At 70.7% G+C, this 56,528-nt stretch carries 55 protein-coding genes and 2 pseudogenes (1 of these 57 running past the window's edge); 26 read left to right on the top strand and 31 right to left on the bottom strand.

Annotated features, from left to right (window positions below):
• The 3 genes from D5S19_RS12120 to D5S19_RS12110 all read left to right on the top strand — a co-directional run.
• Positions 1-3,515 carry the 3' portion of an ABC transporter ATP-binding protein gene (locus tag D5S19_RS12120; RefSeq protein ID WP_233573850.1) on the top strand. 307 nt of this gene lie to the left of the window's left edge, so 3,515 of the gene's 3,822 nt are visible here — the last part of the coding sequence; its start codon lies beyond the left edge, outside the window; its stop codon occupies positions 3,513-3,515.
• Between the two features lie 404 nt (positions 3,516-3,919).
• On the top strand, positions 3,920-4,438 hold the full coding sequence (locus tag D5S19_RS12115) for a lytic polysaccharide monooxygenase auxiliary activity family 9 protein (RefSeq protein ID WP_120023448.1): 519 nt from the start codon (positions 3,920-3,922) through the stop codon (positions 4,436-4,438).
• A gap of 279 nt (positions 4,439-4,717) precedes the next feature.
• Positions 4,718-5,881, top strand: coding sequence for a glycoside hydrolase family 64 protein (locus tag D5S19_RS12110; protein ID WP_120023447.1), 1,164 nt, complete (start codon positions 4,718-4,720; stop codon positions 5,879-5,881).
• A gap of 111 nt (positions 5,882-5,992) precedes the next feature.
• On the opposite strand, the gene D5S19_RS12105 is transcribed toward D5S19_RS12110, so the two are convergent.
• Positions 5,993-6,358, bottom strand: a complete 366-nt coding sequence (locus D5S19_RS12105; RefSeq protein WP_199730454.1) for a DUF488 domain-containing protein — start codon at positions 6,356-6,358, stop codon at positions 5,993-5,995.
• Positions 6,359-7,545: 1,187 nt separating this feature from the next.
• Positions 7,546-8,172, bottom strand: a pseudogene (locus tag D5S19_RS12100) (TetR family transcriptional regulator); the annotation flags it as partial.
• Between the two features lie 86 nt (positions 8,173-8,258).
• On the opposite strand from D5S19_RS12100, the gene D5S19_RS12095 reads away from it, so the two are divergent.
• Positions 8,259-8,726, top strand: a complete 468-nt coding sequence (locus D5S19_RS12095) for a hypothetical protein (RefSeq protein WP_120023446.1) — start codon at positions 8,259-8,261, stop codon at positions 8,724-8,726.
• 133 nt (positions 8,727-8,859) lie between these two features.
• On the opposite strand, the gene D5S19_RS12090 is transcribed toward D5S19_RS12095, so the two are convergent.
• The 3 genes from D5S19_RS12090 to D5S19_RS12080 all read right to left on the bottom strand — a co-directional run bounded on the left by D5S19_RS12090 (position 8,860) and on the right by D5S19_RS12080 (position 11,434).
• Positions 8,860-9,234: a hypothetical protein gene (locus D5S19_RS12090; RefSeq protein ID WP_233573849.1), complete on the bottom strand. Its 375-nt coding sequence runs from the start codon at positions 9,232-9,234 to the stop codon at positions 8,860-8,862.
• A 348-nt stretch (positions 9,235-9,582) separates the two neighbouring features.
• On the bottom strand, positions 9,583-10,506 hold the full coding sequence (locus tag D5S19_RS12085; RefSeq protein WP_233573848.1) for a hypothetical protein: 924 nt from the start codon (positions 10,504-10,506) through the stop codon (positions 9,583-9,585).
• A 76-nt stretch (positions 10,507-10,582) separates the two neighbouring features.
• Positions 10,583-11,434 (bottom strand): EamA family transporter, encoded by an 852-nt coding sequence (locus D5S19_RS12080; RefSeq protein WP_120023444.1) that lies wholly within the window; start codon positions 11,432-11,434, stop codon positions 10,583-10,585.
• Between the two features lie 68 nt (positions 11,435-11,502).
• Between D5S19_RS12080 and D5S19_RS12075 the strand changes: the two genes are divergently transcribed.
• Entirely contained in the window at positions 11,503-12,396 is an 894-nt protein-coding gene (locus D5S19_RS12075) for a LysR family transcriptional regulator (RefSeq protein ID WP_120023443.1), read from the top strand.
• 34 nt (positions 12,397-12,430) lie between these two features.
• Positions 12,431-12,577 (top strand): helix-turn-helix domain-containing protein, encoded by a 147-nt coding sequence (locus D5S19_RS12070; RefSeq protein WP_120023442.1) that lies wholly within the window; start codon positions 12,431-12,433, stop codon positions 12,575-12,577.
• A 257-nt stretch (positions 12,578-12,834) separates the two neighbouring features.
• Here D5S19_RS12070 and D5S19_RS34130 read toward each other — a convergent pair.
• The 3 genes and pseudogenes from D5S19_RS34130 to D5S19_RS12060 all read right to left on the bottom strand — a co-directional run.
• A pseudogene (locus tag D5S19_RS34130) lies at positions 12,835-12,882 on the bottom strand (hypothetical protein); the annotation flags it as partial.
• 272 nt (positions 12,883-13,154) lie between these two features.
• The gene (locus D5S19_RS33555) at positions 13,155-13,286 is read right to left on the bottom strand and encodes a hypothetical protein (RefSeq protein ID WP_267901100.1); all 132 of its coding nucleotides are present in this window, start codon (positions 13,284-13,286) and stop codon (positions 13,155-13,157) included.
• Entirely contained in the window at positions 13,283-13,519 is a 237-nt protein-coding gene (locus D5S19_RS12060) for a hypothetical protein (RefSeq protein ID WP_120023471.1), read from the bottom strand. Before D5S19_RS12060 ends, D5S19_RS33555 begins: the two co-directional genes overlap by 4 nt.
• Positions 13,520-13,584: 65 nt before the next feature.
• On the opposite strand from D5S19_RS12060, the gene D5S19_RS12055 reads away from it, so the two are divergent.
• Positions 13,585-14,205, top strand: coding sequence for a TetR/AcrR family transcriptional regulator (locus D5S19_RS12055; RefSeq protein WP_120023441.1), 621 nt, complete (start codon positions 13,585-13,587; stop codon positions 14,203-14,205).
• A 38-nt stretch (positions 14,206-14,243) separates the two neighbouring features.
• Here the strand turns inward: D5S19_RS12055 and D5S19_RS12050 are convergent, their stop codons facing one another.
• Positions 14,244-14,630 carry a hypothetical protein gene (locus D5S19_RS12050; RefSeq protein ID WP_120023440.1) on the bottom strand — a complete coding sequence of 129 codons (387 nt, stop codon included), beginning with the start codon at positions 14,628-14,630 and terminating at the stop codon, positions 14,244-14,246.
• A 100-nt stretch (positions 14,631-14,730) separates the two neighbouring features.
• Between D5S19_RS12050 and D5S19_RS12045 the strand changes: the two genes are divergently transcribed.
• On the top strand, positions 14,731-14,988 hold the full coding sequence (locus tag D5S19_RS12045) for a hypothetical protein (RefSeq protein ID WP_120023439.1): 258 nt from the start codon (positions 14,731-14,733) through the stop codon (positions 14,986-14,988).
• Here the strand turns inward: D5S19_RS12045 and D5S19_RS12040 are convergent, their stop codons facing one another.
• The gene (locus D5S19_RS12040; protein ID WP_120023438.1) at positions 14,989-16,056 is read right to left on the bottom strand and encodes a YeiH family protein; all 1,068 of its coding nucleotides are present in this window, start codon (positions 16,054-16,056) and stop codon (positions 14,989-14,991) included.
• 95 nt (positions 16,057-16,151) lie between these two features.
• On the opposite strand from D5S19_RS12040, the gene D5S19_RS12035 reads away from it, so the two are divergent.
• Positions 16,152-16,928: a GntR family transcriptional regulator gene (locus tag D5S19_RS12035; RefSeq protein WP_120023437.1), complete on the top strand. Its 777-nt coding sequence runs from the start codon at positions 16,152-16,154 to the stop codon at positions 16,926-16,928.
• Positions 16,929-16,956: 28 nt separating this feature from the next.
• On the opposite strand, the gene D5S19_RS12030 is transcribed toward D5S19_RS12035, so the two are convergent.
• From D5S19_RS12030 to D5S19_RS12020, 3 genes are read right to left on the bottom strand one after another with little or no spacing between them, the layout of a single operon-like run.
• On the bottom strand, positions 16,957-18,990 hold the full coding sequence (locus D5S19_RS12030) for an oxidoreductase (protein WP_120023436.1): 2,034 nt from the start codon (positions 18,988-18,990) through the stop codon (positions 16,957-16,959).
• Positions 18,991-19,012: 22 nt separating this feature from the next.
• Complete coding sequence (locus tag D5S19_RS12025) at positions 19,013-20,068, bottom strand: hybrid-cluster NAD(P)-dependent oxidoreductase (protein WP_120023435.1); 1,056 nt, start codon at positions 20,066-20,068, stop codon at positions 19,013-19,015.
• On the bottom strand, positions 20,065-21,333 hold the full coding sequence (locus D5S19_RS12020; RefSeq protein WP_233573846.1) for an aromatic ring-hydroxylating oxygenase subunit alpha: 1,269 nt from the start codon (positions 21,331-21,333) through the stop codon (positions 20,065-20,067). The genes D5S19_RS12025 and D5S19_RS12020 overlap by 4 nt, the downstream gene beginning before the upstream one ends.
• A gap of 118 nt (positions 21,334-21,451) precedes the next feature.
• On the opposite strand from D5S19_RS12020, the gene D5S19_RS12015 reads away from it, so the two are divergent.
• Positions 21,452-22,384: a LysR family transcriptional regulator gene (locus D5S19_RS12015; protein WP_120023470.1), complete on the top strand. Its 933-nt coding sequence runs from the start codon at positions 21,452-21,454 to the stop codon at positions 22,382-22,384.
• Between the two features lie 188 nt (positions 22,385-22,572).
• Here the strand turns inward: D5S19_RS12015 and D5S19_RS12010 are convergent, their stop codons facing one another.
• Positions 22,573-23,361, bottom strand: a complete 789-nt coding sequence (locus D5S19_RS12010; protein ID WP_120023433.1) for a thioesterase family protein — start codon at positions 23,359-23,361, stop codon at positions 22,573-22,575.
• 387 nt (positions 23,362-23,748) lie between these two features.
• Between D5S19_RS12010 and D5S19_RS12005 the strand changes: the two genes are divergently transcribed.
• On the top strand, positions 23,749-24,516 hold the full coding sequence (locus D5S19_RS12005) for a S1 family peptidase (RefSeq protein ID WP_120023432.1): 768 nt from the start codon (positions 23,749-23,751) through the stop codon (positions 24,514-24,516).
• 926 nt (positions 24,517-25,442) lie between these two features.
• Positions 25,443-26,552 (top strand): MFS transporter, encoded by a 1,110-nt coding sequence (locus D5S19_RS12000; RefSeq protein ID WP_120023431.1) that lies wholly within the window; start codon positions 25,443-25,445, stop codon positions 26,550-26,552.
• A 42-nt stretch (positions 26,553-26,594) separates the two neighbouring features.
• Here the strand turns inward: D5S19_RS12000 and eno are convergent, their stop codons facing one another.
• Positions 26,595-27,875: a phosphopyruvate hydratase gene (eno, locus tag D5S19_RS11995; protein WP_120023430.1), complete on the bottom strand. Its 1,281-nt coding sequence runs from the start codon at positions 27,873-27,875 to the stop codon at positions 26,595-26,597.
• A 259-nt stretch (positions 27,876-28,134) separates the two neighbouring features.
• Here eno and D5S19_RS11990 point away from each other — a divergent pair, with 259 nt between their 5' ends.
• Positions 28,135-29,679: a purple acid phosphatase family protein gene (locus D5S19_RS11990; RefSeq protein ID WP_120023429.1), complete on the top strand. Its 1,545-nt coding sequence runs from the start codon at positions 28,135-28,137 to the stop codon at positions 29,677-29,679.
• Between the two features lie 40 nt (positions 29,680-29,719).
• Here D5S19_RS11990 and D5S19_RS11985 read toward each other — a convergent pair whose 3' ends face one another.
• On the bottom strand, positions 29,720-30,814 hold the full coding sequence (locus D5S19_RS11985) for a CaiB/BaiF CoA transferase family protein (protein ID WP_120023428.1): 1,095 nt from the start codon (positions 30,812-30,814) through the stop codon (positions 29,720-29,722).
• A 205-nt stretch (positions 30,815-31,019) separates the two neighbouring features.
• Between D5S19_RS11985 and D5S19_RS11980 the strand changes: the two genes are divergently transcribed.
• Positions 31,020-31,298, top strand: coding sequence for an antitoxin (locus tag D5S19_RS11980; protein ID WP_120023427.1), 279 nt, complete (start codon positions 31,020-31,022; stop codon positions 31,296-31,298).
• 78 nt (positions 31,299-31,376) lie between these two features.
• On the opposite strand, the gene D5S19_RS11975 is transcribed toward D5S19_RS11980, so the two are convergent.
• Genes D5S19_RS11975 through D5S19_RS11955 form a run of 5 tightly spaced genes read right to left on the bottom strand, consistent with a single transcriptional unit; the run spans position 31,377 to position 35,517 of the window.
• Entirely contained in the window at positions 31,377-32,003 is a 627-nt protein-coding gene (locus tag D5S19_RS11975) for a class I SAM-dependent DNA methyltransferase (RefSeq protein ID WP_120023426.1), read from the bottom strand.
• A 33-nt stretch (positions 32,004-32,036) separates the two neighbouring features.
• A complete protein-coding gene (locus D5S19_RS11970; protein WP_233573845.1) occupies positions 32,037-32,708 on the bottom strand; it encodes a GntR family transcriptional regulator in 672 nt (223 codons plus the stop codon).
• A complete protein-coding gene (locus tag D5S19_RS11965; RefSeq protein ID WP_233573844.1) occupies positions 32,705-33,607 on the bottom strand; it encodes an ornithine cyclodeaminase family protein in 903 nt (300 codons plus the stop codon). The genes D5S19_RS11970 and D5S19_RS11965 overlap by 4 nt, the downstream gene beginning before the upstream one ends.
• A complete protein-coding gene (locus D5S19_RS11960) occupies positions 33,604-34,605 on the bottom strand; it encodes a proline racemase family protein (protein ID WP_120023425.1) in 1,002 nt (333 codons plus the stop codon). The genes D5S19_RS11965 and D5S19_RS11960 overlap by 4 nt, the downstream gene beginning before the upstream one ends.
• Positions 34,606-34,608: 3 nt before the next feature.
• A complete protein-coding gene (locus D5S19_RS11955; RefSeq protein ID WP_120023424.1) occupies positions 34,609-35,517 on the bottom strand; it encodes a dihydrodipicolinate synthase family protein in 909 nt (302 codons plus the stop codon).
• 143 nt (positions 35,518-35,660) lie between these two features.
• Between D5S19_RS11955 and D5S19_RS11950 the strand changes: the two genes are divergently transcribed.
• Both D5S19_RS11950 and D5S19_RS11945 read left to right on the top strand, forming a co-directional pair.
• Positions 35,661-36,302, top strand: a complete 642-nt coding sequence (locus D5S19_RS11950; protein WP_325050258.1) for a GntR family transcriptional regulator — start codon at positions 35,661-35,663, stop codon at positions 36,300-36,302.
• Positions 36,303-36,525: 223 nt separating this feature from the next.
• Positions 36,526-37,764, top strand: coding sequence for an MFS transporter (locus tag D5S19_RS11945; RefSeq protein WP_120023422.1), 1,239 nt, complete (start codon positions 36,526-36,528; stop codon positions 37,762-37,764).
• A 115-nt stretch (positions 37,765-37,879) separates the two neighbouring features.
• Here D5S19_RS11945 and D5S19_RS11940 read toward each other — a convergent pair whose 3' ends face one another.
• Complete coding sequence (locus tag D5S19_RS11940) at positions 37,880-38,950, bottom strand: TetR/AcrR family transcriptional regulator (protein WP_120023421.1); 1,071 nt, start codon at positions 38,948-38,950, stop codon at positions 37,880-37,882.
• Positions 38,951-39,381: 431 nt separating this feature from the next.
• Here D5S19_RS11940 and D5S19_RS11935 point away from each other — a divergent pair, with 431 nt between their 5' ends.
• From D5S19_RS11935 to D5S19_RS11915, 5 genes are all read left to right on the top strand, one after another.
• Positions 39,382-40,503, top strand: a complete 1,122-nt coding sequence (locus tag D5S19_RS11935) for a cytochrome P450 (RefSeq protein ID WP_233573855.1) — start codon at positions 39,382-39,384, stop codon at positions 40,501-40,503.
• Positions 40,504-40,587: 84 nt separating this feature from the next.
• Positions 40,588-41,181 (top strand): HdeD family acid-resistance protein, encoded by a 594-nt coding sequence (locus D5S19_RS11930; protein WP_120023419.1) that lies wholly within the window; start codon positions 40,588-40,590, stop codon positions 41,179-41,181.
• 47 nt (positions 41,182-41,228) lie between these two features.
• Positions 41,229-41,759 carry a DUF6069 family protein gene (locus D5S19_RS11925; protein WP_120023418.1) on the top strand — a complete coding sequence of 177 codons (531 nt, stop codon included), beginning with the start codon at positions 41,229-41,231 and terminating at the stop codon, positions 41,757-41,759.
• Between the two features lie 754 nt (positions 41,760-42,513).
• Positions 42,514-43,833 carry a glycosyltransferase family 87 protein gene (locus D5S19_RS11920; protein WP_158605523.1) on the top strand — a complete coding sequence of 440 codons (1,320 nt, stop codon included), beginning with the start codon at positions 42,514-42,516 and terminating at the stop codon, positions 43,831-43,833.
• A 123-nt stretch (positions 43,834-43,956) separates the two neighbouring features.
• The gene (locus D5S19_RS11915) at positions 43,957-44,172 is read left to right on the top strand and encodes a site-specific integrase (RefSeq protein WP_199730453.1); all 216 of its coding nucleotides are present in this window, start codon (positions 43,957-43,959) and stop codon (positions 44,170-44,172) included.
• A 776-nt stretch (positions 44,173-44,948) separates the two neighbouring features.
• Here D5S19_RS11915 and D5S19_RS11910 read toward each other — a convergent pair.
• Positions 44,949-46,103 (bottom strand): acyl-CoA dehydrogenase family protein, encoded by a 1,155-nt coding sequence (locus D5S19_RS11910; RefSeq protein WP_199730452.1) that lies wholly within the window; start codon positions 46,101-46,103, stop codon positions 44,949-44,951.
• Positions 46,104-46,121: 18 nt separating this feature from the next.
• Positions 46,122-46,934, bottom strand: a complete 813-nt coding sequence (locus tag D5S19_RS11905) for a 3-hydroxybutyryl-CoA dehydrogenase (RefSeq protein WP_233573854.1) — start codon at positions 46,932-46,934, stop codon at positions 46,122-46,124.
• Between the two features lie 153 nt (positions 46,935-47,087).
• Between D5S19_RS11905 and D5S19_RS11900 the strand changes: the two genes are divergently transcribed.
• Complete coding sequence (locus D5S19_RS11900) at positions 47,088-47,759, top strand: TetR/AcrR family transcriptional regulator (protein WP_120023414.1); 672 nt, start codon at positions 47,088-47,090, stop codon at positions 47,757-47,759.
• Here the strand turns inward: D5S19_RS11900 and D5S19_RS11895 are convergent, their stop codons facing one another.
• Positions 47,760-48,575 (bottom strand): DUF1295 domain-containing protein, encoded by an 816-nt coding sequence (locus D5S19_RS11895; RefSeq protein WP_120023413.1) that lies wholly within the window; start codon positions 48,573-48,575, stop codon positions 47,760-47,762.
• 10 nt (positions 48,576-48,585) lie between these two features.
• Positions 48,586-49,377, bottom strand: a complete 792-nt coding sequence (gene map, locus D5S19_RS11890) for a type I methionyl aminopeptidase (protein WP_120023412.1) — start codon at positions 49,375-49,377, stop codon at positions 48,586-48,588.
• 104 nt (positions 49,378-49,481) lie between these two features.
• Here map and D5S19_RS11885 point away from each other — a divergent pair, with 104 nt between their 5' ends.
• Complete coding sequence (locus tag D5S19_RS11885) at positions 49,482-49,634, top strand: hypothetical protein (protein WP_233573843.1); 153 nt, start codon at positions 49,482-49,484, stop codon at positions 49,632-49,634.
• A gap of 78 nt (positions 49,635-49,712) precedes the next feature.
• Here the strand turns inward: D5S19_RS11885 and D5S19_RS11880 are convergent, their stop codons facing one another.
• A complete protein-coding gene (locus D5S19_RS11880) occupies positions 49,713-50,261 on the bottom strand; it encodes a D-alanyl-D-alanine carboxypeptidase family protein (protein ID WP_120023411.1) in 549 nt (182 codons plus the stop codon).
• A 222-nt stretch (positions 50,262-50,483) separates the two neighbouring features.
• On the opposite strand from D5S19_RS11880, the gene D5S19_RS11875 reads away from it, so the two are divergent.
• Genes D5S19_RS11875 through D5S19_RS11865 form a run of 3 tightly spaced genes read left to right on the top strand, consistent with a single transcriptional unit; the run spans position 50,484 to position 53,097 of the window.
• Complete coding sequence (locus tag D5S19_RS11875; RefSeq protein ID WP_120023410.1) at positions 50,484-51,179, top strand: response regulator transcription factor; 696 nt, start codon at positions 50,484-50,486, stop codon at positions 51,177-51,179.
• A complete protein-coding gene (locus tag D5S19_RS11870; protein WP_120023409.1) occupies positions 51,176-52,597 on the top strand; it encodes a sensor histidine kinase in 1,422 nt (473 codons plus the stop codon). Before D5S19_RS11875 ends, D5S19_RS11870 begins: the two co-directional genes overlap by 4 nt.
• Positions 52,594-53,097, top strand: a complete 504-nt coding sequence (locus D5S19_RS11865) for a hypothetical protein (protein ID WP_233573842.1) — start codon at positions 52,594-52,596, stop codon at positions 53,095-53,097. The genes D5S19_RS11870 and D5S19_RS11865 overlap by 4 nt, the downstream gene beginning before the upstream one ends.
• 9 nt (positions 53,098-53,106) lie before the next feature.
• Here the strand turns inward: D5S19_RS11865 and D5S19_RS11860 are convergent, their stop codons facing one another.
• From D5S19_RS11860 to D5S19_RS31650, 4 genes are all read right to left on the bottom strand, one after another.
• Positions 53,107-54,276, bottom strand: coding sequence for an MFS transporter (locus D5S19_RS11860; protein ID WP_233573841.1), 1,170 nt, complete (start codon positions 54,274-54,276; stop codon positions 53,107-53,109).
• Positions 54,277-54,354: 78 nt separating this feature from the next.
• Entirely contained in the window at positions 54,355-54,900 is a 546-nt protein-coding gene (locus tag D5S19_RS11855) for a GNAT family N-acetyltransferase (protein WP_120023408.1), read from the bottom strand.
• 202 nt (positions 54,901-55,102) lie between these two features.
• Entirely contained in the window at positions 55,103-55,810 is a 708-nt protein-coding gene (locus D5S19_RS11850) for a hypothetical protein (RefSeq protein WP_147397376.1), read from the bottom strand.
• A 129-nt stretch (positions 55,811-55,939) separates the two neighbouring features.
• Positions 55,940-56,194, bottom strand: coding sequence for a hypothetical protein (locus D5S19_RS31650; RefSeq protein ID WP_147397375.1), 255 nt, complete (start codon positions 56,192-56,194; stop codon positions 55,940-55,942).
• Positions 56,195-56,528 lie beyond the last annotated feature (334 nt).

Raw genomic sequence — 56,528 nt, 5'->3', positions numbered from 1 at the left:
ACCTGCAGCGGCTGGACTTCGCGGCGCTCGACCGGATGCCCACCGGCCAGGTGGTGGCCCGGGCGACGGCCGATTCCGGGATCGTGCAAGGGCTGCTCACCCTCCTGCCGACGGTGAGCGGCAACATCCTGCTGGTCCTGCTCTCGCTCACGGTGATGCTGGTCCTCTCTCCGTTGCTCGCGCTGGTGAGCCTGATCGTGGTCCCGGCCCTGCTCGCGCTGTCCTACCGGATGCGCCGCCGGATCTTCCCCGCCACCTGGGCCGCGCAGCAGCGCGAGGGCGATCTGGTGCAGATCGTCGACGAGGACCTCAACGGCGTCCGCGTGGTGAAGGCATTCGGCCAGGAACAGCGGGAGCTGACGCGCGTCGCGAAGACCGCCGGGGAGGTCTACGGCACGAACCTGCGCGCCGTCCGGCTCCAGTCGCGGTATCAGCCGCTGCTGCAAGCGATCCCGTCGCTGGGGCAGGTCGCCGTGCTGGTGCTCGGCGGCTGGCTGGCTCTGCACCACGGGCTCAGCCTCGGCACTTTCCTGGCGTTCTCCACCTACGTCGCGCAGCTGATGGCGCCCGCCCGGCAGCTGGCCGGAGTGCTCGCGATCGGGCAGCAGGCCCGCGCCGGGGTAGAGCGGATCTTCCAGCTGCTGGACCTCGAACCGGCGATCACCGACGCTCCGGACGCCCAGGACCTGCCGCCGGCCCGGGGCGAGCTGACCTTCCGGGACGTCCACTTCGGACATTCGGCGGACGCGCCCGTGCTCCGCGGCTTCGATCTGCACCTCGCGGCGGGCGAGCGGGTGGCGCTGGTCGGGGCGAGCGGCAGCGGCAAGACCACCGCGACCATGCTCGTGTCCCGCTTCCATGATCCCGACTCGGGCGCGGTGCTGGTGGACGGGCACGATCTGCGATCGGTGCGGCTGTCCTCGCTGCGGTCGCAGGTCGGCGTGGTGTTCGAGGAGAGTTTCCTGTTCTCCGACACGATCCGCGCGAACATCGCCTACGCCCGCCCGGACGCCGGCGAGGACGAGATTCTCGCCGCAGCCAGGATCGCGGCGGCCGACGGCTTCGTTTCCGAGCTGCCGCAAGGGTATGACACGGTGGTGGGCGAGCGCGGGCTGTCGCTGTCCGGCGGCCAGCGGCAGCGCATCGCGCTGGCCCGCGCCGTGCTCGCCGACCCTCGCATCCTCGTGCTCGACGACGCGACCAGCGCGGTCGACGCCACCACCGAAGAGGCGATCAACGAATCCCTCCGCACCGTCCTTTCCGGACGGACGACGCTGCTGGTCGCGCACCGGCGCTCGACCCTGCACCTGGCCGACCGGGTGGTCATGCTGGACGGCGGCGTGGTCGCCGACCAGGGCAGCCACGAGGAACTGTTCGCCCGCAGCGCCCGCTACCGCGCCCTGCTGACCGGTCTCGACGACGCGGAGGCCGAGCAGGTCGGCGACCGGATCGAAGCCCTGTCGGAATGGGCGGGCGGCACCACCGAATCCGCCTGGCGCGAGGCCGAACGGCAACACGAGCACCGGCTGCACACCACCCGGCCGAGCACTGCGGGGATCGGGGCAGGCCTGGCGGGCTCGGCCGGTCGCAGCTGGCGTGCCGCGCTGCCGCCGACCCCCGAGCTGCTCGCCCGGGTGGATCGGCTCCCGCCGGTCCGCGACTCCGCCACACTGGACCTGTCCGCGGAATCCCGGCAGCAGCGCGGATTCTCCCTCGTCACCCTGCTGCGGGAGTTCCGCCGCCCGCTCGCGCTCGGGCTGCTGCTGGTGGTGCTCGACGCAGCCGCCTCGGTGATCGGCCCGGTGCTGGTCAAGAGCGGGATCGACGACGGGGTCCTGCGGGCCTCGCAGGCCGTGCTGTTCGGCGCGGCCGGGTTGTTCCTTGTGATCATCCTGGCCGCACTGCTGGACGGGATCGCCGAGACGTTCGTGACCGGCCGGACCACCCAGCGGGTGATGCTCTCGCTGCGCGTGCGGATCTGGGCGCAGCTGCAACGGCTTTCGCTCGACTACTACGAACGCGAGCTGACCGGCCGGATCATGACCCGGATGACCACCGACGTGGACCAGTTCGAAGCCCTGATCCAGAACGGACTGCTGTCCGCGCTCGTCGCCGTGGTCACTTTCGCCGGAGTGGGGGTCACCCTGGTGGTGGTGAATCCGGTGCTGGGCTTGTGCACGCTCACCGTGGTCGTACCGCTGGCGATCGCCACCGTGGCGTTCCGGCGCCGCGCGACACGGCTGTACGACGTGGCCCGCGACCGGGTCGCCGTGGTGAACGCCGATTTCCAGGAAAGCCTTGCCGGAGTACGGGAATCTCAGGCGTTCACGCACGAGGCCGCGACCATCCGCCGGTTCCGCGGGCTGGGCCGCGACTACCTGGACGCCCGCTTCTCCGCGCAACGGCTCGCCGCCACGTACTTCCCGTTCGTGCAGTTCCTCTCCGCCGGCGCGGACGCGATTGTGCTCGGGGTGGGGGCCGGGATGGTCCACTCCGGCTCGCTGAGCGCCGGTGCGCTGATCGCCTTCGTCCTGTACATTGACTTGTTCTTCTCCCCCGTCCAGCAGCTGTCGCAGGTGTTCGACTCGTGGCTGCAGACCCGGGTCTCGGTCGAGCGCATCGCCGAACTGATGCGGCTGGAGACCCTCACCCCGGTCGCACCCGGCGCCGTCACTCCCCGCCGCGTACGCGGGGCGATCTCCTTACACGGCGTACGTTTCAGCTACCCCACCGCCCCCACCACGACGACCCGGCGGCGCGGCCCGGCCGACCCGCGGATGATCCCCGGCGCCGAGGCCACCGCGAAACCCCCGGAAGCGTTGCGGGGTATCGACTTGACCATCGTACCCGGCGAAACCGTCGCGCTGGTCGGGGAAACCGGCGCGGGCAAGTCGACCGTGCTGAAGCTGCTGGCCCGGTTCTACGATCCGGACACCGGCCATGTCCTCGTGGACGGCCACGATCTGCGCGACCTGGACCTCGCCGGTTACCGGCGGCTGCTCGGCTACGTGCCGCAGGAGGCATTCCTGTTCACCGGCACCGTCCGCGACAACATCGCCTACGGCCGCGCCGAGGCGACCGACGCCGAGGTGGAGGCCGCCGCGCGCGCCGTCGGCGCACACGAGTTCGTGGCATCGCTGCCCGGCGGCTACCTGCACGAGATCGCCGAACGCGGCCGTTCGCTGTCCGCCGGGCAACGCCAACTGCTGGCACTCGCCCGCGCGCAGCTCGTCGACCCGGCGATCCTGCTGCTGGACGAGGCCACGTCGAACCTCGACCTCGCCGCCGAAGCCCGCGTGTCGAACGCCATGCGCACGGTGTCCTCCGGCCGTACGACGATCGTCATCGCACACCGCCTGCACACCGCCCGCACCGCGGACCGGATCGTGGTCCTGGAGCACGGCCGCGTCGCCGAATCCGGCAGCCACGCGGACCTGCTGGACCGGCCGGGCCGGTATGCCGCGATGTGGGCGGCGTTCACCTCCCTGAGCGGGGAGGGGCCGACTGCCGCTTGAGCGGCCTGCGGGGGCTCGGGTGTCGCGGGTGCTTCGCGGTGGGTGTGTTCTTGTGATCGAACGGTGGCCTGCGAGACTTCAGCTGGCACCGGCCATGATCACCATTCCGTGGACGAGGCCCTCGACCGCTGCGCTTCTCCCAGTGTGGTGACCAAGATCTGCGGCGGTCGGGCAGAACGGCCCGGCCGGTCCCTCCTCACCGGCCCGAAGCCCAGCCCGCCCTATGTTGATCACTGACCATCGTCGGTCACTCTTTGCCATCTATTGACCTCCCTGCCCCTCTCCTTTTATGGTCTAGACCATAACTCCATCCTTCGCTCGCCCCCATCGGGTCACAGGCAGTGTGATCCGCGGGTTTCGCCATGCCCGGAACGGGAAGGCGAGCACTCCCCGAAGGAGCTGCCATGAAAGCGAACCGGAAACTCATCGCCGCACTGAGCGGCGCGGCGATCGCGCCGGTGCTGGTGCTGGCCGGACCGGCGGGCGTTGCCAGCGCACACGGGTACGTGAACTCACCGCCCAGCAGGCAGGCGGAATGCGCGCAGGGGATCGTCGAATGCGGGGCGATCAAATACGAACCGCAGAGTGTCGAAGGCCCCAAGGGGCTGCACGAATGCAACGGCGGAAAGGCCGAGTTCGCCGAACTGAACGACGACAGCAAGAGCTGGCGGGCCACCCCCACCGGCACCACGGCCAGTTTCACCTGGACCTTCACCGCCCGGCACTCGACCACCGACTACGAATACTTCATCGGCGGCCAGAAGATCGCCGGCTTCGACGGTGGCGGCCAGAAGCCACCGGAAACCATTACGCACCAAGTGGATCTGAGCGGGCACACCGGTCACCAGACGGTACTGGCGGTCTGGAACGTCGCGGACACGGCGAACGCCTTCTACTCCTGCATCGATCTGCAGGTCGGCTGATCCCCCGAACCGAGGTGCGCCCGGCGGCGTGGCGGCGCCCCGGGCGCACCTCCCCGGCGCAGCGACGAAAGTCGTAAGCCAAGCAGTCCAACGGAATCCGGTCCGAACTGCGCCCGCCGAACACGGAAAGAGCACCGGACCACTGGGCCAGACCCTTGCCCGTGCGCCCGGTTTCCGGTGGCGCCCCGGGCACCCTCCCGGTGAGCTGTTGACCATTTGCCAACAAGATGATTAGCGTGCCCGTCAGCGAGCAACGGTGCGATCAGGAGGCGACTTTCCTTGATATCCCGGCGAACTTTCCTCGGCGCTTCCGCGGCGGCGGCGACCATCCCTTGGTGGGGAACGAATCCGGCCGCCGCGGCCACCCCGGATACGGTCAAGATCGCGTTCGACGATCAATCCGGCGCCGGGCAGACCTACGCCTACATCACCGGAACCACGCCGGACCACCGGCTGATCGTGCTCAAGGCCGACGGCACCGCGTATTACCCGCCGTCGCCGGGCGCGCAGGCACCGCTCGGGGTGGACTGCGCGATCCCGCTGAAATCGCTGTCCCAGGTGAGTGTGCCCAAGATGATCGGCGCCCGGATCTACCTGGCACTCGACGAGAAGCTCGACTTCTTCGTCAATCCGGGTCCGGAAATGGTGCACCCGAACTTCCTCAGCGCCGACGACCCGAACTATCGGCGAAATTGGGCATTCGCCGAGTTCACCTTCAACGACGAGCAGCTCTTCGCGAACATCAGCTACGTGGACTTCGTGGCCATTCCGATCGGCCTGCACCTCACCACCACGGGATCCGGCGAGCAGACCGTCAAGGGACTCCCGGCCCGTTCACTGGACGGGATCTGCGACGAACTGAGGAAACAGGGCGGCTCCTGGGCCAATCTGGTGGAGGACGACAACGGAAAGGCGCTGCGAGCGCTGTCCGCCCATCACCGCGCCCACCAGTTCGCCGGCTACCTCGACGGCTACATCGACCAGGTGTGGGAGAAATACGGTGGCACCAAGCTCACCGTCGACACCCAGCGTCCCGATCTCGGCACGTTCACCGGCCAGGTCTCCGGCGGGAAACTGACCTTCAACAACGGCGAAAGCTTCGGCAAGCCCGCCACCGCGGACGTGTGGAGCTGCGACAGCGGCCCGTTCTCACTCGCGGGTAACCCCAGCGAGGCCCGCAAGGCGATCGTGCCGAGGCTGGCCGCCGCACTGAACCGCACCACCTTGCTGGACAATCCGGACCAGCCGACCGGCGAGGACCCGGCGAAGTTCTATCAGGGCGACAAGACCAATCACTACGCCCGGATCGTGCACAGCAAGCTGCCGGACAACCGCGGTTACGCCTTCCCGTACGACGACGTCACGCCCGGCCAGGACTTCAGCGGCGCAGTTCAGGCCGGCGACCCGGACACGCTGACCATCACCGTGAACGCCTTGCGCTGAAAGCAAAACTCACCTTCGCGCATTCCGGCCACGTGGTGGGCGAGTCGCCTCGTCCACCACGCCGGTCGCGCCATGATCGCCGGCCCGTCAACCTCGCAGCGTGGTGCCTGGTCAGTCCTCGCCGCGGAGGACTTCGGCCAAGACCGCGGCCTGGCTGTACGCGGGGTCCTTGGTCGCGGTCAGCAAGGTCAGCCGCCCATGGGCGGCACGGGCGCGGAGCGCGGCAACGGCCTCCGCCGCAACGGGTTCCGACAGTTCAGCCCGGTAACGACGGGCGAATTCGGCGAACCGCTCCGGATCGTGGCCGTACCAGCGACGCAGTTCCGTGGACGGCGCGACGCCCCGGCACCAGTCGTCCAGCGCGGCCGCGCTCTTGGCCAGCCCACGCGGCCACAACCGGTCCACGAGGACCCGCACACCGTCCTCCGAGGTCGCCGCGTCATACACCCTGGCCACCTGCACGTCGGGAGAGCCCACACCGCCATTGTGCCGCCCGCCCCCCGGGCCACGAATGGCACTGAGTGCACTTACTGCCGGCGACGCCCGCGCTCCGCCTCCCGCAGCGCGGCACCGATCCGCGTGACCACCTCGTGCAACGGGGTCGTGGTGCGCAGCACCGCCACCACGGTGCCCGGCTCGTCACCCGCCATGGCCAGCGCGGTTTCGATACCGGTCACCTCAGGAGCGTCGCTCTCCGCCGCCGCACTCCCGGGGGCAGTGCGCTCGGAAACGGTGCCCTCTGAAGCAGCGCTCCCGGAAACGGTGCGCTCGTCGAAGGCAAGGACGTCACCGCTGGCAGGAGCGTTGATCCCGGCAACCGGGCTGCCGGACGCCGTTGCCCCACGACCAGCGACCGCCTTACCGGACACGGCCACCTCACCGGGGTCGATCACGGCGCCTGCCGCACCGCCGATGCCGCCGGATTCGCCGGAAGCCGCTCCGCGCCTGGTGGCACCGGACGCCTTGCCGGAAGGAGCCACCCCGGCGGAATCCGCCGCGCCACCAGCACCGATCGCCTCACCAGCGGCCACTACCGCACCGGTGCCCACCGCGCCACCAACCCCGGCCACCTCATCAGCGGCCACTGCCTCACCGGAGCCCACCAAGCCGCCGACCCCGGTCGCCTCACCAGCGGCCTTTGCCTCACCGGAGCCCGGTTCCGCGCCACCAGCACCGGCCGCCTCACCAGGAGCCCCTGCCTCACCGGAACCCACCACGCCACCAGCACGAATCGCCTCGCCGGGGACCCCCGCCTCACCGTAACCCACCACGCCGCCAACGCCGGCCGCACCGCCCGAGGCGATCGTGCGGCGGGAGGCCGCCCCGGCCTCGGAGCCCTCGGCCACACCGGAAGCCGCTGCGTCGCCGGAACGGATCGCGCCACCGGACCCAGCCACCCCATCAGGCCCAGCCACCCCATCAGGCTCAGCCGCACTACCTGGCCCAACCGCCACGCCGGACGCGGCAACCCCGCCGGAACCGGCCGCGCCACCCGGCCCAGGCACTTCGCCCGAACCGATCGAGCCGGACGGACCCCCCGAACCAGACGCCGCACCAGACGCAGGCATGGTGCCGCGCCCAGCCTCACCAGGCGTAGGCGCTCCACCAGCACCGATCGTCTCGCCGCCCCTGGCAGCACCGGCGGACCACCCGGCATCGGGAGCGGCGGCCGGGTCCGGCGGGCGGAAAGCGGCTGCCACCAAGGCGAATGCCTGGTGCGCGCTGGCCGCGATGTCGTCCTGGCCGCCGCTGCGCAGCCAGCGTCGCAGGACGTGGTTGTTGGCGGCGGCGATCGCGGCCGCCGCGACGGCCGCGCGCAGGCTGGCGGTCTCGTCGCCGGCGGCGGCGAAGCGGTCGGCGAGGTAGCGGGCCAGCACCCGCTGGTACCGGTCGACGGTCGCGACTTCCTTGTCGCGCAAGGAAGGAACCGTGCGGGTGAGCGTGAAACGCTTGAGCGACACGTCGAGTTCGGCGGCGTACGAGTCGAGCACCAGCGAGACCGCCGCGCACGCCACGTCCACCGGGTCCCGGTCCGGGTCGGCGCCCGCGAAGACCTGTTCCATCTCGGCCACGATCTCGTCGTGGTTGGCGAAGAGAACGTCGTCCTTGCTGTCGAAATACCGGAAGAACGTGCGCCGCCCGACCCCGGCGGCGGCGGCGATGTCGTCGATCGTGGTCGCTTCGTACCCGTTGGCGGCGAACAGGTCCACCGCGGCCGATGCCAGCGCCCGCCGCAGCTGCCGTCGCCCGGCGGGCGTCGCCCCGACGCGGGTGCGCGGCGTGTCCGTCATGACCAGGACGGTAGCAGCAGACTTGCTAGTGGCACTGAGTGCCACTAGCATGGGTGGCACCCCTCGGACAGCGGAAGGCGTCGACGATGACTCTCGATCAGCAGCTGCGGCCCGGCGCCGGAACCGGCCCGGCCACCGGAGCCGAACCTGCGGCCGCGTACTACGGCGGGCTGTTCGGCTGGACGATCCGCCGCCAGGAATCGAAGCTGTTCCTCGCGCTGGAAGGCGGGCTCTGCGCCGTCACCCTGCCGAAGCTGACCGCCGGCCCGGTGCTCGCGCATCTGCTGGCGCTGGGTTGCGAGGGCCCGTCCGTGGTCGTGCCGACCCCGCACGGCCCGCGCCTGTCCATCCTCGCCGAAACCGACGGGCAACTGCTCCTGCGCGGCTCCCTCCCCGCCGACGTCACCGTCCTCGACTGTGGCGCGCTCCTCCCGCTGCCCGCCGGTCAGCGCACGCCGGGCGCGGGTCCGGAATGGCTGACCGCCCCGGATCCGCGGCACCGCTGGCTGCCCAGCGTCAGCGCGGTCCTGGCCGGAGTCCGCCGCCGCCACTGACCTCCGGCGGTTCGCCCTGGGGCGGCCATCACAGCCGATCAGGGAAAATGCTCGTCGGGCGGGCGCACTCCCGGCTTTGCGCGCAGTCACGAGGCGCGGGTTTCCCCGTCATACCAACCGAAAGCAGGGCGGCTCAGCCGGGGACGCAGACCTCTTCCAGAGCCGCGGCCGCCTCGGCCGCCAGCGTGTCCAGGCCGGTGAGCAGGGCGTCGATCTCCTGCCTGCGGCGGTGGTCGCGCCGCGGGGACGGCACCAGGGAAGTGCCGAGAAGCATGAGCAGGATGTCGATCTCGTAGGCCAGGTCGGCCAGCCGCAGCGCGGGTACGTGATCGCCGGGGGCGCCGGTCTCCGCGTGGCGGCAGGTCGCGTGGCCCAGGGTTCGGCACAGGGTGCGCAGCCGGGTGCGGATCGCATCGGCGTACGGGTCGGACCTGGGGCCACCGGTGCGGATGTTCCACGCCACCGAGAGCAGGCAGCGGCCAGCGTCGTCCAGGGCGGTGTTCGTCACCGAGGTGAGTCTGGGAGGACCGCGTGCGGCGGGGAGTCCGACACGCCGGGGCTCACCGCATCGGATGATCGACGGCAACCCCTCGCGCCGCGCCCCATGCTGTGAAGGGACCCTTCACGGACTCTGCGGCCAGGGCCCCGGCAAAGTTGGTCGGGGGCCCGGCAGTGGGCGATGCGGAGGTGTGTGCGACCACCTCGTGGCCTGCGCCGGACCGGTTTCGGGTCCGTGAAGGGACCCTTCACAGACTCAGAGTCCGTGAAGGGTCCCTTCACGGACCTCCACACCGACTTTGCCGACACCCTGGACTCTGCGGCTGTGAAGGGTCCCTTCACAGCCTTCAGGCCAAGCTCACGGCGCCGGATCGGCCAGCAGGAGACGGACCGTCGCGTCCACCGGGAGGCGGTCGTCGGTGGCGTGGGCGAGCAGGGCGTGGATCCGGCCGGCTTCCGGGCTCAGTTCCGCGGTGGTGTCGGACACCTCGGCGCTCGCGGCGGCGAGAGTGCCCAGTCCGGCGTGGTGGTGGGCGTCGCGGACGGCGTTGCGCAGTACGGCCAGTTCGGCGGGTGTCGGGCCGCGCCTCTCCTCGCGCAGCCGCACCACGATCCGCCGGACGGCCGGGGAGTGCGCGGCGATTGCCTGCCGTCCGGCGAAGGAGGCCACCATCCGGGGCGTCGATCGCGTCGTGGCGGGAGCCGCAGGCGGCGGTGTGACGATCGGGGTGGCGGGCAGGCTGTCCAGCGCCGCGGCTCGACGGCGCTCGCTCTCGCGGACCCGGGCCACGGGATCCGGACGGCGGCCGGCGGCGATCTCCCGAGCCTGCGCGCGGGCCCGCTCCCCCACCCCGGTCAGCCGGGACGGGCGCCGGTAGCCGCCCTCGTCGAGGGCCTGTTTGCGACGCTGGGCGAACCACGCCTCGAAAGTCTGCCCCGGCCGCGGCGGCTCGCGCACCTCGTTCATCGACGCGGCGGGTCCGTCGTCGAACCAGCCGTTGAGCCGGGAACGCAGGAAATCGCCGGGACGCTCCCCCGCGGTCCGTGGCCGCTGCCGCTCGCCGCCGGGCAGCACGCTCACCGCGATCAGCAGCGCGTCCGGGCAATAACCGTTGGCGTACCAGAATTCCAGCTGCCGTTCGACGTCGTCGCGTTCGTCGCGGGTCAGCCGTTCGGTCACCCAGCCCAGACGGCGGAAGAGCACGCCGGTGGCCTGCGCGCGTTCGTGCGCGTCGCCGGGGACGACCGTCGCCGGCCACTCCCGGTCCGGGATCCGCACCACCGCCACACCTCCTTCCGGTGCCCCGACGGTACGGGGGCCGCGACAGCGCCGATCCGCCGACACGCCGCAACCGGGCTCAGCCCCGCCGGAGCACGGCCACCGCGTTCACCGCCACGATCACCCCCATCGCGACCCAGGCCAGCGCGTCCGGACGCTGGCCCAGCACGACCAGGCCGACCAGCGCGGCCAGCACCGGCTGCACGCTCATGAACGCGCCGAAGAACCGGGGCGGCACCCGCCGCAGCGCCAGCAGATCCACCAGGAACGGCACCGCCGACGACAGCACCCCGGCGAGCACCGCCGCGCCGAGCGCCCCGGCGGAGAGCGGATGGTGCAGGAACACGAAGATCCCCACCGGCAGATAGACGAGCCCGGACGCACCGGCCGCCGCGGCCGAGCCCTGCACGCCGGGCAGCCGGCGGCCGACCGTGCGATTGAGCAGGATGTAACCGGCCCAGCACCCGGCGGCCAGCAGCGCCAGCCCGATCCCGACGTAGTCGGTGCTCGGCTCCGGCCGGGTCAGCACGCCGACCGCGGCCGCGGCGAGCAGCGCGCACGCGAGGTCCGTCCGGCGCCGCGAGCCGGCCAGCGCCAGGGCCAGCGGGCCGAGAAACTCCAGCGTCATCGCCAGTCCGAGGCCGAGCCGGTCGATCGCGGAGTACAGCGCGAGGTTCATCGTGGCGAACACCGCCGCCAGCGCGAGCACCGGCCGCCATTGCGCCGCGGTGAACGTCCGCAGCCGCGGCCGTCCGGCGGCGAGCAGCACCACGGCCGCCACCCACTGCCGGACCGCCACCACCCCGGCCGGGCCGAGCACCGGGAACGCCAGCGCCGCCGTGGCCGCGCCGACCTGGTTGGACAGCGCGCCGCCGAGCAGCATCGCCGCACCGCTGACCCGGGAGGACCCGGCCGTCTCGGTAGTCGCCATGCGCCGAGCGTGCCGCCCGATCATCCATGCGCAAAATGCATTGACCGACTCATCGATACGCTGGACGCATGGATCTGGAACTGCGGCAGCTGCGGTGCCTCGTCGCGATCGTGGACGCGGGCACGTTCACCGACGCCGCGATCGAACTCGGTGTCTCGCAGGCCGCGGTGTCCCGCACGCTGGCGTCGCTGGAACGGGCCCTCGGCGTGCGGCTGCTCAACCGCACCAGCCGCAGCCTCACCCCGACCACCGCGGGCGTCCAGGTTCTCGCGCGGGCCCGGCATCTGCTCGACGAGGCCGACGATCTGGTCCGCGAAGCCACCACCGGGCACACCCGGCTGCGCATCGGGCACCCGTGGTCGGCGATGGGCCGCCACACCGCCGAATTCCAGCGCCGCTGGGCGGCCGGGCACCCGGACATCGAGCTGCTCCTCATCCGCACGAACAGCGCGACCGGCGGGCTGGCCGAAGGACTTTGCGACCTCGCCGTGCTCCGCACCCCGATGCCGCCGGGCCGGTATTCCGGCGCCGCGGTGGGCCGCGAGGACCGTTACTGCGCGATGGCGGCGGACGATCCGTGGGCGCGCCGCCGCAGTGTCACCCTCGCCGAGATCGCGACCCGGGTGCTGGTGATCGACACCCGCACCGGGACCACGACGACGGATCTGTGGCCGGCGGACGCGCGTCCGGAGGTCGAGCGCATCCACGACATCGACGACTGGCTGGCCGCCATCGCGACCGGGCGGTGCGTCGGCGTGACCCCGCACGGGACTGTGCCCCAATACCGGCGCGACGGAATCGTTTACCGCCGGGTGCGCGACGCGCCGCAGGTCCCGGTCCGGCTCGTCTGGCGCCGCGAGGACCCGCATCCGGCCACCCACGCCGCAGTGGCCCTGCTCGGCGAACTCTACCGCGGCAGCGACCGTCCACATGCGACTCATCGGGGTCGGGGACAGCGCTAGGCTGACGGGATGAAGGGGCTGCCGCACGGGTTCCCTGCGGCAGACCGCGGTCGCCCTGCACCGGCACCACAGCTCGGTGGCCGCCCGGCTCGCGCACGTCGGGGACGTCCTCGGCTGGACGCAGGACGACCCGGCCGGGCGTTTCCGCACCCGGCTCGCGCTGCTGTCGGGGACTTCCTGAACCCGGGCTGCGGCGCTCGACGTTGACGTCCGCGGGACAGACCGGCCGCCTGTCCACAGTGGATGGTTACTCGAACGAGGGTTCACGCCACTTCGACGGACTCGGCCCGCGGGCAGCTCCACACCCAGCACCCGGGCCGGCACCGCCCGCGACTCGGCGTTTTCACGGCGGCTCACCGTCGCATGCGTGAGCAACCCGGAGCCGTGGCACGTCCCTGGGAACAAGTGCGGCTCGACCGACACTTCCGCCGCCAGAAGCCCTTGCGCGTAAGCGATTCCCTCATCACGCAGCGGGTCGAACTCCATCACCGAGACGTACGGGCGGCAAGCCGGACAGGTCGGTCGCGCGGGCGGGCGCGGCGCACATCGGGACCCCGGCGCCGCCGCGGACGCAGATCGGTCAGATCGGTCTGCGGAATCAGCGGAATCGCGGCGGCGATCTCGGGATCATACGGGTAGCTCTTCGTTCTCCTCCGGACGGACAGGCTCGTTGTTGATCATCATCTCTCCGCCCATCCGTCCCCGCGAAGCCGACGAACGGCGCCGCGGCACGGAAACTCACCGTCCACAAGGGACGATCACCGGCCGGACTTCCGCCGGATCAGCACCGCGCCGAACACCATCAGCGCCACCGCGGCGACCACGATCAGCCCCTTGAGCAGCAGGTCGGTGACCAGGTGGCGCAGGATCTCCGCGCCCTCCCCGGTCACCGCGCGTCCCGCCCGCGGTCGTCTTCCAGCCACCGCACCGCTTCCCGGGCGACACGGCCGCCGCCACGCTCACCCATCGCACGGGCGACGGTCTTCGCCCCGGCCCGCACCCATTCGCCCTTTCCCCGCCGGCGCAGCGCGACGACCGCCGCGAACACGGCCAACCCGAGCACCACGACCACCCCGGCGATGATCCCGAACCGGATCAGCAGCACGTTCAGCACCGTCTCCATGACCATCCCTTTCTATCACACCTGTGATACAAACCTGAATATCACGGGTGTGCTATAAAAGTCCAGTGCCCAAGGTGGTGGACGGAGAACAACGGCGAGCGCACATCGCGGACGCGGTGCTGCGGCTGGCCGCGCGGGACGGACTGAACGCGGTGTCGCTGCGCGCCGTGGCCACGGAGGCCGAGCTGAACATCGGCTCGGTGCGGCACTATTTCGACAGCCAGCACGCCCTGCTGCGGTTCGCGATGCAGGCCACCATCGACCGGGTGTCGGCCCGGCTGCTCGCCCACCGGGAAGCCATGCCCCCCATGGCCGGTCTGTCCCGCGCGGAGATCGTCGACCGGCTGACGGACTTCTTCGCCGAACTGCTCCCGCTCGACGAACGGCGCCGCTCCGAAGCGACGGTGCTGGTGGAATTCCTGATCGCGGCGCGCGCGGATCCCGGTCTGGCCGACTTGGCCGCGGAAACCATCCGCGGCACCGTGACCTTGGCCCGGCGCATCCTTGACGCACTGGCCGGCACCGGCACGTTCGCCCCCGGCGACCCGGAGGTGGAGGCGCCGCGGCTGGCCGCATTGCTGGACGGGCTCGTCTTTCGCGCGATCCTGCAGCCGGAGGTGACCACGGGGGCGGAGTGCCTGGCCGTGCTGCGTGCACATCTGACCGGGCTGAGCCGGGAGGGCTGAGCCGGGCCGGCGAAAATCGGCACGGACCGGCCGGAACCTCAGCCGGGCAGCCGCACTTCCGCCCAGGTCGTCGCCCGTGCCCCGTCGGTGACCGTGGACCATTCGGAGGCCAGGTCGTCCAGCAGCAGCCGGCCCCGGCCGCGGCCGGGTGAGCGCGGCTCGCCCGCGGGGACGGCCGGTTCGATGCGGGTCACCTCGATGCGCAGGCGCGGCGGGCCGGCGAGCAGGCCGAGCCACAGGCCGCGGCAGACGGCGCCGTCGCGGGCGGCGTCGGTGATCAGTTCGTCGAGCAGGAGCACTGCCTCGGCCACGCGGGGGGCGTCGACGTGCGAGAGCATCGCCCGGAGCGTCGTGCGGGCTGGGCCCGCGATGTCCGGGCCGTCGAACACGGCCGTGGTGGCCGGGTGCCGAGCGTGATCGGCCATCGCCGGTCCTCCTGGAATAGGGGTGGCAAAGCCGGAACTACCCAGATCATTCCGGAGTCAACCGCAGGCACCCTTATCCTGGTCGGGAGGGAGGCAGGGCATGGAGGACGACCGGCAGGCCTGGTCCGAGGAGGATCGGGCTGCCTACCGCGCATTCGTGCGCGAACATCACCCGGACGTGGGCGGTGATCCGGCCGAGTTCGCCGCGGGTCTGCGTGCCCTGCGCGAGCGTGCGGCCACCCCGGCGGAGGAGCCCGACGCCCCGATCGTCTTCGTGACCCGGCAGAGCGCGCTGCCCCGGATGGTGTCGGCGTTCTCGGCTCGCCGCCGGCGCAAGCGCAACCCGCGCGTCCGCTGATCAGAGCGCGCCGGTGAGCGCCTGCAGGCCCAGGCTCGAAGCGGCGACCGCGACCCACAACAGCGCACCCATCAGCAACGGCCGGTGCCCGGCGGCACGCAGATCGGCGGGTTTGAGGGAGAGCCCGATCCCGGCCAGTGCCGTGGTGATCAGGAACGTCCCCGCGGTCGACAGCGGCTCGTGCCACGAAGCGGGGATCAGCCCGGCGCTGTCCAGCCCCGCGGCGACGAGGAAACCGATCAGGAACGGCGGCACCAGCCGGTGCCAGGGCAAGGTACGCAACGACATCCGGCCGGACCGCGCGTCACGGCGCGCGGCGAGGAAAGCGAGTAGGAGGACGATCGGGATCAGCGTCAGTGTCCGCGTGAGCTTCACGACGATGCCGTAGGACCCGGCGTCGCCGCCGTACGCGTACGAAGCCGCGACGACGGACGAAGTGTCATTCACCGCCGTACCGGCCCACAGCCCGAACGCATGCGACGACATCCCCATCAAGTGTCCCAGCGGCGGGAAGAGCAGTACTGCGGCCACGTTGAAGGTGAAGATCGTGCCGAGCGCGTACGCGACGTCGGCTTCCTTCGGCTTGAGTACGGCGCTCGTCGCAGCGATCGCGGACGCGCCGCAGATTCCGGTGCCAACCCCGATCAGCGTCTGCGTGTCCCCGCGTACGCCGAGCAGACGGCCGAGCAGCCACGCACCGCCGAGCGCGACCGCGAGCGTGCCGAGCATGACCGGCAACGACTCCCCACCAACCTGAACGACCTGCTGCAACGACAATCCCGTACCCAGCACCACGATCGACAACGGCAGCACAGTCCGCGACGCGAAGGCGTACCCAGGGCTGAGCCGCACTGCGCGCAAGCCCGGCACAGCAACTCCAGCGACCGCGCCCAGCAGGATCGCCAGCACCGGCCCACCGACGACCGGGACGAGTTTCCCGCCCGCTGTCGCCACCGCGGCGATCAGGACGGCGACCGCGAGCCCCGGAGCCTTTCCGCCGAGCCTCGCCAGCCAATCCGGCACCGCGGCGATCCTCGCCCGGCCGAACGCGGCCCCGTCCGCCGTCATGCCACCTCCAATGTACGGACATTTACCGTAGAATATGTACGTACATTTGACAACCGGGGCCGGACGGTAGTGTTCCCGCAGGCGGAGGAGGTGCCATGAGCGAAGGCGGGCTGGACCGCGACAGCGGGCGGCCGCTGTGGCGGCAGCTGCGGGAACGGCTGCTCGTCCGGATCCGCGCGGGCGAGTTCGACCACACCTTCCCCGGGGAACTGGCGCTGGCCGAGGAGTACGGCGTCAGCCGCCAGACCGTCCGGCAGGCCCTGCGCGAACTGCGCGCGGACGGGACCATCGTCGCCGAACGCGGACGGCAGCCGCGGGTCGCCGAAGCGGCCGAGATCGTGCAGCCACTCGGCGCGCTCTACAGCCTCTTCGCCGCGGTCGAAGCCGCCGGGCTGGCGCAGAACAGCATCGTGCGCACGCTGGACATCCGCGCGGACGCCGTGGTGGCGGAACGCCTTTCGCTGGAAGGCTCCACTCCCCTGCTGTACCTGGAACGGCTCCGCCTGGCCGGGGACGATCCGCTCGCAGTGGACCGGGTATGGCTGCCCGCGGCGATCGCCCGCCCTCTGCTGGACGCCGACTTCCAGCGCACCAGCCTGTACGGCGAGCTGCACCGCCGCGCGGGGATCCGGCTGGACCACGGCGAGGAGCAGATCCGCGCGATCGTGCCCAGCCCCGCCGAACGCGCCCTGCTCGGCTGCGACCCGGCGTCGGCCGCGTTTTCCATCTGCCGCCTCGGCACCAGCGGCGGCACCCCGGTGGAATGGCGCCACACCCTGGTCCGCGGGGACCGGTTCGCGCTCACCGCGGAGTTCTCCGGACGGACCGGGTACCGGCTGTTCGGCACCCGTCAGCTGGCCGCACCCGCCTGACCGTCCTTTAAGGACTCGGGGCGGGTCTTCAGATGGCCCGGCAGAGGCGCGCCGCATCCAGCATCGCCGCGTGGACGTTCCGGCTCGCCACGGCGTCGCCGATCCGGAAGAGCCGCCACGCGCCCTCCGGGTTCCGCACCGCCGACTGGGCCTGGAGGGCGAGCAGGCCGTCAAGGTCCACCGCGCCCAGGTTCACCGACCGGCTGGTCAGCTCGTCGTAGACCTCCCGGACCGGGTCGGTGCCCATCTCCGCAACCAGACAGTCGACGGTGCGGTACTCGCGGAATTCCGCACCGTCCACGCCGAGTTCCACCGCCAGGCCGCCCTCGGCACGGCGAACCCCGTGCAGCCGCCGCAGCACGGTGATCTTCACCGCCGCCTCGGCCAGCGCGGTGAAGTAGGTGGACGCGGTGATCGCCCCGACGTCCGGCGAGACCGACCGCTCCGGGGTGACGATCTCGACCCGCGCGCCGCCGCGGATCAGCGCCTCCGCAGCATCCAGCGCCTGGTTGCCGCCGTGATCGTCGTAGACCATGACCAGCCCTTGCGGACGATGTGTCCCACCCAGCACGTCCCAGGTGTCGAGCACCAGGTCCGCCCCGGGCACGCTGGGCGCCGCCGGGGTGCCACCGGTGGCGACGATGACGACCTCCCAATCCTCATCCCGCAGCGTGGCCGCCTCGACGTAGGTGTTGAGCGAGATCGGGACCCCGAGGCGGGCGAGTTCGTCCAGCCGCCAGTCGATGATGCCGCGAAGATCGCGGCGGCGAGGCGATCGGGAAGCCAGCAGCAGCTGCCCACCGACCTGGTCTCCCGCCTCGTAGAGCCGGACTTCGTGGCCACGCTCGGCCAGCACCCGGGCGGCCTCCAGCCCCGCGGGACCCGCGCCGATGACGGCGACGCGCTGAACGACCGGGGCACGGTCGATGCGATGGGGCAGTTCGAGTTCACGCCCGGTCGACGGGTTGTGGATGCAGTACGCGGCACCGGACTGGTAGATGCCGTCGATGCACATGCCCGCGCCGACGCAGGGGCGGATCCGAGCGGTTTGCCCCTGCCGGACCTTGGCGGGCAGCTCGGGATCGGCAATCAGCGCGCGGGTCATGCCGACGAGATCGAGCAGTCCTTCGGCGATCGCGTACCGCGCGGTCTCCACGTCCGCGATGCGCGCCGCGTGCATCACCGGCACGGCGAGCTTCCGCTTGATCTGCCCGGCGAATTCCAGGTGCGGCGCGGCCGGGGTGTGCATCGGCGGGATCACCCGGCCGAGTTCGGCGTCGGTGCCGATCGAGCCCCGGATCAGGCTGAAGAAGTCGATCCCGGCCTCGGTCAGGTCCGCGGCGATGCGCAGCGCCTCGTCCGGCTCGACACCCCCGGGACGCTGTTCGTCGAAGCTCATCCGCACCCCGACCACGAAATCCGGCCCCACCGCCGCCCGGATGGCCCGGATCACCTCCAGGGGATAACGCATCCGGTTCTCGTATGAGCCGCCGTACTCGTCTTCCCTGGCGTTCCAGAACGGGGTCCAGAACGCGTCCAGGAAATGCCCGTAGGCCATCAGCTCGATGCCGTCCAGGCCGGCCGACCGGCACCGCTGGGCGACGTCCGCGAAATCCTGGCGCACCCGATCGAGATCCCACTGTTCCGCCGCTTTGGCGAACGCCCGGTGCGCGGGTTCGCGGACGGCGCCGACCGAGACCGCCGGAAGCCACTCCCCCGCGTAGTTGCTCGTCCGGTGGCCCAGATGGGTCAGCTGGGTCATCACCGCGGCGCCCTGTTCGTGCACCTCCTCGGCCAGGCGGCGCAGCAGTGGCTCCGCTTCGTCCTTCCAGAGCTGGAGGTTGCCGAACGCGGGTGTGCTGTCGCGGCTGACCAGCGCGCTGCCGCCGATCATGGTCAGCCCGGCCCCGCCCCGCGCCTTTTCCACGTGGTAGGCCCGGTATCGGTCCCCGGGCAGCCCGTCCTCGCTGTAGGCGGGTTCGTGCGAAGTGCTGACGATGCGGTTGCGCAGGGTCAGCCCCTTCAGGGTGAACGGGCTCATCAGCGGGTCCGGGACGGTCATCGCGCCTCCAAGGGGGCTCGGGTCAGGCATCGATCGTCAGGTCCTCGACGGGGGTGGCGCAGCAGGCGAGGATCCGGCCCGCGGCGATCTCTCGCGGCCGGATCCCGCCTGCGTGCCGGAGATCGACCCGGCCGTCGAGGAGGGTGAGCTTGCAGGTGCCGCACACTCCTTCCCCGCACGAGGACGGGAGGGCCAGCCCCGCGCCGGCCGCCGCAGCCAGCACGGTCGTGCCCGGATCGCACTCGATCACCCGGCCGCTACGCCGGAATTCGACCCGGTGTGCCGTACCGGTCTGCGCCGGAATGGCCGCAGCGGCCGCGCCGAACACGAAAGACTCCTCGTGACAACGGCCCGGTTCGGCACCGGCCTGGACGAGCAGCTCCCGCACCGCGGCCATGTACGGCGGCGGCCCGCAGGTGAAGATCTCCCGGCCCGCCAGATCCGGCGCCGCTGCCACCAGCACCGGCAAGGTGAGCCGGCCACGGTGACCGCGCCACTGCTCACCCGGGGAATCGCGCCCGCACAGGATCACGACCGAAACACCGGATTCCTCGGCCAGAGCGGCGAGTTCGGCGAGGAAAATGATGTCGCCGGGCGTGCGTGCGGAATGCAGGAACACGACGTCGGCCGGATCGCCGGTCTCGCGCAGGGTGCGCAGCATGGACATCGCCGGAGTGATCCCGCTGCCCGCGGTCAGGAACAGGTACTTGTCCGCGGGGTGTCGCGCGAAACTGAACCGGCCGAACGGGCCGGACGCACCCAGTACGTCACCCGGTTGCAGGTGGTCGTGCAGCCAGTTCGAGACCACGCCGCCGGGGACACGCTTGACCGTGATCGCAGGCTGTTCCGGACGGGTCGGCGGGGACGAGATCGTGTAGCAGCGTTCCACTCGCTCGCCTTCGAGGAGGAAACGGAACGTCAGGAACTGGCCGGGGTGGAAGGACAGCGCCGCCGCGGCGGGCAGCTCGAAGACGAACGTCTTGACGTCGTGGGTGACGTCGACGATTTCGGTGCAGGTGAGCTGTTCGTCCGGGGCTTCGGCCGGGGTGACCTCCGGCGCGACGGTGGGCGAGGTCATCGGTTCTGGTGCTCCTTCAGGCGCTCGATGTACCAGGTGACGAATTCCTCCACATGGCTCTCGGTCGGCGCATACGGCCCGGGTTCGTAGGCCGGATCACCAACGCCGGCCTGCGCGCGGGCGACCAGCGCGCCGTCCTGGGCGTTCGTCCGGCGCCAGACGTCGGTGAGCGTTTCGAGGTCGTAGTCGGTTCCCTCGACGGCGTCGGCATGCACCAGCCAGGTCGTGCGGACGAGGGTCCGGTCCGCCGCGAGCGGCAGCGCGGAGAACGTGATGGCGTGGTCGCCGAGGAAGTGGAACCACGAATTGGGCTGATAGTGCAGGGACAACCGGCCCAGCCGGGGCGTGTCCAGCTCGCCGAGCAGCTTGCGCGAGGCGGCGCGGCCGTCGCGGGTGTAGGACTCACCGGCGCCGTCCAGTGCCTCGCGCTGCACCCGGAACGCCGTGGGACGGCCGGAAAGTTCCTCGATCGGCTCGTACGGCATGCTGCGCCGATCGCACTCGCGCGCCAACTCGGCCGAGGCGTCCAGGTAACGGCGGTGCGCGGGCAGCAGCCGGTCCGGGATCTCGTCCGGCCGGTACCCGTAGGTCGGGAAGAACGTGCACGTCAGCTCGGGATGTCCGGCCTCGCAGTGGTAGCACTCGCGGTTGTTCTCCATCACCAGCTTCCAGTTGGCGTGCTCGACCAGATCCTCCTGGGCGGCGACCTTGGTGTGGCGCAGCCGGTGTGCGGCGAGATAGGGCCGAACCTGCGCGGCGACCTCCTCGAAATCGGCCGGCGGTTCGGGAGCCAGGCAGAGGAACAGCAGCCCCTCGACGGAGCGCAGTTCGACTCGTTTCAAACCCCAGCAGTTCTTTGCGAAATCCGGCGCCTGCTGCCCCGCATGCAGCAACGCGCCGTCCGTCGCGTACGTCCATTGGTGGTACCCGCACACCAGATTCCCGGTCGATCCCGCGGCGTCGGAAAGGATCCGGGCGCCACGGTGGCGGCAGACGTTGTGGAACGCGCGCACCTGCTCGTCGTCGTCGCGCAGCAGGATGACGGAGTACCGCCCGAGGTCGACGGTCACGTAGTCACCCGGTTCGGGGACCTCCGCCTCGGTCGCCACGAAGATCCAGTGCGCGGCGAAGATCGCGGCCAGATCGAGGGCGAAGAATTCCTCGCCGGTGTAGAACGGCGCCTCCAGCGCCCGCCCCGGCTTCCGGCGGGCCACGAGTCCGGCGGTCGTGCGGCGGTCGCTCGCCGGTTCGGCCGATACGGTCACGATTACCTCCTCGGATGCGGACGCTCCGGAACCGCCGGGAACGTGTTCTTGAAGTGTGGCCCGGGATCCGCGGCAGGAAAATCTCGTGTTGGTGCAGAGGACCATGCACAATGAGCGCATGATTGACAGACGGCTGAACGTGCTCCGCGTGGTTGCCGCCTGCGGCACGGTGACCGCCGCCGCGGAAGCGCTGAAGTTCTCGCCGTCGGCGGTGTCGGCCCAGCTGCGCTCCCTGGCCGGCGAACTCGGCGTCCCGCTGCTGGCCCAGGACGGCCGCGGCGTCCGGCTCACCGAATCCGCCCAGACCCTGCTGGCGCGCGCCGCCGAGCTGTACACGCTCTGGGAGGAGATCCGCGGCGAACTCGGCGACACCGATCCGGACCAGATCAGGTCGCTGCGGCTGTGCGGTTTCTCCACCGCCGCTTCCGCGCTTTTGCCTTACGTGGTCGCGAAAGTCCGCGATGTCCATCCACAGTGCACAGTCCGGATCATCGAGGCCGATCCGGAGGAGTGCTTCGAGCTGCTGCTGGCCCAGCAAGCCGATCTGGCCGTGGTCGTGGCGACCGCGACGCTGCCGCCCCGCACCGACACCCGGTTCGACCAGCAATCGCTGCTGGAGGATCCGCTCGATCTCCTGGTCCCCGCCGAGCACGCGCTCGTGGGCCGCGGCTCCGTGCTGCTCAGCGAGGCCGCGCGCGAGCCGTGGATCATGGACCGGCCGGGGCGGACCCATCACGGACTCGTGCTGACCGCCTGCGCCAACGCGGGTTTCACCCCCTCGGTCGCCCACGAATCCTCGGAATGGGACACCGCCGCCGCGCTCGTGGGCGCCGGCCTCGGCGTCGCCCTCATCCCCCGCCTGGCCCGCATCCCGGCCGGCGACCGGATCGCCCGCGTCCCCCTCGGCGGTGACCCGACCCCGGCCCGGCACGTCCTCACCGCGGTCCGGCGCGGCAGCCGCAGGCAGCCCGCGATCGCCACCGCGCTCGCCGCGCTCGCCGACATCGCCTGCCTGCGGGCGGTGAAACCGTTGCCGGAGAGGGGAACCTGAGACGGTGCGAGGCAGGGCGTGGGAGGTTCCTACGCCCGGGAGAACACCGTGCCCGCGTGGCGACGCAGGACCGCCGGGATCACACTCGCGCCCACCTGATCGTCGGCACGACCGTCATCCCATACCGCGGCGACCTTTTCGGAGACACAGGCTGCCCGCGTTGAATCCGCCGCCCGCCGGGGAACCGGTCAGCCGAGCCGGATCCCGGCCAGCTGCGTGGCCTGGGCGACCAGCTTGCCGGTGCGGTCCCACACGTGGCAGGACTCGTCGACCCGGCCGCCGCTGATCAGGTGCGCGCGGTGCAGGACGCGCACCGGGCCGGGGGCCGGGCGGGCCCGCACGTAGGCGGTCAGTTCGAGCGTCGGCACCCAGCCCGTGTTCGTGATGTCCAGGGTGGCCGGCGGCAGGGCGTCGATGGCGAACAGCAGACTGATCGGATCGAACGGTTCGTCCGCGGGCAGGCCGAGCCAGCCCCGGATTTCGCCGCGCCCGGTGTGCACCCGGCCCACCGGCTGATCGGTCCGGAGATCGATCTCGTCCATGATCGCCACCGGGATCCCGCCCGGCCCCTCCGACGGCACCCGTTCCCCGCCGGACACCTCGAGCCGCGGATCCGGCAGGCCGTCCTGCCAGTACGGCGTGTCCGCGCTGAGCGAGCCGAAGGTGAACAGGGCCTCGGCCTGCGCCACGCCGTCCTGTTCGAGGCGGCCGCGCAGCTGGCTGACAGTGCGCCCGCCGCGCAGTGGCTCGATCACCACTTCGGCCGGTCCGGGCGAGGGCGACCGCAGGTAGTGCGCACTCGCCGCGAGCACGTCCGGCTGCCCGGCGACGACCCCGGCCGCCCGCGCGATCATCGCGAGCAGGTAGCCGCCGTTCGGCCGCCCGCCGACCGTCCACGCCGCACTGAGATCGACTTCGAACGTGCCGGCCGTACGCTGTTTGACACCGGTCACCGCGGAGAACGTCGTGGTGGTCAAGGCCCCTCCTCGTCGGGCAAGTCTTCTCCGGCAACCTAGCTGGTCCGAGTCGCTGCGTTCCCGGCACTGAGAGCCACGCCACCCTGGCTCCCCTACGGCCGGATCGTTCGGTTCAGGCGGGATCACGGGCCCGGCGACGCCCGGGGATCGCTCTTTGGCGAAGGGACAGTGGGGGCGGAGGAGCCTCCCGCTCGCCTGTCCATTGTGGACTTGGCGCCCGCCGTGAAGACCCGGGCACAGCGGATTCCCGCGAGACCGGATCGGGCCGGGTCCCGGCGCCCATTCCCGCCGCCGACTCCTGCGGTTCCACCCGGTTCGGTGATCTTCACCCGGCCGCCGGGCGGCTAAAGTGACTGCGATCCCGGCCCGCCGACGAGGGGAACCCCGATGTCATCACGGTTCGCGCCGCTCGCCGCGGGAGTCCTCGCGGCGGCCGCGCTCACCGCGTTCTGCCCGTCCGCCGCCGCCCGGCAGGAGATCGCGGGCGGGGCCAGGGCTTCCCTCGCCGCGCATCCGTATGCGGTGTACCTGATCAACAACCGGGGCACCCAGTACTGCGGCGGCGTGATCGTCAGCCCGACCGCGGTCGCCACCGCCGCGCACTGCCTCGCGGACGTGCCCGCGAGCGAGACCAGGGTGGTCGCCGGGCGGGAGGACAAGCGGGAGCCGGGCGGCGTCGTCCTGGGCGTCACGCAGGGCTGGCGGCATCCGGATTTCCGGACGGTGCAAGAAGGTTCCGACGTCGCGGTGCTCACCGTCCGCGGGCGGCTGCCCTATGCCCCCGTCGATCTGGCCCGCGATCCCGCCGAGCACCCCGCGGGCACCGAGGCGACCGTCCTCGGCTGGGGCCGCCTCGCCTCGGGCGGCGAGCGTTCCAGCTCCCTGCGCTCCGTCGTGGTCCCGGTCGTCGAGAATGCCACCTGCCACGAGGGCTACTCCGACTTCAACCCCGCGAGCATGCTCTGCGCCGGCTACCCGGAAGGCGGGGCCGACGCCTGCCAAGGCGACTCCGGCGGCCCCCTGGTCGTCGGCGACACCCTCATCGGCCTGGTCTCCTACGGCGACGGCTGCGGTAAGGCCGGCAAGCCCGGGGTCTATACGAGGATCACGACCTTCGCCGACGACATCGCCGCCCACGCCGGCCTTTCCGGGTGATCGCGTCTTTCCGGGTGATCGCGCGCGGAGGACACCGGGAGCCGGGTAGGCTGGCGGCATGACTTCCCCGGAGGCGGAACAACGCTAGCCGCCCGGCCTTCCCGCCGGGCGGCGGACTGACGGGACCCGACGCTGCTCGGTGCGGCGCGCGCCCGAGGTGCGGCACGTGACCGGGAGCGGCGGTTTGCCGCGGTCGTGCGGCAACGATGCTCACAGTGGTTGTCCGGGCAGCAACTGTCCGGGCAGCAATGTCCAGGCAACTGTTGCTCGCAGCTGCGCTCATCTAACCGCTCCCGCGTCGTCCGGCAGCAGCGCCCATGCAAGCCGCTGCCACGTTGTCCGGCACCAGCGCTCAGGTGGCCGCTGCCCCATTGTCCGGCCGCGGTTGCTCAGGTCGCCGCTGGTCAGGCCGTGTCGCCTCGATAGCGGTGGCGGCGATCCGTGCCCTGGTCATCCGGGCGGCAGTTGCCGGGACCTCGATGCCGAACGGCGGAGCGTCGTGCCGTGGCGCATTGCCTGTGCCTGAGCGATGTGTCGGACGCTGAGATGCGTTGCTCTATGCCGAAGGACATTGCTTCGTGCCGGTCCGAGGGATTCGGCCGGAAATGTCCCGCCTGCCGCAACGGTCGGCTGGCACCTGTGCCCTGCTCCAGGCTGCGCCATGACTTCGCGCGTAGCCCACGTCCGTCACCGTCGCGCCAGCCGGGCGTGCAGGTCGAAGCACGGAACCAACGTGGAGCCGACCAAGCGAGCCCATAACTCCTTGCGGCCCAAGGCTTTCCCCCGAGCAGCCCCGAACCCGAGGCACCGCACCGAAGCACTCGGCCTTCCGCGAGCACCGCGCCGTACCCGAAATCCGCCCCCGCGCCCCGCCATCCGTTCCTTCCGGCAGCCGATCCTCCGCCGGACCATCCGTAAGGAATCCCTTGCCACCCCTCGTCTTTCTCCTCTCCGCGGCGGTATTCGCGCAGGGTACGTCCGAATTCGTCGTCTCCGGACTACTCGGGCAAGTCGCCGCCGGGACCGGCGTCTCTGTCGGCACGGCGGGCCTGCTGACCTCGGCGTTCGCGGCCGGGATGGTCGTCGGGGCGCCGTTGCTGGCCACCATGGCCGGTTCGGTGCCCCGGCGGCCGGCGCTCGTCGCGCTGCTCGGAGTGTTCACGGCGGCGCACGTCGTGGCCGCGCTCACCACGAACTTCCCGCTATTGCTGGCTTCCCGGGTTCTCTCGGCGTTCGCCAACGCGGGGTTCCTCGCCGTCGCGCTGGCCGCGTTGCCGGTGTTCGTCCCGGCGGCCGGGCTGCCGCGGGCGACGGCGGCCCTGCTGTCCGGCGTCACTCTCGCGTGCATCGTGGGCGTTCCGGCGGGCACTGTGCTCGGCCAGGAATTCGGCTGGCACGCGGCGTTCTGGGCGATCGCGGCGGTGACCGCGCTCGTCGCGGCCGTCCTGCCGGCCACCAGGACCCGGTTGGACTCCCCAGCCACCGGGACGGTGCGCCACGAATGGCGGGTACTCGGGCGAACGGACCTCCGCACCGCCGTCCTGCTCGGAATTCTGGTCAACGGCGCGACTTTCGCCGGGTTCACCTACCTCGGCACCATGACCTCCGACGGCTGGGTGCCGGTCGTGCTGGCCGGGTTCGGGATCGGCTCGTTCGCGGGGGTCACCACCGCCGGGAGGCTCGGCGAGAAACACCGCGAGCGACTCGTCGTAATGGGTGGCGCCGTACTGACCGTGGTATGGCTGGCCGCGTACGTCGCAGCGCACAGCCTTGCCGGGTTGCTGGTCTTCTCGATCCTCACCGGGGCAGCGGCTTTCGCCGTCGGCTCGACGCTGATCGGCACCATCGTCGCGACCGCGGCCCCGCGCGCACCACGGATCGCGGGCGCGATCGCCACGACCGCCTTCAATGCAGGCGCCGTGCTCGGACCCGCGCTGGCCGGGCCGGTCGTCGCCGCCACCGACGCGAAGGCGGCGCTGTGGGTCAGCGCCGCTTGCACGGCGGCCGCGGCACTCGTCGCGAGGCTGCGCCGGTGACCCGGGGGTGGCGGCCCGGCCGTCCCGGGCCGCCACGGTGGATCACTGGCGCCGCAAGGTGTCCCGGCCCGCGTAACGGGCCTCGGTACCCAGCTCCTCCTCGATGCGCAGCAGCTGGTTGTACTTCGCCGTGCGGTCGGAGCGGGACAGCGAGCCGGTCTTGATCTGCCCGCATCCGGTGGCCACCGCGAGATCGGCGATCGTGGTGTCCTCGGTCTCGCCCGAGCGGTGCGAGAGCACCGCGGAGTAGCCCGCCTTGTGCGCGGTGTCCACCGCGGCGAGCGTCTCGGTGAGCGTGCCGATCTGGTTGACCTTGATCAGGATCGAGTTCGCGATCCCGCGTTCGATCCCGTCGCGCAGGATGTCCACGTTGGTGCAGAACAGATCGTCGCCGACGAGCTGCACGCGGTCGCCGATGCCGTCGGTCAGCTGCTTCCAGCCGGCGTAGTCGTCCTGGGCCAGACCGTCCTCAATGGACACGATCGGGAATCGCGTGGTCAGCTCGGTCAGGTAGGCGACGTGCTCTTCAACGCTGCGCTTGCGGCCTTCGCCGGTGTAGTCGTACACGCCGTCGTGGTAGAACTCCGAGGCCGCCGGGTCCAGCAGCAGCGCGATGTCCTCCCCCGGGGTGTACCCGGTCTCCTCGATCGCGCGGACCACGAACTCCAGCGCCTCGTCGGCCGAGCCGAGGTGCGGGGCGAATCCGCCCTCGTCGCCGACGTTCGTGTTGTGCCCGGCCTTGCGCAGCGAGGCGCGCAGGGTGTGGAAGACCTCCGAGCCCATCCGCACGGCCTCGGCGAACGTCGAGGCGCCGACCGGGCCGATCATGAACTCCTGGAAGTCGATCGGGTTGTCCGCGTGCGCGCCGCCGTTGACGATGTTCATCATCGGCATCGGCAGCAGGTGCGCATAGACGCCGCCGAGGTAGCGGTACAGCGGCAGGGAATTCGCCGCTGCGGCCGCCTTGGCGACCGCGAGGGAGACGCCGAGGGTCGCGTTCGCGCCCAGCCGCGCCTTGTTCGGGGTGCCGTCGAGCTGGATCATCGCCCGGTCCACGTCGCCCTGCGCCTCGGCGTCGAGCCCGGTGACCGCCTCGGCGAGTTCGCCGTTGACGGCTTCGACCGCCTTGCGCACGCCCTTGCCGTGGTATCGCTGCCGGTCGCCGTCCCGCAGCTCCACCGCTTCGCGGGTTCCGGTCGAAGCGCCCGAGGGCACGGCCGCCCGGCCGGTCGACCCGTCCGCCAGGACCACGTCCACCTCGACCGTCGGGTTACCACGGCTGTCGAGCACCTCGCGGCCCTTGACCAGGACAATGCTTGTCATTGCGCTCCTCGGGAGGTTCGGCCGGAGCGCTCTGTGAACGGACCGTGGGCACTGCGGCAGCAGGCGGCACCACGGTGAGCCGCACATTCGCAGCGAGGCTAGCAGAGCTTCGCTGAATCGATCCCGCAATCGCGCGACTGAATCGATCCTGCGCAACGATGCCCGGAAATAGCCGCCTTCACGCCCAGGACAGCCACCGTTCATCACGCCGTCGGGCGGCGCGCTTAGGTTCGGGTCCGCCGATACCGAGGAGGGGCCGATGTCCGAGACCAGCGACCACACCGTCAGCCGCCGCGGCGCACTGGGACTGCTGGGAGCGGGCGCGGCGATGCCACTGCTCGGCACAGCGACCGCCGAAGCGGCACCCGCGCGCTCGTCCGGCGGCGGCGCGACCCCGGTGCAGGGACTGCACCTCACCTTCGGCCGCGATCCGGTGCGTCAGATGGTGGTCTCCTGGATCACCGCCGGCCCGGTGTCCCGGCCCCGAGTCCTCTACGGCACGCTCGACGGCGGCTTCGGCGCGATCGCGCGCGCGGACACGAGTACCTATGTCGACGGCACTTCCGGCCGCACGGTCTGGGTGCACCACGCCGAACTCGACCACCTCCGCCCGGGCGCCGAGTACATTTACACCGCGCAGCACGACGGCGCGACCCCGGACGCCGGGACGTTCCGCACCGCGCCACGCGGGCGTTCCGCGTTCACCTTCACCAGCTTCGGCGACCAAGCCGCGCCGCAGGTGACCTGGGACGCCAAGGGCTCGGCCGCGCTCGACTTCTTCTCCACCCCGGCCACCAAGGACATCGTGACCGGCATCGAGACCGTGGCCCCGCTGTTCCACCTGCTCAACGGCGACCTCTGCTACGCCAACCTCGACGTCGACCGCGTCCGCACCTGGAACAACTTCTTCACCAACAACACCCGCTCCGCGCGCTACCGGCCGTGGATGCCCGCCGCGGGCAACCACGAGATCGAGAAGCAGAACGGCGCCCTCGGCCTGGACGCCTACCAGGCGTACTTCCGGCTGCCGTCGACCGAAACGGACCGGGAGCTGGCCGGCCTGTGGTACGGGTTCACCGTCGGCGCGGTGCACGTGATCGTGCTGCAGAACGACGACAACTGCCTGCAGGACGGCGGCGACGTCTACGTCAACGGCTACTCCGGCGGGCGGCAGGTGGCGTGGCTGGAGAAGGAACTGGCCGCGGCCCGCGCTTCGCGCGACATCGACTGGATCGTGGTGGCCATGCACCAGGTGATGATCAGTACCTCCGACGCGAACGGCGCCGACCTCGGCCTGCGCGAGAAATACGGGCCGCTGTTCGACCGCTACGGCGTGGACCTGGTGCTGTGCGGGCACGAACACGACTACGAGCGTTCGCTGGCCGTGCACGGTGTGGTCGCCGGCAGCGAGACGCTCACGCCGAACCCGGTGTCGGACCGCACCGACGACATCGATGCCACCCACGGCACCGTCCACATGGTCCTCGGCGGAGGCGGGGTTTCCGGGACCACCAACGGACGTTTCTTCACCGACGGCACCGGGAAGGTGCTCACGGGGGTGTCCGCCAAGGCGGATCCGGCCACCGGCAAGCGCAAACCCACCTACGTGCGCGAGAAGGCGGTGTGGAGCGCGGTGCGCGACATCGAGCACCCCTATGGCTTCGCCTCGTTCACCGTGGATCCCGGCCGCCGCCCCGGCGACACCACGACGATGCACGTCACCTACTACAACGTGAACAAGCCTTCCGGCGACCTGTCGGTCTTCGAGCGGTTCTCCCTGCACCGCCGCCGCGCGGACGGCTGAGGACCGCCGTCCGGTACTGCCCCTGCGTCAGTACGGCTGATCAGAGCGCCCAGTCGGCCAGCACCGCGTCGAGATCGCCACCCGGGATCGGCGGCGGAGACGGAATGTCCGCCGGGGTGCGGGAAAACCGCGGCGCCGGAGCGGGCTGGACGACGCCGTCCAGCTCGATCAGCCCGGAACGGGCCGCGATGTGCGGGTGCGCGGCGACCTCGTCCTGCGCGAGCACCGGCGTGACACAGGCGTCGACATCGGCGAAGTGGGCGGCCCATTCGTCGCGGGTACGGGAGAGGAAGGCGCGCGTGAACGCTGCGCGCAACGCGGGCCAGCCTTCGCGGTCCAGCTGCGCGGGGAGCCCTGCGTCGGTGAGGTCGAGCCCAGCCAGCAGTGCCGTGTAGAACTGCGGCTCCAGCGCACCGACCGCGACGTAACGACCGTCCGCGCAAACATAGGTGTCGTAGAACGGAGCACCGCCGTCGAGAAGGTTGGTTCCGCGTTCGTCGGACCACAAGCCGAGCCCGCGAAACGCCCAGAACATCTGCGCCAGCACGCCCGCGCCGTCCACCATTGCCGCGTCGACGACCTGGCCCAGGCCGGTGCGCTCCCGTTCCCACAACGCCGAGAGCACCCCGGTGAGCAGGAACATCGAACCGCCGCCGAAGTCACCGACGAGGTTCAGCGGCGGCACCGGTCGCTCCCCCGCGCGGCCGATCGCGTGCAATACGCCGGTGAGACCGAGGTAGTTGATGTCGTGCCCGGCCCGCTGCGCCAGCGGCCCGTGCTGACCCCAGCCGGTCATCCGGCCGTAGACCAGGCGCGGGTTGCGCTCCCGGCACTGTTCAGGCCCGACCCCGAGCCGCTCGGCGACGCCCGGCCGCAGCCCTTCGACGAGCACGTCCGCCTTGTCCACCAGCCGGAGCACGAGTTCGCGGCCCTCGGGTGCCTTCAGGTCCACCGCCACCGAACGGCGCCCGCGCAGCATCGGGTCGGGCCGGTCTCCGGTGAGGTTCAGCGAACCGGACGGGCGTTCCACCCGCACCACGTCCGCCCCGAGGTCGGCGAGCACCATGCACGCGTGCGGGGCCGGTCCGAGCCCCGCCAGCTCCACGACCTTCAGTCCGTCCAGCGGTCCCGCCACGTGTCCTCCCCGTGCTCGGCTCCGAGTGCCCGCCCACGCTAACCGACGCCCGCGAGCCGGGTTTAACCCACAGGTGGGGCCGGTCACGCCCGGACCACGCCACCCGTCACCCGAACCGGGGACCCCGGCGTCTGGCCGCCGTGCCCCGCGGGTACCCGGCTGGTATCCAGACCGCGATGGTCACCGACGAGGCAAGGGAGCGATCATGAGCTTTTTCGACCAGGCCAAGGAAAAACTCCAGGAATTCGCGGGCGGCAACAAGGACAAGGCCGGCGAGGGCATCGACAAGGCCGCCGATTTCGCCGACGAGAAGACCGGCGGCGGCCACGGCGACCAGATCCGCCAGGGTGCGGACAAACTGAAGGAACACCTCGGCGGCGAGCAGCAACCGGAAGGCGGCGGGCAGCCGCAAGCCGGTGGCCCGGATGAGCAGCAGCAGTTCGGCGGCGGCCAGGAGCAGCAGCCCGGCGACGCGCCGCAGTGATACCGGGGTGGCGGCCACCCCCTCCGGTACGGCCGCCACCCGCGCTCCGGTCAACCGTCCACAAAGGACCAGAGGTGCTCAGCCGGGTTTGCGCGCGCTGATCAGCAGGTGCTCCTCCGGCTCGGCACCCGGCTTGTCCGGCGCGAAGGTCTCCCGGTGCGTCTCGAGCACCTCGAACCCGGCCGCGCGAACCCGGTCCGCCAGCGCCTCGGCGGAGTAGCTCGTCACGACCATGCGGTGGCCGAGGAACTCGATCGGCAGATCTTCGACGTCGGCCGGAACGGTCGCCAGGGCCAGGAGGCCGCCGGGTGCCAGCCAGCCTGCGACGCGAGCCAGCACCGCCTCGGTGTCCGCACGGGTCATCTGCAGGAACGAGAAGAACGCGCAGACCGCGTCCCAGCTCTCCGGGCCGGTCTCCCAGTACCGCACATCCGCTTGCACGAACTCGGCGCCCGGGACCTGGGCACGGGCGATCCGGACCATCTCCCCGGATACGTCGAGGCCGGTCACCCGGTGACCCGCCGCGGCGAGGTCCGCGGCGACCGGGCGGCCGGTGCCACTGCCCAGGTCGAGCACGCGCGCACCGGCCGGCAGCACCGCCAGCAGGCCCCGCACCGCGCGTCCGGCCACCGGGCGCGGCCCGAACGCCGCCTCGTAGTCCGCGCCGATCGCGTCGAACACTTCCGCCGGATCGGTTCCGCTCATCCTGGTCTCCCCTCGTCGCCGGAGGAGATCACGTTATCCCGCCCAGATCCCGCGCACATGCCGGATGTGGCGATCCATCAGGGCCTGGGCGCCGTCCGCGTCGCGAGCTTCCAGCAGGTCCAGCAGCTGGGCGTGCTCGGCGGAGGAAGGCACCAGCTCCTCGCGCTCGGCCAGCCGGCGCAGTCCGTAGATCCGGGAACGGGCACGCAGCGAGCGGACCACCTCGACCAGCTGCGGATTGCCCGCCTCGGCAAGCAGCATCAGGTGGAACTGCATGTCCGTGGCGACGTGCGCGATCAGGTCGTGCTCGACGGCCGCGCGTTCGATCCCCGCGGCCAGAGGACGCAGCCGGGCCAGCACCTGCGGGTCCACCCCGGTCTCGGCGAGCCTGCGGACCGTGGGCACCTCGATCAGCGCACGCAGCTCACTGAGGTCGTCCAGGTCCTTTTCGGACGGTTCGGTGACCCGGAAACCCTTGTTGCGCACCGTGTCCACCAGGCCTTCCTTGACCAGGTCGAGCATGGCCTCGCGGACCGGGGTGGCCGAGACGCCGAACTGCGCGGCCAGGTGCGGCGCGGAGTGCACGGCCCCGGGACGCAGCTCACCGGAGATCACCGCCGCGCGCAGCGTTTCGGTGATCCGCTCGCGAAGGTTGCGCGGCACCCCGAACGACGGCAGGACCAGCGGCGGCTGTTCCTCGGTCACGATCCCTCCCCGAGCGCGGCCCGGTAGGTGGCCGCGGCGACCACGAGATCCTCCCACGCCATCCCCACGCTCTTGAACAACCGGGGCCCGCCCGTCGCGTGCGCCCGCCCACGGACCAGGTCGGCGAGCGGGACCAGATCCGGCTCGGCGAGCGCCCCGGATCGCACGGCCTGCACCACGTCACCGGCCTCCCGCAGCGCGGCGGCGGTCGTCTCGACGACCACCGTGGCACGCCGGGCCGTGGTGTCGTCGACCTCGCGGGCATCCGGTTCGTGCGAACCGACGGCGACCACCGTGGCGTGTTCCGGCAGCAGCGCGCCGTCGAACAACGGGGTCCGCGCGGTGGTGCAGCAGGCGACGAGATCAGCCTTGGCGACGTCGGCGGACGTGCCGGCCCGGGCGGACAGTTCGCCGTACTTGTCCGCGAAGTCCTGCGTCCGCACCGGATCCCGGCCGACCACGACCAGTTCCCGCACCGGCCGCACGGCGCGCAACGCGGCGACATGACTGTGCGCCTGCGGGCCGGTGCCGAACACCACGAGCCGGGAGGCGTCGGGTTCGGCCAGCGCTCCGGCCGCGACGGCGGACACGGCCGCGGTGCGCACCGAGGTGATCGCGACCCCGTCCAGCAGGGCCAGCGGACTCAGCGTCGCACCGTCGAGCAGCAGGTAGTGCCCCTGGACGCGAGGCAGCCCCCGGGCCGGGTTGCCCGGCGCGACCGAGGCCACCTTGACCCCGGTGAACCCGGCCCACGAGGCGGGCATGAGCAGCAGCTGCCCGGCCGGTACCCCGACCACCGACCGGGCCGGATCGGCGTCCGGGTCGAGTCCGCCGAGCAGCGCCGCACGCAGGGCGTCGATGGCCAGGTGCATCGCCGGTTCGGCATCGAGGAGCTTCACAGCCGGAATCCTGCCGGGAACGGGTCGTCGGGATCAAGGAAGTACTGCGCGGTCCCCGTCAGCCAGGCGCGTCCGGTGATGGCGGGCACCACCGCGGGGCGGCCCGCCACGGTGGTCTCCTCCAGCAACCGGCCGGTGAACGCGGTGCCGAGGAACGACTCGTTGCGGAAATCCGTCTGCAACGGGAGTTCCCCGCGCGCGTGCAGCTGCGCCATCCGCGCGCTGGTGCCGGTGCCGCAGGGCGACCGGTCGAACCAGCCGGGGTGGATGGCCATCGCGTGCCGGGAATGCCGCGCGGTGGACCCCGGGGCGGCGAGGTACACGTGGTGGCAGCCGGCGATCTCCGGATTCTCCGGGTGCACCGGCCGGTCTCGCTCGGTCACTGCGTCCATAATGGACAGTGCCGCGGTCAGCATCCGCTGCTTTTCCCCGCGGTCGAACGGGATCCCGAGCTGCTCAAGCTCCACAATGGCGTAGAAGTTCCCACCGAAGGCCAGGTCGTAACGCACCGGGCCGAGCCCGGGCACGGCCACCTCACGATCCAGCCCGACCGCGAAGGAGGCCACGTTGCGCAGCGTCACCGACCGGGCCACCCCGTCCTCGACCGCGACCCGCGCGAGCACCAGCCCGGCCGGGGTGTCCAGGCGGATCTCGGTGACCGGCTCGTGGACCTCCACCATCCCGGTCTCCACCAGCACCGTGGCGACGCCGATGGTTCCGTGCCCGCACATCGGCAGGCAGCCGGAGACCTCGATGAACAGCACGCCCCAGTCGGCGTCCGGACGGGTGGGCGGCTGCAGGATCGCACCGCTCATCGCGGAATGCCCGCGCGGCTCCTCCATCAGCAGGGTGCGCAGGTGGTCGAGATGCTGCATGAAGTACTGCCGCCGCTCGGCCATGCTCGCCCCCGGCAGCATGCCCACCCCGCCGGTGATCACCCGGGTGGGCATCCCCTCGGTGTGCGAATCGACCGCATGGAACACCCGTTTCGCCCGCATGGTCTAGGAAAGTCCTTCCTCAAGTGCCCGGACGGTCGCCTCCCGCACCAGCTTGTCCTGTTCCGCGGTCAACGGCACCCGTGGCGGCCGGCAAGGCCCACCGTACCGGCCGGCCAGATCCATGCTCAGCTTGATCGCCTGGACGAATTCGGTCTTCGAATCCCAGCGCAGCAGCGGATGCAGCGACCGATAGAGCGGCAAGGCCGTGGCGAGATCACCCGCCGTCGCAGCGGCCCACAGGTCGATGGACGCCTTCGGGAGCGCGTTCGGGTACCCGGAGACCCAGCCGACCGCGCCGCCGATGGCCAGTTCGAGCGCCACGTCGTCGGCCCCGCACAGCACGTCGAGGCCCGGCGCCAGCTCGGCGATCTGGTAAGTGCGCCGGACATCGCCGGAAAACTCTTTCACACCCTTGATCAAACCCTCGTGGTACAGCTCCGCCAGCAGCTCGGGCACGAGATCGACCTTGGTGTCGAACGGGTTGTTGTAGGCCACGATCGGCAACCCGGCCTTGGCGACCTCCCGGTAGTGCGCCACCACCGACCGGTCGTCCGCGCGAAAGGCGTTGGGCGGCAACAACATCACCGCGGCGCAGCCCGCCTCGGCCGCGTCCTCGGCCCAGCGCCGCGCCTCCACGGCCCCGTACGCCGCAACACCCGGCATCACCGAGAAACCCTCCGGCGCCGCGGCGACCGCGACCTGGACCACCCGGGAGCGTTCTTCCGGGGTCAACGTCTGGTACTCGCCGAGTGAACCGTTCGGGGTCACGCCGTGGCAGCCGTTCGCCGCCAGCCACGAGACGTGCTCACTGTAAGTGTCGAAGTCCGGTGCCAACGTGCCGTTCGCGGCTTCCCGGAACGGAAGCGCAGTCGCCACCAGCACGCCGTGCCATGGCTTTTCGCGGTCTGTCATGAGCCCTCCCTGGGACGGTGTCCGGCTCACCCATCGTGCCATGTGTTATGTGACATTGTACAGAGCTGGGACCGGACTGCCTGCCGTGCGCGGCAGGTCGCACCGCTTAGATACAAGCTAAGATGCATGCTACCGTCGCCGTCGTGACCGAACCCCGCGTGCCCGCCGCCGATCGCGCCTACCTCCTGACCAAGGAACTCGTCCTGACCGGCGAACTGCCCGGTGGGCACCTGTTCAGCGAGGGCGAGATCGCCGAACGCCTCGGCGTCAGCCGGACCCCGGTGCGCGAAGCCTTCCTGCGGCTGCAGGTCGAAGGCCTGCTCAACCTGATCCCCAAGCGGGGCGCCGTAGTGGTCCCGGTACCGCCAGGCGAGGCCGAGGACGTGCTCGACGCACGGGAGGCCGTGGAAACGTCCGCAGTCCGCAGGCTGGCCCGCCGCCCGGAGCTGATCCCCGGCGCGCTCACCGAGTTGCACCGCGTCCTCGACGCCCAGCGGCGACACGCCGAAGCCGATGACCTACACGCCTTCGCCGAGGCCGACGAACTCTTCCACCGCACGATCGTCGCCGCCGGCGGGAACGCCTTGCTGCTGGACTTCTACGCCACCCTCGCAGATCGCCAGCGGCGCATGAACGTACACGCCCTCAGCCCGATCCGCGGCCAGCTCCCGGAGATCGTCGGGGAACACGAGCACCTGCTGCGCATCATCACCGCGGCCGACACCGAGGCCGGTGCGTTCGCCCCCGCGCTGCGTGCGCACTTGGACCGGGTACACCGCCGATGACCGCCGGGCCTGGTTTTCGGTGGCCACCACGGGGACCCGGGCGCATGTCCTTGGCGACCGGGTGCGCGGATTTCCCCGCACACCCACCTCCGGTGACCACAACCAGCACGGAGACGGACTCGTGTCGGCCGTTGCTCACACACCGCAGCCATCAAGGAACGATCAGCACACCCCACCGGAGACCCCGCCCCCGAAATCCCCACTTGAACCAGGTGCACCACCGATGAGCACAGCCACCCCGCCGACCACCCGGACAACCTGGTTCCCCGCCGCCGCCGCGGTGTTCGTGTGCGGCTGGGGCGGTAACCAGTTCACCCCGCTGCTGGTGATGTACCAGGCCGCGGGCTACTCGGCCTTCACCGTCGACGCGCTGCTCGGCGCGTATGTGCTCGGCCTGGTGCCCGGGCTGCTGGTGTCCGGCGGCCTGTCCACCCGGTTCGGACGACGGCCGGTGATGCTCGCGGGCACGGTGTGCTCGCTGGTGGCGAGCGGGCTGATCGCGCTCGGGCCGTTCGGGGCGGGGTGGATCGCGGCCGGCCGGTTCCTCACCGGGGTGGCGGTCGCGGTCGCGATGGCGGTCGGCTCCACCTGGATCAAGGAGCTGGCCGACCTCGACCCGCGGGCCACCCCGGACGTCGGCACCCGCCGCGCGGCGCTGTGCCTCACCCTCGGGCTCGGCGCCGGCCCTGGAGTCGCCGGGGTACTCGCCCAGTGGGGACCATGGCCGATGATCCTGCCCTATTTCGTCCATATTGGACTGATTCTGACCGCCTTGCCGTTCGCCGCGCGCGGCAAGGAGACCCTCCGCCTTGACGCGCTTCGGACGCCGGCGCGGCGCGGACTGCCCGGCACCACAAGGCATCCCCGTTTCCGGCGGGTGATCGTGCCGTCCGCGCCATGGATTTTCGGCTCGTGCGGTATCGCTTACGCCGTCATGCCGCAGCTCGTGCACGACCGTCTCGGCTCATGGTCCCTCGGCTACTCGACGCTGCTCACGGTCTGCGCCATCGGCGCCGGCGTCGGAATCCAGCCGATCGCGAAACGCGTGGACCGGACGAACAGCGCCCGCGCGATCCTCACCGGGATGACCGTGATGTGCGCCGGACTCGCGATGAGCGCCGTCACGGCCGCAGAACGTTCACCTTGGCTCGCACTACTGACCGCACTCGTCCTCGGCACCGCGTACGGCATCGTGGTCGTTTCCGGCCTGCTGGAACTGCAGCGACTCGCCCAGCCGACCGAAATCGCCGAGCTGACCGGCATCTTCTACGCGCTGGCCTATCTCGGTTTCCTTCTTCCGTCACTACTGGCCGCACTCGAGGGAGCAGCCGGATACCCCATGCTGCTGGGCTGCCTCGCCGTACTGGCACTCGGCGGCACGGCCGTGATCGCCCGGCATTCCCGACGGCACCTGCCCACCGGATGGAACATCCATTGTGGACCCAAGGTTCAAACCGAGTAGTTCCGTCAGGGGCGGGAACGACTGGCCGTGGCAGCAGTACAAGTCACCCGGCACGGCGACCTTCATCGGCCATCCGGGCCGGTTTCGCCGGGCGGTGCTCGACACGATCCCCAGATCAGGCGACCGCTCCTCCCCTCGCCGCCGCATGGCAGGCGCCGAAACCCTCGGCACGGACCGCGATCCGGCCCGATTCGACCCGGATGGCGGTTTCCGTCGCGTCGCTCACCGCGGAGACGCCGGCGGCGGCAGCGATCTCACCGGTCTCGTCGACCACCACCCGCAGCCGCGGCCACGCGTGTTCCGGGCACGACTGACGGAGCAAGCCGCGCAGATCGGCGAGCACGAGGGCGACCAGTGGCACCAGCTCACCGGGCTGCCCGGTGACCACGACCAGCGTCACGTCGTCGGTGGTGAACGCGGCGCGCACGGCTTCCTCGATCGCGGACAGGCGGTGCAGGCCGAGCACCGCCACCACCCCGTCGCCGTCGAGGCGGACCGGCTGCGCACGCAGCGCGTCGAACGCTTTCGGCGGCGCCCACGCCTCCCCCGCGGCCCGCGCCTGCGGCACGATCGGCGGAGTCGGCCAGCTGTCCTCGAATCGCAGCGACGGCAACGCCTCGCACGCACGCACCACATTGAACGGCTCACCGAAGCCGGGCGCGGCAGCAGCGAGCTGACTCGCGCCGTGCAGCAGCGTGAATGCCGCCTCGGCCACCCGGACCAGTCGCCCGTCCATCCGTTCCGGCGGGGACAGACGTTCCATGGCCAAGCCGAACACGATCGCATCGAACCGCAGGAGCTGCGCGTAGGGCCGGTGGGTCAGCTCGTCGGCGAGAATCTCCGGGAGCAGCTCCACCCCCAGCCGCGCGGCGGGGTCGGTCGCCAGCGGCAGCCGCGCCACCCAAGTGCGGGCCAGCGCGCCCAGCACGTCCCCCGCGGTGAGCGAACGGTACGGCCCCGGCGGCTCGGCCGCGGACCGTTCCGCCTCCTCCGCGAGCACGGCGAAGTACAGCGCGCGCTTACCCGGGAAGTTGGAGTAGACGGCCCCGCGCGTCAGCTCCGCCCGCTGGGCGATCACGTCGATCTTCGCCTCCCGAAACCCCCGTTCGGTGAACTCCTCCCGCGCCGCGCCGAGCACCTTCGCCCGGTTGCGCTCCTGCGTTTCCGCCCTGGTCAGCCGGGCCATGTGGGTCCTCCGATCTCCTCGGCGGCAGACTAGCGTTCGCATGTATATGATGAGATCATCTGAACTCACCATCTGAATGACCGGTTGTCTGCTCACCCCCATCCGGATGACCCGGACCGAACTCCCCGGAGATGCCCGTGCCCGCTGACTTCAGAGCTGACGAACCCGCACCATCCGAACCCTCCGGCGGCTCACGCCCCAGTTCCACGCTCCAGGACGGCGAGCAGTCCGGCTCCACGCCATCCGGCCCCGCGCCCCAAGCCTCGGAATCCCCCAGCTCGGACCTGCCGCCCAAGACTTCACCCGACCCGGCGACCTCTCTGCCCGCCGATCCCGACCCCGGCAGCACCAGCCCCGAGACCCCCCGCCCGACGTCCACCGCCGGCTCGCACAACCCCACGCCCTCGCGCCCCGCCCCGGACGTTCCCGAGATCAACCTGGCCGACCCCGCCGTGATCACCGATCCGTTCACCACCTACGGACGCGCGCGGGAACAGGGACCGGTGGCCCGGCTCAGCGGACCGGGGTTCGGCCCGGTGTGGGTGCTGACGCGGCACGCCGAGGCGCGCGCGATGCTCACCGATCCGCGGTTCGCGCTCGGGGCGGGCACCTTCCAGCCGCTCGACGTGCCCGAGCACTGCCGTCCGTATATGCGGACCATGCAGGAAATGGAGGGCGAACCGCATGCCCGCCTCCGCCGGCTGACCGCACCGGCGTTCGCGGCGCGGCGGGCGCTGGCGTTCCGGCCTCGGATCGACCGCGTGGTGGCCCGGCTGCTCGACGCCCTGCCCGCGCACGAGCCGGTGGACCTGATCACCGCGTTCGCGCAGCCGTTGCCGATGGAGGTGATCTGCGAACTGGCCGGCGTCCCGGAGGCCGACCGGCCGAGCTGGCACGAGTACGGCTCGAACGTGGTCCGCGGCTCCGGCGAAGGATTCGCCACCGCCGTCCCCGGGATCATCGACGGCGCACGAGACCTCGTCGCACACCCGGACAGCGAGCTGCTGCGCCACCTCACCGAGGACGCGGGGCTGACCGGCCAGGAGACCGTGGCCCTCGTCTGGCAGCTCGTGCTCGCCGGGCAGACTCCGGCGAATTTCCTGGCCAACGCCGTAGATGCGCTGATCACCTACCCCGATCAGCTGGACGTGCTCCGAGCCGAACCACACCAGTGGCCGAACGCGGTGGACGAGCTGATGCGCTGGTGCGGCTCGCAGCTGCTGACCATTCCCCGGCGCGCAACCCAGGACGTCGAGCTGTACGGCGTCACCGTCCGCGAAGGCGAGCAGGTGACCGTGTCGATCGCGGCGGCGAACCGGGACCCGCGGGTGTTCCCTGAGCCGGACCGGCTGGACGTACGCCGGGCAGCGGGCGGGCACCTCGGGTTCGCCTACGGTCCGCACTTCTGCCTCGGCGCCTCGTTCGCCCGCGTTCAGATCGAGGTCGCGCTCACCGCGTTGTTCGACCGGTTCCGCACGCTGCGCACGCTCGAAGCGCGGCGGGCCCCGGACCCGGGCACCTGGCGGCTGGCCACGCTGCAGGTGTCCGGCTAGCGCCCCGATCGGGTGAGGTCCGCGGGCCGAAACCCACGCCCGGCGTTACCGTGCCCCCGGTCGGCACATACCCGGGAGGAACGTATGTCCGCATTCCAGACTCCACCCGTGCTCGGCCTGGCCGTGCTGGATCCCCGGCGGGCGTGGCCACTGGTCGCCACGCGCGGTGCGCTGGCCGTGGTCTTCGGCGTGTTCGCGCTCGTCTGGCCCGGCGTCACCGTGCTGGCGCTGGCGGTACTGTTCGGCATCTACGCACTGGTCGACGGATTCGGCGCGATCGTCCAGGCGTTCCGGCCAGGCGACGGCACGCACCGCCTCGCGCACGCGTTACTGGGGCTGCTGGGGCTCGCGGCCGGGGTGCTCGTGCTCGTCTGGCCCGCGCTCACCGTGCTGGCGCTCGCGACGTTCGCCGGCGTGTGGGCGGTGGTCACTGGCGTCGCCGAGATCGTGGCCGCGATCCGGCTGCGCAAGCAGATCACCGGGGAGGCCTTCCTCATCGTGGCCGGGCTGGTGGCCGTGGTCGCCGGGGTGCTGGTACTGGTGCGCCCGATCGCCGGGGTGGTCGGAATCGCGATCTTGCTCGGCTGCTACGCGCTGCTGCATGGGATCGTGCTCGTCGTGCTGGCATTTCGGTTGCGCCGGCTGGCGAAATCCGAGCCAGCGGAAGAGCCCGGGTAGCGAGACAATCGGAGGCGACGAGCAGCCCGGCGGCGGAGGGATCGGTGATGACACAGTACCCGCGTGGTGAATACGGGCAGGATGTCCGCCCCGGTGTGGACGCGGCCAGGCTTTGGGCGGGCGGAGTCGCGACCGCGGTGGTCGCGGCCCTGGTCGCGTTCGTCGGCCTGCTGATCGCCCGGGGCCTGTTCGATGTGCCCGTACTGGCCCCGAAGGGCGACGGTATCTGGGGCAACGCGAGCACCACCACGTACACGATCGCAGCCGCCCTTGCCGCGCTCCTGGCCACCGGGCTGATGCACCTGCTCAGCGTCGCCACCCCGGCTCCCGGCCAGTTCTTCGGCTGGATCATGGTGCTGGTGACACTGATCGCGGTCGTCCTCCCGCTCACCCTCACCGTGGAGCGGAGCGCGAAAATCGCGACCGCGGCGATCAACCTCGTGATCGGCCTAGTGATCGCGCTCGTGGTGAGCAGCATGGCGGCGAACGCACGCACCCTGCACCGGCACAAGACCGGCCGCCGGGAGCCACCGCCGCCGACCCGGCAGCAGCCGCCTTCCTCGTACTACGACAGCTGAACCGGGCACCTCACGCGAGTGCACCGAGCCCCCGGGGCCGAATCCGCTCGGCCTCGGCATCATGACCTCCTGCCTTCGGTCACGCGCCGAGCACTCCGGGCAGACCGCCCGGCAAGAACCGCAAGTTCCGGTCCGCAAGCCAACCGCGAAACGGCTGCGAGCACCTCACGAACGAACCCGCGCTGGCGAGCCCCGCTCACCCGTCCACTGCCAGACTGTCCACTAGCGACACAACCAGCCCACCGCGCACAGTGAATCGTCGCCGCACCCTCATGGCCGAAGGAACACCGCGTTCCTGGCCCGGCACCGTGTTTGCCGGGCCCCGTCGGCTGAACGCTCGGGCCGAATCCGACTCGATCTCGACAGCCTGACCTCACCCCCCGTGCCGGGACGGCGCGCCGAACGCCCCGCCCGGCTTCACCCGGCAGCGACGCCGGACCGCGAGCGCCGACTTCGGCACTCGACCCCAGCACAAACCGCAGATTCCGATGGCAGCGCCCACCCCGAACACCCACCCGACTGTCCACTAACGACGCAGCCGGCCGCTGAGGAGTAACGCGGACCGGGCACAGTGAATCGTCACAGCCCACTTCGACATGACCTGAATCACACTCCCGCCGAAAACCATCCGGCCGAACGCGGCGTCTAGCCGGATATGAACGAGGTTCGAGCGCATCGCCGGTCCGGCGTGGCATCGTGGATCACAAGCCAGGCAACGAGTCTGGCCTGCCGCCGGACGTCGCGGGTCGCCGCCGTGTCCGGGGCGATCGGGCTCGTGCTGCTCGGGCTGCTCGATCTCGCCTACCGCAGCAGGTTCGGCGACCTGCAAAGTTTCTACCAGGCAACATTGGCCTGGCTGCATGGACTGGACCCGTACGGGCAACTGCCGGTGACCTACGCCGGCCCGACCCCCGGCTTCATCTACCCGCCGTTCGCCCTGCTGCCGTTGTCCGTCCTCGCCGCGCTGCCGTTCCCGGCCGCCGCCGTGCTCAGTGTGCTGGTTTCCTTGTCCTGCTTGGGTTTCACCGTCTTCCTGGTACTGCGGCGAGTCTGGCCGGACGGCGGCACCCGGGGCTGCCTGAACGTCACCATCGCGGTGCTGCCGATCCTGCTGCTGCTCGAACCGGTGCGCAACACCGTCGGGCAGGGACAGATCAACCTCCTGCTGATGGCGCTGGTGGCCGCGGACTTCCTGGTCGAGAATCCGCGATGGCCGCGGGGAATGCTGATCGGGATCGCCGCGGCAATCAAGATCACCCCGGCCGCCTTCGTGCTCTTTTTCCTGGTACGCAAGGACTTCCGTTCCTCCTTGACCGCCGCGGGCACCGCGGCCGCCGTCACCGGCGGAATGGCCCTGCTGATGCCGGAGGAGTCGAAACGGTTCTTCTTCGGCGGCGTGCTCAACGGGCCCGCCGGAATCGTCAACCGGGACAACCAGACCATCTCCGCCGCGCTCAACCGGCTCGGCCTGCACGGCGTCTGGCACCACTCGGCCTGGATCGTGCTGGCGGCACTGGTCCTGGTGGCGGCAGTGCTGATCATGCGGCGCTCCAGCACCGAAATCGGCATGCTCGCGGGCGCCGCGGCCGCGTTGCTGCTTTCCCCGCTCTCCTGGACCGCGCACTGGGTGTGGGTGGCCCCCGCGCTGGTGGCGCTCGCGGCCGGCGTGCTGCCTTCCCACGGGTTCCGTCCACTGAGGACTGCAGACCGGCGTATCCGGCTGCTGCTCACCTGCTCCGCGCTGCTACTGCTCGGCCCGCAGATTCTCACCCCGGCCGAGGGGCCTTGGGTGGGATGGCAGCTGATCGTGGCGAACACCTACCCGTTGGTCACTGTCGCAGTGCTGCTGACCGCTGCGTACCGGACACACCGCGCCGCCGTCCTCACACCGATTCGGCCAACCCCAGCCCGTCCCGAACCGATAGCCGAGTCACGCCGAAGCGAAGGTCGACGCCCCTCGGGCACCGGCCATACAACCACTCCAATATGTAACGCACCGTATGGAACTCGCCCACCCCTTTGGGCGGTCGCGGTCGAGGGTGCGACCGCGTTAACTGGATCTCGGCAGTGTTGACGCTGAGAGGAAGTGCCGCACGGGTGAGGCCGGCCGCCTCTATACCGGTGACCTGTTCACGAAGGTTGTCTGGCAGGGCGCGTTCCGGGTGGCTGAGATCACACACCGGGCCGGGCTGGCGGTATGCTCGCGCTGCGGCACTTCTACGCCTCGACCCTGCTGTCCCGATCGGTCTCGATCAAGGAGCTGGCCGAGTACCTGGGGCACGCCGACGCGGTCTTCACCCTCCGGACGTACACCCACCTCGTCCCGTCGAGCCATGAGCGCGCTCGGCAGGCCGTTGACGCCGTTTTCGGGCGGCCTGGTGCTGATGAAGGCCTGGACGCGGCATCACCTTAGACCAAGGCGTTCCTGCGAAGAGACGGTTCGATCAACACTCTTTCACCCGAAACACCACGCGTCGACGAAGCGACTACCTGACATGCGTAAACGGGAGCGAGCAGCCGTCGGGTTGGTGATCGCCTTCCCCGCTGCTGTGGCGGCTTGGGGAGTGATCGCCAGGTTGGGAGAGAACTGGTGGGCTGCGGCCGGCCAGTGGGTTGGCGGCGTAGGTTCCATCGTCGCTGCCGCAGCAGCCTTCTGGATCGCTACTCACGGCTGGTCGTTGTCCGAGCGAGAACGACAGGAAAGCCTCCGAGACCAGGCGAGGTTGGTCAAGGTGACGTACTTACCGATAGCTGGTTTGCACGGCCAAGTACAAATCGAGAACAGAAACTCGACACACATCAACGACGTACACCTGGAGAGCTTGACGGTTGGCGCACACTATTCGCCCGGCAAGTGGCTTGCGGGCAGCCCTCACAACCCTGCAGTGCGCGAGGAACTACCACTTCAGGCCGCTCGGGACCTCGGAGGACGGGCAGTACGCAGCATTGAGGTCTACTACCTCGACGTTGACGGATCGGTGTCCGTCGCGGAGGAACCACCGGCCCCCACGATCTCGTACACAGATGGCGCGGGACGGCCGTGGTTGCGCACCGGTTCCGAAGAACCGGTGCCCTACGTGGGCACTACCTAGATCAACCGGAGTCCGGACGGCCTGGTGCCAGTGACGGCCTGGAAGCGGCCTGATCATGGACCACCAGGCTCGCCCGAACTACCGAATCAAGATCAACTTAGCCCTTGAGCAGGGCACGCGCCATCACGATCCGCTGAATCTGGTTCGTCCCTTCATAAATCTGGGTGATCTTCGCGTCCCGCATCATGCGTTCCAGAGGGAAGTCGCGGGTGTAGCCGTAGCCGCCGAGGAGCTGGACCGCGTCGGTGGTCACGCTCATCGCCACGTCCGAGGCGTGGCACTTCGCGGCGGCGCCGAAGAAGGACAGGTCCGCGTCGCCCCGTTCGGACTTCGCGGCGGCGGTGTAGACCATCTGGCGGGCGGTCTCCACGGCCATCGCCATGTCCGCGAGCATGAACTGGATGCCTTGGAAATCGGCGATGTGCTTGCCGAACTGCTTGCGCTCCTTGACATACGCCAGCGCGTGATCCAGCGCGCCCTGCGCGATGCCCACCGCTTGGGCGCCGATCGTCACCCGGGTGTGGTCGAGGGTGCGCAGGGCGATCTTCAGGCCCTGGCCGAGTTCGCCGACCAGGCGGTCGCCGGGGATGCGCACGTTCTCGAACAGCAGCTCACGCGTCGGCGAGCCCTTGATGCCCAGCTTCCTTTCCTTGGCGCCGAACGAGAAGCCCTCGTCGGACTTCTCCACCACGAACGCGCTCACGTTCCCGCCGCGGGGGCCGTCCGGGTCGGTCACCGCGAGCACCGTGTAGTACTCCGACACCCCGGCGTTGGTGATCCACGACTTCTGTCCATTGAGGACCCAGTCGTCACCGGACCGCTTGGCCCGGCAGCGCATCGACGCGGTGTCCGAGCCGGCGTCGCGTTCGGACAGTCCATACGAGAATCCGGCGGCCCCCGAGGCCAGTGGCGGCAGGTACTTCGCCTTCACCTCCTCGTTCGCGGCCAGGATCAGCGGCAGGCTGCCCAGTTTGTTCACCGCCGGGATGAGCGAGGACGCCGCGCACACCCGCGCGACCTCCTCGATCACGATGCAGGTGGCCAGCGCGTCCGCACCGGCGCCGCCGTACTGCTCCGGCACGTGCGGGGCGTGGAAATCGGCGGCGACCAGTGCGTCGTAGGACGCCTTCGGGAACTCCGAGCGCTCGTCGGCCTCGGCGGCGTGCGGCGCGATCTGCTCCTCGGCGAGGGCGCGGACCGCCTCACGGATCGCCTCGTGGTCCTCGTTGATCTTGAACAGGTCGAAAGTCATCAGGTACTCCTCGAAGGATCAGGCGTAGGTGTAGAAGCCGCGACCGGTCTTGCGGCCCAGCAGGCCGGCGTCGACCATCCGCGCCAGCAGCGGCGGCGGGGCGTACAGCGGCTCCTTGAACTCCTCGTACAGCGATTCCGCGACCGCCTTGGTGGTGTCCAGCCCGATCAGGTCGGCCAGCGCCAGCGGGCCCTGCGGATGCGCGGCACCCCGCACCAGGCCCTCGTCGATGGCCTCCTTGGTGGCGAATCCGGACTCCAGCATGCGCACCGCGGACAGGATGAACGGGATCAGCAGCGCGTTGACCACGAACCCGGAGCGGTCCTGGCACAGGATCGCGTGCTTGCCCAGCTGGTCCTCGGCGAACGCGCGCGCCCGCGCGGTGGTCTCCTCCGAGGTCAGCAGCGAGGGCACCAGCTCGACCAGCGGCAGCACCGGCACCGGATTGAAGAAGTGCACGCCGAGCACCTGCGCCGGACGTTTCGTCGCGGTGCCCAGCTTCATGATCGGGATCGACGAGGTGTTGGAGGCCAGCACGGCGTCCGGCGCGGTGACGATCTCGTCCAGCTTGGCGAACAGCTCCCGCTTGACCGCCTCGTTCTCCACGATGGCCTCGACCACCAGCGTGCGGTCGGCCAGCTCGCCGAGGTCCTCGGCGACCCGGATCCGGCCCAGCACCTCGGCCGCCGAGTCGATCCGGCCCTTCTTCTCCGCCCGCGCCAGGGAGGTCTCCAGCCGGGCCCGGCCCGCGTCGGCCGCGGCGCGGCTCGACTCGACCGCGACCACGTCCAGCCCGGCCCGGGCGCACACCTCGGCGATCCCTGCCCCCATCTGCCCGCATCCGACCACGCCGACGAGCTCCACGCGCCGTCTCCTCTCCGCTGTACCGGTACTTGGTTCCACTGTTACGGTACTCAGTATCAGCCGGGAACGGAAGGCGGTCGCTCCCGGTGCCGGGGCACGGGTGCGGGAGGAGGGATCGGGATGCCGGCGAAACCGGCCCGCCGGCGGCTCACCGAAGCCGCCTTCGAGCTGTTCGAGGAGCGCGGCTACGACCAGACCACGGTGGACGACATCACCGAGCGGGCAGGCGTCGGGCGGACCACCTTCTTCCGCGCCTTCCGGTTCAAGGACGAGGTGATCTTCCCCGACCACGAGGTGCTGCTGAGCGCGATCGGGAACCGGCTGGAGGGCGCGGACCCGCCGACCGCGCTGGTCGCGGTGATCGAGGCCGCCCGGCTGGTGCTGCGGCACTACGTCGCGGAGGGCGATCTCGCGCTCGCGCGTTACCGGCTGACCCGCCGCGTGCCCGCGTTGCGCGCGCGGGAGATCGCCGGCACCCAGCAGTATCAGCAGCTGTTCCGCGACTTCATGCACTGCAGCCTGGGCGGCGGCGAGGACACCGCGCTCCGCGCCGAACTGCTGGCCGCGGCCGTGGTCACCGCGCACAACCACGTTCTGCGCCGCTGGCTGCGCGGGCAGGTGGAGAACCCGGAGGCGGAGTTCGACGCCGCGATGGCCGACACCGTCGCCTTGTTCGGCGCGCGTGCGGACGAGCCGGAGACCACGGTGATCGCGTTCCGCACCGGCAAGGACCTCTCCGCCGTGCTCCCCGGCCTGCGCCGCCTGCTCGGCAACGACGGGACGCCCGGCTGATCAGTCCACAGTGGAGGGAACCCGGCGCGGGAACCACGGCACCACCGGCGAAGTACGGCGCTGGTACCGCGCGTACTCCGGATATCGTCCGCGGGTGATGCTCTCGGTGAAGATCGTGGACCCGACGAACAGCGCGGTCAGCAGGAGCGCCCCGGCCACGGTCCAGGTGAGCGCGCCGGCCGCGGCGACGCCGAACCCGGCGACCAGCCACCACTGTGCCTGTTCGAAGAAGAAGTTCGGGTGCCGGGAGAACCGGAACAGCCCGGTCTGCCGGAACCGCGGATCGGGAACGCGCCCGGCCGCCTGTTCGGCGGCCTTCCAGCGGTGGAAATCCCACTGCTGCTGATCGGCGACGGTCTCCCCCGCCAGGCAGGCGAGGAAGGCGAGCGCGAGCAGCACGTCGGCCACCCCGAACGGCGTCCGGTGCTCCAGTGCGGTCCACGCGGGCACCGCGATCAGCAGCAGAATCCCGTTCTGGAACAGGGTGATGAAGAACAGGTTGAACACCTGGAACCACCACGGCGCCATCCGCCCGCGCAGGATCGCCCAGCGGTAGTCCTCGCCGCCCCGCGCGTATCCGCCTTTACGGCCGAAGTTGAACGTCAGCCGCGCGCCCCACAACGCCACGAGCACGAACAGGACGTTCAGCCGTGGGTCCGCGAAACCCGCGTGGCCGGCGAAGATCCCGGCGTAGGCCACCGGCACGAGCGACCAGATCCGGTCCACCCAGGAGTACTCGCGGGTGAGCACCGAAAGCAGCCAGCAGCCGGCGCAGACCGCCCCGAAGACCCACAGGCAGACCTGGAACGCGTTCATGAGCGGGACTTTACGCGCCGCGCGGCACCTGTTCGGAGGCTCGCCGAGTCAGCACCAGCGCGTCGCCGTCGGTGATCGCGACGGTGTGTTCGGAGTGCGCCGTGCGCGAACCGTCGGCCGAGCGGATGGTCCAGCCGTCCGGGTCGTAGACGATCTTGTCGGTCGTGCGCGCGAGCCAGGGTTCGAGCGCGAGGGTCAGCCCGGGCCGGAGCTTCATACCGCGCCCGGCCTGACCTTTGTTGGACACATGCGGGTCGCCGTGCATGGTGCGGCCGATCCCGTGCCCGCCGAACTCGGTGTTGACCGGGTAGCCGTACGCGCGGGCGACACCCCAGATCGCGGCCGAGATGTCGCCGAGCCGGTTGCCCGGGCGCGCCACCTCGATCGCCGCTTCCAGCGCCTCCTCGGTGGCGCGGATGATCCGCTGGTCCTCCTGCGCCGGGGTGCCGACGATCACCGTGCGCGCCGAATCGGCCGCCCACCCGTCGATGGTGACCGCGAAGTCCGCGGTCAGCACGTCGCCGTCGCGCAGGATGTAGTCGTGCGGGAGGCCGTGCAGCACGGCGTCGTTGACGGCCAGGCAGAGGACGTTGCGGAACGGCCCCCGGCCGAAGGAGGGCGAGTAGTCCCAGTAACACGACACGGCCCCGCGCTGCTTGATCATGTCCCGCACGTGGTGTTCCAGATCCAGCAGGTTGACGCCCACGTCCGCGAGCCGGCCGACCTCCGAGAGCACCTCGGCGACGAACCGCCCGGTCACGTGCATGCGGTCGATCTCCGCAGGCGTCTTCAGCTCGATCACGGCTGCCTCACGTTCGATATCGGTATAGTTATACCGCTGACAGTAGCACGGTGCCGGGATAGAAATACCAGTCCGGTCACCGAGCCCGGCCTAGGCTGTCCGGTATGAATCTCCCGCTGCGGCAGCGTGGTATCGACGTCTTCTTCGCGATCGCGTTCAGCGTCTTCACGGTCACCTCGCTGATCAGCGACCTGCTGCCCACCCTGGGCGTCGGCTTCTCCCGAAGTTCCTCGCCTTCAACCTGCCCTATGTGCTGATTCCGCTGCTGCTGCTGATCCGGATGCGCCGGCGGCTGCCGTTCGCCCGCCGGTTCTGACCACTGTGGACAGAAGGGTTCAGCCGATCCGCTGCCGGGAGCGGACCGGGGTCCGCCCGGGATGCGGCAGCCGCAGCGGCTCGGTGTCCGGGTGGTACTCGAAATGCCACCATTCGTTGTCATAGCGGCGGAACAGCCGATGGGCCGCGCCGTGCCGTTCCAGCCAGGCCGCGCCCCCGGTCGGGCGCACGTCCATGGCGATCCCGCCGACGTGCGCGGACTCCTCCGGCGGCAGCACCAGCCGCCGAGCCCCGGAGACCGAACCGGTGCGGCGGACCTCTTCGGTGAACAGCCGGTACTGCTCGGCCGCGTCGCGGTGGCCCGAGGTCAGGCCGATCAGCTGGCCGTCCCGCCAGAACGCCTCGGTGCGGGCGTGGGTGAACGCCGCGCGGGCCGCCGGGTTCAGCCCGGCCAGATCCTCGGCCGGATACCGCAGGCCCAGCGCCCACTGGCAGGCCAGGTACCGGGCACGTCCGGGCGCCCGGACGAACGCGACGGGCAGCAGCAGTACGCCCATCAGCCGGGTGATCGCCGTCAGCAGCCGGGGACGGAGCAGGAAACGGAGCATGCGGCCAGCTTCGGAGGCCGGTGTGCCCGGCCGGTGCGGACGATGTCCGGGCAGCCCGACGGCTCTGTAACAGCTCTGTGACAGCCGGCGTCCGTTACCGGTTCATGACCTGCCGCGCACCCCGCGGTGAAGCGCCGCCACGACGCTGTCGGGTGGTGTCCGCTGTGGACTGTCCGAGAGCCGGACGGGCGTGCACCGATCACCGCTGCGATAGTGAGAACCATGCCCCGGGTGCTGCTCATCGAAGACGACCAGGCCGTGCGGGAGGGCCTGCAGATCGCCCTCACCTACCAAGGCCACACGGTCGAAGCCGTGGAGACCGGAGAGGAAGGACTCGCCCGGCTCACCGGCGGCACCGCCGACGTGGTGGTGCTCGATCTGATGCTGCCCGGCATGGACGGATTCGAGGTGTGCCGCCGTATCCGCGCCTCCGGCGATCTGCCGATCATCATGCTGACCGCGCGCAACGACGACATCGACGTGGTCGCCGGACTGGAGGCCGGTGCCGACGACTACGTGGTCAAGCCCGCACAGGCCCGGGTGCTGGAGGCACGCATCCGGGCGGTGCTGCGCCGCACCGGAGGCGAACCGCGCCAGGCCGAAGCCGCGAAGGCGGGGCCGGAACGGCACAGGGACCTGGCCATCGACCGTGCCGGCCTGGTGGTGGCCAAGCACGGCCGGGCGGTCGCGCTCGCACCCACCGAACTGCGCCTGCTGCTCGAACTGTCCGCCTCGCCCGGCCGGGTGCTCAGCCGCCAGCAGCTGCTCGAATCGGTGTGGGACCAGGGATATCTCGGTGACTCCCGACTGGTGGACGCCTGCGTGCAGCGGCTGCGCTCGAAGATCGAGGACGATCCGGGCGCCCCGGCGTACGTGCAGACCGTCCGTGGCTTCGGCTACCGCTTCGGACCGCTGTGAAGCTCTGGCGGAACTGGGGGCTGCAGGCGCGCCTGCTGCTCGCGTTCGCCCTGCTGAGCGTGGTGACCGCGAGTGCGGTGGCCGGGATCGGCTACGTACGCGCGCGGGACGCGATCGTGCAGCAGGCGCAGGACAGCGCCGTGGTCGACATGACCAACAAGCTCCAGCAGATGTATCCGCTGCAGGCAGGTGCTCCGGATCCGGCCCAGCTGAACGGCATCGTCGAGAAGTTGCGCGGCCGCACGATCACCGTGGCCGCGATCGACGGCTCGCTGCACGAGGGCGACCTGCCGGTCTCGGACATCACCCCGGAGCTGCGCGCGAAGGTGGGATCCGGGCAGGTGGCCTGGCAGCGGATCGCCCGCGACGGCGTCACCGCGCTGGTGATCGGATCGCAGCTGCGGATCACCGGCGGATCGAAGCGCTCGCAGACCTTCCCGTCCGGCATCGAGGTGTACGAGCTGCGGACCTTCGACAACGAGAGCGAGACGATCGCCGGACTGGCCCGCGACGCCTGGCTCACCGGCGGCGGGGGCCTGCTGCTGGCCATGCTGCTCGCGCTGCTGGCCGCCCGCAGCGTGCTCCGGCCGGTGCACGAGTTGCAGCGCGCGGCGCACCGGCTCGGCGAGGGCGATCTCGACACCCGGCTGACCGTGCGCGGCGGCGACGAACTGGCCGCGGTCGCCGGGACGTTCAACTCGACCGCGGAATCCCTGCAGAAGCACGTCGGCGAGCTGCGCCGGATGGAAGCGGACGCGCGCCGGTTCGTCGCCGACGTCTCGCACGAACTCCGTACCCCGCTCGCCGCGATGACCGCCGTCACCGACATGCTCGACGCCGAGTCGGAACGGCTGCCCGGCGTGTCCGGCCAGGCCGTGCGACTGGTCAGCCGGGAGACGCACAACCTGACACGGCTGGTGAACGACCTGATCGAGGTGACCCGCTTCGACTCCGGCACGGCTTCGCTCGCCCTCGACGACATCGACCTGGCCGACGCGATCCGGGCGACGCTGCGCACCCGCGGGTTCACCGACGAGGTGGAGACGGACCTGCCGGACGGCATCCGGGCCAGGGTGGACCCGCGCCGGCTGGACGTGATCGTGGCGAACCTGGTCGGCAACGCGCTGCGGCACGGCGAGGCCCCGGTCACCGTGCGGCTGACCGGCGACGCAGCCGGGGTGCGTGTGGAGGTCGCCGATTCCGGCCCCGGGCTCGACGAGGAGGTGCTTCCGCACGTGTTCCAGCGGTTCTACAAGGCAGACAGCGCGCGCGGCCGTTCCGAGGGCAGCGGGCTCGGGCTCGCCATCTCCTGGGAGAACACCCGCCTGCACGGCGGACAGCTGACCGCGGCCAACGCGCCCGGCGGCGGCGCGGTGTTCACGGTGTGGCTGCCCCGCACGACGGAGGCGGAGCAGTGATCCGCCGGGCGGTGTGCGTGCTGGCCGCGGTCGCGCTGCTGGCCACCGGATGCGGAGTGCGGCCCAGCGGGGTGATCCCGGGTAACGGAGCACCGAGCGGACCGGCCTACCCGCCCGGCCAGTCCGGCACCCCGGCCCCCGGGGCGAGACAGGACGTGGTGCTGTACTTCGTCCGGGGCGGCTCGGTGATCCCGGTGTCGCGATCAGGCCCGCCCCCGGAGCCGGCCGGGCTGATCGGCATGCTGGCCGCCGGGCCGGACCGTCGGTCCGGCGCGGGAGGCTTCACCACGGAGGTGCCGCAGTCCGCCCTGCCCGCCACGGTGACGACCGCCGACACGAGCGTGCAGGCGAACCTGAACTCGGACGTCACCACGCTGTCCGCGACCGCGGCCGACCAGATCGTCTGCACCCTGCTGTCGGACGACAGCCTGGCCGAGCTGACCACGGTGGTCCTCAGCGGCGGCGGCCGGACCCTCCCCGCGGCACGATGCCACCCCTGAGCGTCCGGGTCACCGGGGCTTGAGCGCCGGGGCGAAGATCACCCCGAGCAGGCACAACACGATCGGCAGCGCGAACGTGACGTTGAGCGGCATGAAGTGCGCCAGCCCGCCGATGATCGCCGGGCCCGAGAGCAGGCCGAAGTAGCCGACGCCGACCACACGGGCCATCAACGCGCCGGACGCGCGGGTGTCCAGGTTTCCCGCCGCGGTGAACAACTGCGGAACGCCGCCGGAAAGGCCCAGCCCGAACACCGCCCAGCCGATCAGGGACAGCGGCACCCACGGCGACACCGACGCGACCGTCAGCCCCAGCGCGGCGAGCGCCGACCCGTACCGCATCACCGCCACCGGCCCGGCGACCGCGGCCACCCGGTCGGTGGCGAACCGGCCCACCGTCATCGCGACCGCGAACGAACCGTAGGCCAGGGCCGCGGTGCTCTCCGAGGTGCCCAGACCGTCGCGCAGATACAGCGCCGACCAGTCGTTCGCCACGCCCTCGGACAGCATCATGGCGAGCGCGAGAAAGCCGAGCAGCCAGACGAGCCGGGCCGGCGGACGCCGCTTTTCGTCCACAGTGGACTCTTGCGCCGGGGCCGCGGGTGCGGCCAGCAGAAACCGGCCGGCCACCGCCACCACCAGCGCGCACAGCAGCCCGGTGCCGCCGAGCGAGACGACGGCCGGCAGCCCCGCGTCGAGCACCGCCGCACCGGCCACCGCGGCCAGCGCCCCGCCGATCGACCACATCGCGTGGAACGCCGCCATGATCGGCCGCGGATAGGCCCGTTCCACGACCACCGCCTGCGCGTTCATCGCGACGTCGAGCGAGCCGTTGAAGAAGCCGAACCCGAGCAGCGCCAGCGCCAGCGTCCACCAGTTCCCCGCCAGCCCCGGCAACGCCATCGCCACCCCGAGCAGGATTCCCGCGACGGGCACGATCCGGTGATTGCCGAACCGGTCGGCCAGGCGGCCGGTGACCTGCATGCCGACGAGCGCGGCGCCGCCGAGCACCAGCAGCAGCGCGCCCAGCGCGGGGTGCGAGATCCCCGCGGCGCGCTCGACCACCGGGATGTGCACCACCCACATGCCGACCGCGAAACCGTTGAGCGCGAACACGATCCAGGTCGCCGCGCGGGCCTGGCGCGGGACGGTCCGTGCCGGGGGTGGGGACAGCTCGGTCATCGGCCTCGTCTCCTGGTCGGCGGCGGGTCTGTCCCGATGGTCGCACGGCGGGGTGCGGTCCGTCTCGCGCGCAAGACCTCAGGCCGGGGCGAGATCCTTGTGGTACACCAGGAATTCGCACGGCACCGCGAGCAGCGGCGCGAGGTGCGGGAAATCCACGTCGAGGGTCGTGGTCCGGACCACCTCGTAGCCGAGCCTGCGGTACCAACGGGCGAGGAAGTCCTTCGCCGGATGGGTCCCGTCGCGCGGCACCAGCAGTTCCAGCTGAATCCGGCGATGCCCGGCCGCACGGCTGTGCCGTTCGGCGAAGGCGACCAGCTCCCGGCCCAGCCCCGTGCCGCGCACCTCGGGCGCCGCGGCCAGCATGCCGAACTCCCCCGTGTCGTCGGCGAGGCGGCACACCCGGACACAGCCGGCCAGCCGGCCGTCGAGCCACGCCACCGCGATCTCCCCCGCGGCGACGAACCCGGCCACCTCGGCGGGCGTGGTGCGGTCGACCTCGCCGGACCAGAGGCCCGTCTCGGACTCCGCGTAGACCAGATTGACCAGGTCACTCACCGCGGCCACGAGCGCGATGTCCCCGGCCGCGGACGGCGGCAGCAGCTTGATTTCCGGAGCAGTCACACGACGCAGCGTAGCCGGGGCGGGAACCGGGGTGCTGCGGTCCGTGGATGTCCGCGTGAGCCGCCCAGCGCCGACGCCCTCGTTCAACGATCACCCCCGGGCATGCAACGACCCCCAAGGCCCGGTCGAATCAAGGCAGCAACCCCGTTTCCTGCCGAGCATTACCCGTGTGCTCAGCCGCCCTTTGGTCACGCGACCCGGTTCACCCCTGAACGACGGGCGTCGTGATCCACTGAGCATCCGGCTCGCGGTTCTCCGAGCGCGATGAATCCGCCGAGTCCGAAGCCACCTCGCCAAAGCGGTTTCCCTCATAGCGCACCCCGGTCAACTCGCCACCGGCCCCGATACCGAAACCCGCATCACCGGACATCACCCAACGCACCGGCGGAACCGCAAACAGCGCGAGATACGCGCCGTGCTCGTTCTCACCGATCGCGAGATCGCTCACCCAGTCGACCCGGCTCAACGCCTCAGCAGCACCACTCCGTCCCGGATCTCCCGGCCACGACGCGAGATCAAGCCGAACCATCCCCGACTCCGTCACCATCGACGACCACGACGGCACCTCGATCACCACGACCGGCCTGATCACCATCACCACCGAATACACCTCACCAGCCAGCGGTTCAACCCTCACCTGCACATAACCACCCTCAGAACCAGAGCGATCACGCACGAAACAACTCGCCGGCGTGGTAGCCAGATTGTCCGGCCGCCACTCGAGTGAAAGCTCCACATACTCATCACTCTCATCCCGAAGCACCTTCACCGACTCGATTCCAATCACCCGCAACATCCGCCTCAACACGGCGGCTGCCAGTTTCGGTTGCCGCCCGACCATTTCCTCGAGTTCATCGCCAACCCTGCGCAGCTGCATGGTGTCGAACATCGTGTCGGCATGGAACTCCACAGTGTAGAGCACACTATCCGGGCGCGCGTAGTCGAGTACGTCGACCAGATCCTCTCAGTCAAAGATTCTTTCTTCACTGTCACACCACCCGTCAGCAGGTACGATCCTTTCTGGCCTGTCACAGAAAATTCATTCCTCGGCGACTTCTTTGCGGTATGCCGCGACCTGAGCCGCAAAGACGGCCACAGCCGACGCTTCGCATTCCACCAGATCTACATTGTAGGAAGGATCGTCGACAAGCTCGGGATAACCCCAAATCGCCTGCGTCCACCGCTCACCCTCGTCCCGCGTCCCAAACCGCCAGTTGACAGGCAGCCGCCCAGCCACCACCTCAAACAACTCAATGGGATACCAGGCCGAACTACCGGAATCAGATTCAATCAATACCGAGCGTTATTCAAAACCATTGTGAGTAATTACGTGAATTACTGATCCACTCCGGCGTGTCACCGAGAAAGGCAACGGTCCTCGCGAGAAAATTTGAGAGTTCCGACCAAAGAATTCTCAATACCCGGGAGAACCGTTGCGCTACCATCGTACTACAGGCCTCATGTTGTCGCAGATGCAGGAGCTTGTGTGGCGAGTCCGTGAATCGTTGACCGAGCCGTGGAATAAGAAGATCGGGCGGCCGAAGTCGTGTGGATTGCACCGGGCGGTGGAGATCGCGTGCATGTATCTGCGTCATAACGGGACGCAGGAGTTTCTTGGCGATATGTGG

This window comes from Amycolatopsis panacis (assembly GCF_003600245.1).
In the GTDB taxonomy this organism is placed as follows: Bacteria; Actinomycetota; Actinomycetes; order Mycobacteriales; family Pseudonocardiaceae; genus Amycolatopsis; species Amycolatopsis sulphurea.
This window is presented reverse-complemented; position numbering and strand designations above follow the sequence as displayed.

What these genes read in the sequence shown, in the direction of transcription:
- D5S19_RS12115 (WP_120023448.1), top strand. Translation starts at nt 3,920, where the DNA reads ATGAAAGCGAACCGGAAACTCATCGCCGCACTGAGCGGCGCGGCGATC.
- D5S19_RS12095 (WP_120023446.1), top strand. Translation starts at nt 8,259, where the DNA reads ATGACTCTCGATCAGCAGCTGCGGCCCGGCGCCGGAACCGGCCCGGCC.
- D5S19_RS12080 (WP_120023444.1), bottom strand. Translation starts at nt 11,434, where the DNA reads ATGGCGACTACCGAGACGGCCGGGTCCTCCCGGGTCAGCGGTGCGGCG.
- D5S19_RS12075 (WP_120023443.1), top strand. Translation starts at nt 11,503, where the DNA reads ATGGATCTGGAACTGCGGCAGCTGCGGTGCCTCGTCGCGATCGTGGAC.
- D5S19_RS12060 (WP_120023471.1), bottom strand. Translation starts at nt 13,519, where the DNA reads ATGGAGACGGTGCTGAACGTGCTGCTGATCCGGTTCGGGATCATCGCC.
- D5S19_RS12050 (WP_120023440.1), bottom strand. Translation starts at nt 14,630, where the DNA reads ATGGCCGATCACGCTCGGCACCCGGCCACCACGGCCGTGTTCGACGGC.
- D5S19_RS12045 (WP_120023439.1), top strand. Translation starts at nt 14,731, where the DNA reads ATGGAGGACGACCGGCAGGCCTGGTCCGAGGAGGATCGGGCTGCCTAC.
- D5S19_RS12040 (WP_120023438.1), bottom strand. Translation starts at nt 16,056, where the DNA reads ATGACGGCGGACGGGGCCGCGTTCGGCCGGGCGAGGATCGCCGCGGTG.
- D5S19_RS12035 (WP_120023437.1), top strand. Translation starts at nt 16,152, where the DNA reads ATGAGCGAAGGCGGGCTGGACCGCGACAGCGGGCGGCCGCTGTGGCGG.
- D5S19_RS12030 (WP_120023436.1), bottom strand. Translation starts at nt 18,990, where the DNA reads ATGACCGTCCCGGACCCGCTGATGAGCCCGTTCACCCTGAAGGGGCTG.
- D5S19_RS12025 (WP_120023435.1), bottom strand. Translation starts at nt 20,068, where the DNA reads ATGACCTCGCCCACCGTCGCGCCGGAGGTCACCCCGGCCGAAGCCCCG.
- D5S19_RS12015 (WP_120023470.1), top strand. Translation starts at nt 21,452, where the DNA reads ATGATTGACAGACGGCTGAACGTGCTCCGCGTGGTTGCCGCCTGCGGC.
- D5S19_RS12005 (WP_120023432.1), top strand. Translation starts at nt 23,749, where the DNA reads ATGTCATCACGGTTCGCGCCGCTCGCCGCGGGAGTCCTCGCGGCGGCC.
- eno (WP_120023430.1), bottom strand. Translation starts at nt 27,875, where the DNA reads ATGACAAGCATTGTCCTGGTCAAGGGCCGCGAGGTGCTCGACAGCCGT.
- D5S19_RS11990 (WP_120023429.1), top strand. Translation starts at nt 28,135, where the DNA reads ATGTCCGAGACCAGCGACCACACCGTCAGCCGCCGCGGCGCACTGGGA.
- D5S19_RS11980 (WP_120023427.1), top strand. Translation starts at nt 31,020, where the DNA reads ATGAGCTTTTTCGACCAGGCCAAGGAAAAACTCCAGGAATTCGCGGGC.
- D5S19_RS11975 (WP_120023426.1), bottom strand. Translation starts at nt 32,003, where the DNA reads ATGAGCGGAACCGATCCGGCGGAAGTGTTCGACGCGATCGGCGCGGAC.
- D5S19_RS11960 (WP_120023425.1), bottom strand. Translation starts at nt 34,605, where the DNA reads ATGCGGGCGAAACGGGTGTTCCATGCGGTCGATTCGCACACCGAGGGG.
- D5S19_RS11955 (WP_120023424.1), bottom strand. Translation starts at nt 35,517, where the DNA reads ATGACAGACCGCGAAAAGCCATGGCACGGCGTGCTGGTGGCGACTGCG.
- D5S19_RS11945 (WP_120023422.1), top strand. Translation starts at nt 36,526, where the DNA reads ATGAGCACAGCCACCCCGCCGACCACCCGGACAACCTGGTTCCCCGCC.
- D5S19_RS11940 (WP_120023421.1), bottom strand. Translation starts at nt 38,950, where the DNA reads ATGGCCCGGCTGACCAGGGCGGAAACGCAGGAGCGCAACCGGGCGAAG.
- D5S19_RS11930 (WP_120023419.1), top strand. Translation starts at nt 40,588, where the DNA reads ATGTCCGCATTCCAGACTCCACCCGTGCTCGGCCTGGCCGTGCTGGAT.
- D5S19_RS11925 (WP_120023418.1), top strand. Translation starts at nt 41,229, where the DNA reads ATGACACAGTACCCGCGTGGTGAATACGGGCAGGATGTCCGCCCCGGT.
- D5S19_RS11915 (WP_199730453.1), top strand. Translation starts at nt 43,957, where the DNA reads ATGCTCGCGCTGCGGCACTTCTACGCCTCGACCCTGCTGTCCCGATCG.
- D5S19_RS11910 (WP_199730452.1), bottom strand. Translation starts at nt 46,103, where the DNA reads ATGACTTTCGACCTGTTCAAGATCAACGAGGACCACGAGGCGATCCGT.
- D5S19_RS11905 (WP_233573854.1), bottom strand. Translation starts at nt 46,934, where the DNA reads ATGGGGGCAGGGATCGCCGAGGTGTGCGCCCGGGCCGGGCTGGACGTG.
- D5S19_RS11900 (WP_120023414.1), top strand. Translation starts at nt 47,088, where the DNA reads ATGCCGGCGAAACCGGCCCGCCGGCGGCTCACCGAAGCCGCCTTCGAG.
- D5S19_RS11895 (WP_120023413.1), bottom strand. Translation starts at nt 48,575, where the DNA reads ATGAACGCGTTCCAGGTCTGCCTGTGGGTCTTCGGGGCGGTCTGCGCC.
- D5S19_RS11885 (WP_233573843.1), top strand. Translation starts at nt 49,482, where the DNA reads ATGAATCTCCCGCTGCGGCAGCGTGGTATCGACGTCTTCTTCGCGATC.
- D5S19_RS11880 (WP_120023411.1), bottom strand. Translation starts at nt 50,261, where the DNA reads ATGCTCCGTTTCCTGCTCCGTCCCCGGCTGCTGACGGCGATCACCCGG.
- D5S19_RS11875 (WP_120023410.1), top strand. Translation starts at nt 50,484, where the DNA reads ATGCCCCGGGTGCTGCTCATCGAAGACGACCAGGCCGTGCGGGAGGGC.
- D5S19_RS11860 (WP_233573841.1), bottom strand. Translation starts at nt 54,276, where the DNA reads ATGACCGAGCTGTCCCCACCCCCGGCACGGACCGTCCCGCGCCAGGCC.